The 57,671-nt window shown below is 32.2% G+C and carries 36 protein-coding genes and 1 riboswitch (1 of these 37 only partly in view); of the genes, 18 read left to right on the forward strand and 18 right to left on the reverse strand.

What is annotated here, in order from left to right; all coding sequences use genetic code 11:
• The first annotated feature begins 154 nt into the window (after window positions 1-154).
• The 12 genes from EV697_RS03865 to EV697_RS03920 all read left to right on the forward strand — a co-directional run bounded on the left by EV697_RS03865 (window position 155) and on the right by EV697_RS03920 (window position 23,310).
• Window positions 155-2,110 carry a site-specific DNA-methyltransferase gene (locus tag EV697_RS03865; protein WP_176672789.1) on the forward strand — a complete coding sequence of 652 codons (1,956 nt, stop codon included), beginning with the start codon at window positions 155-157 and terminating at the stop codon, window positions 2,108-2,110.
• 1 nt (window position 2,111) lies between these two features.
• Window positions 2,112-5,033 (forward strand): type III restriction-modification system endonuclease, encoded by a 2,922-nt coding sequence (locus tag EV697_RS03870; protein ID WP_132022840.1) that lies wholly within the window; start codon window positions 2,112-2,114, stop codon window positions 5,031-5,033.
• A gap of 323 nt (window positions 5,034-5,356) precedes the next feature.
• A complete protein-coding gene (locus EV697_RS03875; protein ID WP_132022842.1) occupies window positions 5,357-5,797 on the forward strand; it encodes a YcgN family cysteine cluster protein in 441 nt (146 codons plus the stop codon).
• Between the two features lie 132 nt (window positions 5,798-5,929).
• The gene (gene malQ / locus EV697_RS03880) at window positions 5,930-8,023 is read left to right on the forward strand and encodes a 4-alpha-glucanotransferase (RefSeq protein ID WP_132022844.1); all 2,094 of its coding nucleotides are present in this window, start codon (window positions 5,930-5,932) and stop codon (window positions 8,021-8,023) included.
• 12 nt (window positions 8,024-8,035) lie between these two features.
• Window positions 8,036-10,225 (forward strand): 1,4-alpha-glucan branching protein GlgB, encoded by a 2,190-nt coding sequence (gene glgB / locus EV697_RS03885; RefSeq protein ID WP_132022846.1) that lies wholly within the window; start codon window positions 8,036-8,038, stop codon window positions 10,223-10,225.
• A 29-nt stretch (window positions 10,226-10,254) separates the two neighbouring features.
• On the forward strand, window positions 10,255-12,243 hold the full coding sequence (gene glgX, locus EV697_RS03890) for a glycogen debranching protein GlgX (RefSeq protein ID WP_132022848.1): 1,989 nt from the start codon (window positions 10,255-10,257) through the stop codon (window positions 12,241-12,243).
• A gap of 57 nt (window positions 12,244-12,300) precedes the next feature.
• A complete protein-coding gene (gene glgC, locus EV697_RS03895) occupies window positions 12,301-13,608 on the forward strand; it encodes a glucose-1-phosphate adenylyltransferase (RefSeq protein ID WP_132022850.1) in 1,308 nt (435 codons plus the stop codon).
• 92 nt (window positions 13,609-13,700) lie between these two features.
• Window positions 13,701-15,143: a glycogen synthase GlgA gene (gene glgA / locus EV697_RS03900; RefSeq protein WP_132022852.1), complete on the forward strand. Its 1,443-nt coding sequence runs from the start codon at window positions 13,701-13,703 to the stop codon at window positions 15,141-15,143.
• Between the two features lie 93 nt (window positions 15,144-15,236).
• Window positions 15,237-17,696 carry a glycogen/starch/alpha-glucan phosphorylase gene (locus tag EV697_RS03905; RefSeq protein ID WP_132022854.1) on the forward strand — a complete coding sequence of 820 codons (2,460 nt, stop codon included), beginning with the start codon at window positions 15,237-15,239 and terminating at the stop codon, window positions 17,694-17,696.
• Between the two features lie 173 nt (window positions 17,697-17,869).
• Window positions 17,870-20,473 carry an aminopeptidase N gene (gene pepN, locus EV697_RS03910; RefSeq protein ID WP_132022856.1) on the forward strand — a complete coding sequence of 868 codons (2,604 nt, stop codon included), beginning with the start codon at window positions 17,870-17,872 and terminating at the stop codon, window positions 20,471-20,473.
• A gap of 85 nt (window positions 20,474-20,558) precedes the next feature.
• Window positions 20,559-21,581, forward strand: a complete 1,023-nt coding sequence (gene pyrD / locus EV697_RS03915) for a quinone-dependent dihydroorotate dehydrogenase (RefSeq protein WP_132022858.1) — start codon at window positions 20,559-20,561, stop codon at window positions 21,579-21,581.
• A gap of 73 nt (window positions 21,582-21,654) precedes the next feature.
• A complete protein-coding gene (locus EV697_RS03920) occupies window positions 21,655-23,310 on the forward strand; it encodes an AAA family ATPase (RefSeq protein WP_132022860.1) in 1,656 nt (551 codons plus the stop codon).
• A gap of 108 nt (window positions 23,311-23,418) precedes the next feature.
• Here the strand turns inward: EV697_RS03920 and torA are convergent, their stop codons facing one another.
• Window positions 23,419-25,905 (reverse strand): trimethylamine-N-oxide reductase TorA, encoded by a 2,487-nt coding sequence (gene torA, locus EV697_RS03925; protein WP_132022862.1) that lies wholly within the window; start codon window positions 25,903-25,905, stop codon window positions 23,419-23,421.
• Between the two features lie 18 nt (window positions 25,906-25,923).
• Window positions 25,924-26,060, reverse strand: a riboswitch (molybdenum cofactor riboswitch).
• Between the two features lies 1 nt (window position 26,061).
• A complete protein-coding gene (locus EV697_RS03930; RefSeq protein ID WP_132022864.1) occupies window positions 26,062-27,183 on the reverse strand; it encodes a NapC/NirT family cytochrome c in 1,122 nt (373 codons plus the stop codon).
• Between the two features lie 331 nt (window positions 27,184-27,514).
• Between EV697_RS03930 and EV697_RS10070 the strand changes: the two genes are divergently transcribed.
• Window positions 27,515-27,646, forward strand: a complete 132-nt coding sequence (locus tag EV697_RS10070) for an IS3 family transposase (RefSeq protein WP_132023183.1) — start codon at window positions 27,515-27,517, stop codon at window positions 27,644-27,646.
• Window positions 27,647-27,751: 105 nt separating this feature from the next.
• On the opposite strand, the gene putP is transcribed toward EV697_RS10070, so the two are convergent.
• From putP to mukF, 8 genes are all read right to left on the reverse strand, one after another.
• Window positions 27,752-29,251 carry a sodium/proline symporter PutP gene (gene putP / locus EV697_RS03940; RefSeq protein ID WP_132022866.1) on the reverse strand — a complete coding sequence of 500 codons (1,500 nt, stop codon included), beginning with the start codon at window positions 29,249-29,251 and terminating at the stop codon, window positions 27,752-27,754.
• A gap of 17 nt (window positions 29,252-29,268) precedes the next feature.
• Window positions 29,269-32,721, reverse strand: a complete 3,453-nt coding sequence (gene putA / locus EV697_RS03945; protein ID WP_132022868.1) for a bifunctional proline dehydrogenase/L-glutamate gamma-semialdehyde dehydrogenase PutA — start codon at window positions 32,719-32,721, stop codon at window positions 29,269-29,271.
• A gap of 273 nt (window positions 32,722-32,994) precedes the next feature.
• Window positions 32,995-33,441 carry a hypothetical protein gene (locus EV697_RS03950; RefSeq protein WP_132022870.1) on the reverse strand — a complete coding sequence of 149 codons (447 nt, stop codon included), beginning with the start codon at window positions 33,439-33,441 and terminating at the stop codon, window positions 32,995-32,997.
• Window positions 33,442-34,132: 691 nt separating this feature from the next.
• Entirely contained in the window at window positions 34,133-35,554 is a 1,422-nt protein-coding gene (gene sbcB, locus EV697_RS03955; RefSeq protein ID WP_132022872.1) for an exodeoxyribonuclease I, read from the reverse strand.
• 8 nt (window positions 35,555-35,562) lie between these two features.
• A complete protein-coding gene (locus tag EV697_RS03960) occupies window positions 35,563-36,438 on the reverse strand; it encodes an EamA/RhaT family transporter (RefSeq protein WP_132022874.1) in 876 nt (291 codons plus the stop codon).
• A gap of 61 nt (window positions 36,439-36,499) precedes the next feature.
• A complete protein-coding gene (mukB, locus tag EV697_RS03965) occupies window positions 36,500-40,963 on the reverse strand; it encodes a chromosome partition protein MukB (protein ID WP_418883957.1) in 4,464 nt (1,487 codons plus the stop codon).
• 62 nt (window positions 40,964-41,025) lie between these two features.
• The gene (gene mukE, locus EV697_RS03970) at window positions 41,026-41,745 is read right to left on the reverse strand and encodes a chromosome partition protein MukE (RefSeq protein ID WP_132022878.1); all 720 of its coding nucleotides are present in this window, start codon (window positions 41,743-41,745) and stop codon (window positions 41,026-41,028) included.
• A gap of 41 nt (window positions 41,746-41,786) precedes the next feature.
• Window positions 41,787-43,112 (reverse strand): chromosome partition protein MukF, encoded by a 1,326-nt coding sequence (gene mukF / locus EV697_RS03975; protein WP_132022880.1) that lies wholly within the window; start codon window positions 43,110-43,112, stop codon window positions 41,787-41,789.
• Between the two features lie 276 nt (window positions 43,113-43,388).
• Between mukF and EV697_RS03980 the strand changes: the two genes are divergently transcribed.
• Window positions 43,389-45,224, forward strand: a complete 1,836-nt coding sequence (locus EV697_RS03980) for an LTA synthase family protein (RefSeq protein WP_132022882.1) — start codon at window positions 43,389-43,391, stop codon at window positions 45,222-45,224.
• A 194-nt stretch (window positions 45,225-45,418) separates the two neighbouring features.
• Window positions 45,419-46,369, forward strand: coding sequence for a tRNA 2-thiocytidine(32) synthetase TtcA (gene ttcA, locus EV697_RS03985; RefSeq protein ID WP_132022884.1), 951 nt, complete (start codon window positions 45,419-45,421; stop codon window positions 46,367-46,369).
• A gap of 41 nt (window positions 46,370-46,410) precedes the next feature.
• Here ttcA and rnm read toward each other — a convergent pair whose 3' ends face one another.
• From rnm to rplY, 4 genes are all read right to left on the reverse strand, one after another.
• Complete coding sequence (rnm, locus tag EV697_RS03990) at window positions 46,411-47,244, reverse strand: RNase RNM (RefSeq protein WP_132022886.1); 834 nt, start codon at window positions 47,242-47,244, stop codon at window positions 46,411-46,413.
• Window positions 47,245-47,495: 251 nt separating this feature from the next.
• Complete coding sequence (locus EV697_RS03995) at window positions 47,496-50,039, reverse strand: TonB-dependent receptor domain-containing protein (protein WP_132022887.1); 2,544 nt, start codon at window positions 50,037-50,039, stop codon at window positions 47,496-47,498.
• A gap of 97 nt (window positions 50,040-50,136) precedes the next feature.
• Window positions 50,137-50,925, reverse strand: coding sequence for a tRNA pseudouridine(38-40) synthase TruA (truA, locus tag EV697_RS04000; protein ID WP_132022889.1), 789 nt, complete (start codon window positions 50,923-50,925; stop codon window positions 50,137-50,139).
• A gap of 145 nt (window positions 50,926-51,070) precedes the next feature.
• A complete protein-coding gene (gene rplY, locus EV697_RS04005) occupies window positions 51,071-51,358 on the reverse strand; it encodes a 50S ribosomal protein L25 (RefSeq protein ID WP_132022891.1) in 288 nt (95 codons plus the stop codon).
• Between the two features lie 299 nt (window positions 51,359-51,657).
• Between rplY and EV697_RS04010 the strand changes: the two genes are divergently transcribed.
• A complete protein-coding gene (locus tag EV697_RS04010; protein WP_132022893.1) occupies window positions 51,658-52,281 on the forward strand; it encodes a DedA family protein in 624 nt (207 codons plus the stop codon).
• Here the strand turns inward: EV697_RS04010 and EV697_RS04015 are convergent, their stop codons facing one another.
• The 4 genes from EV697_RS04015 to EV697_RS04030 all read right to left on the reverse strand — a co-directional run bounded on the left by EV697_RS04015 (window position 52,282) and on the right by EV697_RS04030 (window position 56,359).
• Window positions 52,282-52,947, reverse strand: coding sequence for a TIGR01621 family pseudouridine synthase (locus EV697_RS04015; protein WP_132022895.1), 666 nt, complete (start codon window positions 52,945-52,947; stop codon window positions 52,282-52,284). It abuts the gene before it with no gap.
• Window positions 52,948-53,069: 122 nt separating this feature from the next.
• Entirely contained in the window at window positions 53,070-54,422 is a 1,353-nt protein-coding gene (folC, locus tag EV697_RS04020) for a bifunctional tetrahydrofolate synthase/dihydrofolate synthase (protein ID WP_132022897.1), read from the reverse strand.
• Window positions 54,419-55,315 (reverse strand): acetyl-CoA carboxylase, carboxyltransferase subunit beta, encoded by an 897-nt coding sequence (accD, locus tag EV697_RS04025; RefSeq protein WP_132022899.1) that lies wholly within the window; start codon window positions 55,313-55,315, stop codon window positions 54,419-54,421. Before accD ends, folC begins: the two co-directional genes overlap by 4 nt.
• A gap of 96 nt (window positions 55,316-55,411) precedes the next feature.
• On the reverse strand, window positions 55,412-56,359 hold the full coding sequence (locus EV697_RS04030; protein WP_132022901.1) for an oxidoreductase: 948 nt from the start codon (window positions 56,357-56,359) through the stop codon (window positions 55,412-55,414).
• A 67-nt stretch (window positions 56,360-56,426) separates the two neighbouring features.
• Here EV697_RS04030 and ybaK point away from each other — a divergent pair, with 67 nt between their 5' ends.
• Entirely contained in the window at window positions 56,427-56,903 is a 477-nt protein-coding gene (ybaK, locus tag EV697_RS04035) for a Cys-tRNA(Pro) deacylase (RefSeq protein ID WP_132022903.1), read from the forward strand.
• Window positions 56,904-57,022: 119 nt separating this feature from the next.
• A protein-coding gene (locus tag EV697_RS04040; protein WP_132022905.1) for a phospholipase A crosses the window boundary here: on the forward strand, window positions 57,023-57,671 show its 5' portion. 215 nt of this gene lie beyond the right edge of the window; 649 of the gene's 864 nt are visible here — the first part of the coding sequence; the start codon lies at window positions 57,023-57,025; its stop codon lies beyond the right edge, outside the window.

The following is a 57,671-nucleotide window of genomic DNA, read 5'->3' on the forward strand; positions in this document are numbered from 1 at the left end:
ACAAGCCTACAAGCCTACAAGCCTACAAGCCTACAAGCCTACAAGCCTACAAGCCTACAAGCCTACAAGCCTACAAGCCTACAAGCCTACAAGCCTACAAGCCTAATTATACCATAAATTCTATCTTCCTCTCAAATGCTATGGGAGGTTTAAGATGATAGAAATACAACAAGAACAACTATTTGAAAACAATAAAAACACTGAAAATACTGATATAAGTATTATAAAAAAATATTTTCCTAATTGTTTTGATAAAAATGGAAATTTTTTATTGGAACAGTTTAATTCCATTCTTAAAAACTCAAATATTACGATTAATAAAGAATATTATTCTTTAAATTGGCTAGGCAAGTCATACGCAAAATTATTACGAGATTTACCACCTGAAACATTAATTGCTGAAGATAATGAACATAATAGTAAAGTTGAAAATCAAAATAGTGGAAACTTACTTATTCAAGGTGATAATTTAGAAGTATTAAAACACTTAAAGAATGCGTATCAAGAAAAAGTTAAAATGATCTATATTGATCCCCCTTATAACACGGGATCGGATGGCTTTGTATATCAAGATGACCGTAAATTTAGCAAAGAACAATTAAGTGAATTAGTAGGGATTGATCTTGATGAAGCTCAACGAATTTTAGATTTTACCGATAAAAAATCCAATTCTCACAGTGCGTGGCTAACGTTTATGTACCCACGTCTTTATATAGCAAGACAGTTATTAAAGGAAGATGGCGTTATTTTTATTTCCATTGATGATAATGAAGTAGCACAACTACGGTTGCTTTGTGATGAGATTTTTGGGGAAGGGAATTTTGTAGGAGAAATATCAAGAGGAACAGGAACAACAACAGGACAGGATGCTAATAAAATAGGTAGTTCTCTTGACTATGTTTTAATTTATTCTAAAACGGGAAATTTTTCTATTAGAGGTATTTCTTTAGAAGAGAAGGATATCAAACGTTTTAATAAAAAAGATAAAAAAGGATGTTATTCGTTATTACAACTAAGAAAAACAGGTAATGAAGATAGAAAAGAGGATAGGGAAAATATGTTTTATCCTGTTTCTTCTCCAGATGGATTAATGGTATATCCTTTTGGAAAAGATTATCTAAGTAGATGGAGATGTAGTAGAAATAGCTATAATGATTTGGTTAAAGAAAATATGATAGAGTGGATAGAGAAAGAAGAACCAAATTTTTCTATAGGAGAATATAAAAAATCAAAATGGGTTCCTTATGTCAAATTTTATTTAGAAGGAAGGACAAAACAAATATCTAATCTTTTAACGAATATAGATGGTAATAAGAAGGCTACTATTGAAATTAAAAGTTTATTTGGAGCAAAAAAAGAGATTTTTTTAAATCCTAAACCAGTACAATTATTAAATTATTTAATACAAATGTCTTGTGATAATAACGATCTCATCCTAGATTTCTTTGCTGGCTCTGGCACAACCGCAGATGCGGTAATGCAACTTAATTCTGAGGATGGTGGCAATCGTCAATTTATTTTAGTTCAATTACCTGAAAAGATTAATGGTGAGAAAAAGAAAAATAAAACTGCTTATGATTTTGTAAAAAATGAATTGGGTGTGGAAAATCCGACTATTTTTGAGATAACTAAAGAACGTATTATTCGCAGTAGTAAAAAAATTCTTGATGAAAATCCCGAGATAAAAGGGGATTTTGGTTTTAAAATTTATAAAACTTGTGAAAACTTTTGTTTAAAAGAAAACGAGTTATCATTAAATCAGGAAATGTTTCCAAAAATTCAATTTAATGATCAAGAATATCAAACATTACTTACATCGTGGCGATTATATGATGGTGAAAAACTCACAGAAAAAATTATAACAATAAAATTTGGTGATTATATCGCTTATTTATGTGGTAAAAATTTATACTTAATTTACCCTCATTTTGAAAGCGAACAAATTAAAATTCTCATAGAAATGTTGGATAAAAACGATGATTTTAGCCCGAATCGTATTATTTTTTATGGTGAGCATATTGAAAGTAGTAAACAAAAAGAATTACAGCAAGCTTTAGAAAGTTACACAAATAAAAAAAATTTAGCGATCAATTTATTAGTGAGATATTAATATGGCTAGCTTTAATTACGAAAAAAATCTACCGCATCAAGAACGGGCAATACAAGCAATTTTAAATGTATTTGAAAATGCAGATATTAAATTAAATGCGAGTAGTGAAAATCCCTCAATTATTATTAATGATGAGAGTTTTACGCAGAATTTAACACAAATTCAAAAAAGAAATCAGATTGATGTTTCTTTTGATAAATCAAATGTATTAGACATTATGATGGAAACAGGAACAGGGAAAACTTATACCTATACCAAAACAATGTTTGAATTACATAAACAGTTAGGTATATTTAAGTTTGTCATTGTTGTTCCAACGTTACCCATTAAAGCGGGAACACAAAATTTTTTGCAAAGCGAAGATCTAAAAAAACATTTTCAATTAGATTTTGCGGGTAATTATGATGATGCCGAAATTGAATTATATATTGTAGAAAGTCAAAAATCTAAAAGTAAAAAATATAGTATTTCAACAGATATTATTCGTTTTATTAGTGCGGAAAATTCAAAAAATATTCATATTTTATTGATTAATCAAGGAATGATTAATTCAGACACAATGGCGGGAACAGATAAGGGAAATGATGGTAGTTGTTTGATTAAGGATCAATTTCATAAACCAATAGAGGCTATTGCTAGTATTAAGCCTTTCATTATTCTTGATGAACCTCATAAATTTAAATCAGATAATAAAACTTGGCAAAATATTTTAAAATTCCGACCGCAGTTTATTCTTCGTTATGGTGCAACATTTCCAATATTAAAAAACAATACTGTCGATTATCGTAATTTACTTTATCGTTTAACTGCTATTGATGCTTTTAATCAGGATTTAGTTAAAGGTGTAAATGTATTTATGGAAGAGATACAAAGTGATGATGGTATCAGAATAAAACTTATGGATATTGTAAATAATCAAGCAGTTTTTGATGTAAAAAATAAAAAATATTATCTGGATAAAAAAGCAAGTTTAAGTGTATTACATCATCAAATTAGTGATTTATACATTGATACTATGAATAAAAGTACGGTTGTATTGAGTAATGGTATTGAGATGAAAAAAGGAGATTCTATTAATCCCTATTCTTATTCTTATTCTCAAACATTAAGCGACAAAATGATTCGTCTTGCTATTAAGGAACATTTTAAGCTAGAACGAGAATTATTTACTCGACCAAACGGTAGAATTAAACCGCTGACTTTATTTTTCATTGATGATATTCAAGGCTATCGTGATGGAAATATTTTAGCTGGAAGTTTAAAACAGAAGTTTGAACAATTCTTAAAATCAGAGATTGAACAATGTTTAATTCAAGAACAAGATAAAGAATATAAAAAATATTTACAAAAAACGCTTGAAGATTTATCGCTCACGCACGGAGGTTATTTTTCACAAGATAATAGCGATAAAGACGAAAAAATAGAACAAGAAGTTTTTGAAATATTGCACGATAAACAATCTTTATTGTCCTTTGATAACCCTAGACGTTTTATTTTTTCCAAATGGACACTTCGAGAAGGTTGGGATAATCCAAATGTTTTTGGTATTTGTAAATTACGTTCAAGTGGGAGTGAAACAAGTAAATTGCAAGAAGTAGGACGTGGACTTCGTTTACCTGTCAATGAATATGGAGGGCGAGTAAAAGATACCTTATTTAAGTTAAATTATTTTGTAGATAATACAGAACAAGATTTTGTAGAAAAACTAACTAATGAAATTAACAAAAATAAACCACAAGAAAAAATTTATCATAAATTATCTGATGAATTGATTGATAAAATTATTGATGCTTATCCTGATAAGAAAAAACTCAATATTATTTTAGATTGTAATAACCAAAAATTAATTGATGATGATTTAAAATTTATTCAATCCAATAGTTTTCAACAAATTCAGCAACTTTATCCTAACGCATTTGATTGCGTAGATGAATTAAGAGATGGCAAAATAGCTTTTGCTAATAAACAGAATCGCCATAAGGTCAGTATACGCACTGGAAAATATGATGAATTAAAAGCATTGTGGGAGAAAATCAACGAAAAAGTCATTCTACAATATGACATAAAAAATGAAGAACAATTTTTGGATTTATTTACTGAGTATTTGAAACAAAATACTTCAAAATTTATTCAAACAGGAATAAAAACAGTAAAAAAAGGGGTGAAGATTTATCATAACCAAGCTCAAATTGTTGGGAACGAAAATATCGCTGAATATCATTTTGAACCTATTATTGAAATGGGTTACGGTCAATTCTTGAGAAAATTATCGCAACTGATTTTTATAAAAATATCAACCTTACACAAGGCTTTCTATCAAGTAAAAGATGAAATTGAGATTAGTCAGTTTCTTAATATTCAAACCATAAATGGAATTAAATCTGGTTTTAATCGTTTTTTACTATTTCATTCTTTTACTGACTTCAATATTTCTTTTAATCGTATTGATAATAAAGTTCACCCCACAAAATTTACGGATAAGGAGGGCAAAGTGCTTAATGAAGTTAATAGTTCTGATTTAGGTATGCAAAATGAAGAAACTATTTCACCACTTGAAAGTTATCTTTTTGATAGTGTTTTTTATGATAGTGATATTGAAAAAGAAAATATTGTCAGTAATGAGATCAAACAGGTAACCGTATTCACGAAAATTCCTAAAAACTCAATTAAAATTCCTGTGGCTGGTGGTGGAACTTATTCCCCTGATTTCGCTTATATTATCAAAAAAGAGAGTGGGGATGTATTAAATTTAGTTGTTGAAAGTAAAGGTGTTGATGGTAACGATTCATTAAGGCAAGAAGAAAAATGTAAAATTAAACACGCAGAAAAATTATTTCGACAATTTGAACAGGGATTTAATATTCAGTTTGTAACACAATTCAATCAAGATAGAATTGTTGAGCTAATTAAGAATTTATTGTAATTATTAGAATATAGGCGACATTAAGTCGCCTTTTATTTAGGATTGCCTCTAAGTAAAAAAAAGATAAAAATTTTATAAAATTTAACCGCACTTTTTTATTAGTCTTATATATTATTTCTTAGTAAGATATTTATAAAAAATCCAAATTTATTCCCTTCAAAATATATAAAACATAAATAATTCTCTTATAAAATATCTTATTTATACTTAATCATTTAGGTATTAATTTTCAGTTATAATCTAAATTGAGTTATAAAAATTAAAACATTTCGATTATAATCGAAACCATTATATTCTATAAACAAAACGATAGACTATTTACAATGACATTAGAAAAAAATTTTTGGGAACATAAAACACTACTTGAAATGAATGAAGTGGAGTGGGAGGCTTTGTGTGATGGTTGTGGGAAATGTTGCTATCGAAAATTTATAGAAGGGAGAGGGAAAAGAGAACGTTTGTATTTTACTCGTATTGCTTGTAATTTATTAGATCTTGAAACAGGGAAGTGCGGTAATTATTTAAAGCGTTTTGAGATAGAAGATGATTGTACCAAACTAACCAAAAAGAATTTACCTGACTTTGCTTGGCTACCTAAAACTTGTGCTTATCGTTTGCTTTATGAAAATAAACCTTTATTTGATTGGCATCCTCTTATTTCTGGTAATTCTAAATCAGTGAAATTGGCTCATGTAATGATAGAAAATGGTATTCATGAGTGTGATGTGATTGACTGGTTTGACTTTGTCATCGAGGAAAATTAATTTTCAATACCAAAATATATCTATATTTTTTTGAGAGATAGATCACTAATTGGCATAAAACAAATTGCTTTCATCTTTGTTCTGTATAGAATGAATATAGTTCTCCAGTATTATTGTTGTTGGGAAAATTATATGAATGATATAGTGCAATTACGGAAAAATGCAGAAGAGGTTGGCATCGCAGTATCGCATTATGATATTGACGGAAACTTAATTTTTGCCTCTCCAGCCAGTCTTGAATACTTTACCAATTTATTACAATCAAAACCGCATTCTAATCAGTTAATTAATCGTTTTGATGACGTTCTTGTCGTTAAAGAAAATACTTCCTTTGAATATCCATTAAAAAATACATCTAATATTTCAGTTAGTTTTAAATTATATGATGAACATAATCATTGTTTATTTCAGGAGGAAAAAGCGATTTCAAATGGAAAAATCACTTTTTCTGGGCTTGGCTATGGTTATTACCATTTAGAACTGCAAGTAAATCAACAAATCTATAAAATAAAAATTATTGTTAGTCCTAAAACTGCATATCAGCCAAGTATTTTTTCTCATAAAAAAGCGTGGGGATTGAATATCCAACTATACAGCTTACGTTCAGAACGAAATTGGGGAATTGGTGATTTTGCTGATTTGGATTATTTGGTTCGTAAGTCTGCACCTTTTGGTATTGATTTTATTGGCATTAATCCATTGCATTTGCTTTATCCTGCCATTGCAGAATGGGCTAGTCCTTACAGTTCCTCTTCAAGACGTTGGTTAAATTACTTATATTTGGCGATTGATACATTACCAGAATTTAAACTCTGTAAATCTGTTCAAAATTGGTTTAATCAAGTACATATTCAAGAAAAACTCGCCGAGCTTCGTCAACAAGATACGGTAAATTATGAACAAGTTAACCGTTTAAAAGAACAGGTATTAAGGGAGCTATTTGCATTCTTTAATCGTAGTAAATCAGCAAAAATTAAAACAAGAAAAACTGCTTTTGAGAACTTTATTGCAGAACAAGGTATAGGATTAAAGTATCAAGCGTTATTTGATGTTTTAGATAAGCAAGAACATCAGCAACTACCAGAAGATGAAAATCAAATTGGTTGGTTAGGTTGGCAGAAAAAATTGCAAGAATTAACGACAAAACAACGTGATAATTTAATCAAGCAATATCAAGATGAAATATCATTTTATATGTGGTTGCAATGGTTGACTAGTGTTCAACTTGATGAAATACAAACACTTTGTCAAAACCTAGGTATGCAATTAGGCATTTATGGTGACTTAGCTGTTAGTAGTTCTCGTGGTAGTGCGGATGTTTGGTCTGATCCTGAGCTTTATTGCGTTAAAGCATCAGTAGGTGCACCACCTGATCCTTTAGGTCCTGTGGGACAAAACTGGAATATTCCACCTTATAATCCTGAAGTTTTAAAAGCACGAGGTTTTCAACCTTTCATTGATTTGTTGCGTGCGAATATGCAATATTTTGGGGTGCTGCGTATTGATCATATTATGGGATTATTCCGTTTATGGCTAATTCCTGAAGGTAAAGGTGCGGCTGATGGACTTTATGTACATTATCCTTTTGAGGCATTGATGGCAATTTTAGCCATTGAAAGTCAGCGTAATCATTGCTTAATTATAGGTGAAGATTTAGGGACTGTACCTGATGAAGTGCGGTCAAAATTAAGTGAATTGTCTATTTTCTCTTACTTTGTTTTATATTTTGAACAAGGTAATAACGAATATCCTAAAGTAGAACATTTTCCATTGAACGCTTTTGCTACGGTGGGAACGCATGATGTTCCATCATTGGCAAGTTTTTGGCATTGTCGAGATCTCGAGTTATTTGGTGGATTGAATATCTTACAAGGGGATATTTTAAAACAAAAATATGATCAACGTGTTATAGATAAACAAGCATTATTAAATACTTTACATCGAGATAATTATCTTCCAAATGATTATTGGGGAGATGCGTTAACGATGGCAATGCACGATAATTTAAATCAGGTTATTCATCAATATTTAGCAGAAAGCCAAACAAAATTAATTGGTGTTCAATTAGAAAATTTACTTGAACAAGAAGTAGTATTTAATTTACCTGGGACATCCACAGAGTATCCGAATTGGCGTAAAAAACTGTGTAGAACTTTAGAAGATGCACTAAATGATGAACACATTATTTCGTTCTTTAATAGAATTAATCAAGCAAGACAAAAATAGGCGGGAATTATTATGACTCAATTAGTATCACAAGCGGTAATTAATGCGTTTTTTAATGGAGTTCATTCCGATCCTTTTGCTGTATTGGGAATGCATGAAACAGACAATGGTATTGAAGTGCGTTGTTTATTACCAGATGCAACTCAAGTATTAGTAATTAATACAGATACAAATGAAACGGTATGTGAATTAGATATGATTGATGATCGGGGATTTTTTGCATCAATTATCCCTAATGAAAAGACATTTTTTAAATATCAATTAAAAGTAAGCTGGGGAAATGAACGGCAAATTATAGAAGATCCTTATCGCTTTCACCCAATGGTTTCTGAATTAGATAGTTGGTTATTGTCAGAAGGTTCTCACTATCGCCCTTATGAAATTTTAGGGGCTCATTTTATGGAATGTGATGGTGTGTCAGGGGTAAATTTCCGTTTGTGGGCACCAAATGCCAAAAGGGTATCAATAGTAGGAGATTTTAACTATTGGGACGGTCGTCGCAATCCAATGAGTCTTCATTTATCAACAGGTGTTTGGGAATTGTTTTTACCTAAAGTTTCACTAGGGCAATTATATAAATTTGAGCTTTTAGATTGTAATGGTCAATTAAGATTAAAAGCTGATCCTTATGCCTTTAGTTCTCAACTTCGTCCAGATACTGCTTCACAGGTAAGTGCATTACCTGAAATAGTAGAAATGACAGAAAAACGTAAAAAAGCCAATCAATTCGATCAACCAATTTCTATCTATGAAGTACATTTAGGATCATGGCGTCGTAACCTTGAAAATAATTATTGGCTTGATTATGACCAAATTGCTGATGAACTTATTCCTTATGTAAAAGAAATGGGATTTACCCATATTGAGTTTTTACCACTTTCTGAATTTCCATTTGATGGTTCTTGGGGTTACCAACCTATTGGGCTTTATTCACCAACGAGCCGTTTTGGTTCACCAGAAGCCTTTAAACGTTTAGTTGATAAAGCACATGCAGCAGGTATTAATGTTATTTTGGATTGGGTTCCAGGCCATTTTCCAAGTGATACTCATGGATTAGTAGCTTTTGATGGTACAGCACTTTATGAACATGCAGATCCAAAAGAAGGTTATCATCAAGATTGGAATACTTTAATTTATAATTATGGTCGTAATGAAGTCAGAAATTATCTTGCAAGTAATGCGTTATATTGGTTAGAACGTTTTGGATTAGATGGTATTCGAGTTGATGCGGTTGCTTCTATGATTTATCGAGATTACAGTCGAGCAGAAGGAGAGTGGATACCTAATCAATATGGTGGTAGAGAGAACTTAGAGGCTATTAAGTTTTTAAAACATACTAATTACGTTATCGGTAATGAAATCCCTGGTGTTGTATCAATCGCTGAGGAATCAACCTCTTTCCCAGCCGTTACGGCACCACCAGAAGATGGTGGGCTTGGCTTCCATTATAAATGGAATATGGGCTGGATGAATGATACCTTATCTTATATGCAAAAAGATCCTATTTATCGTCAATACCATCATGATCAAATGACCTTTGGTATGGTGTATCAATATACAGAGAACTTTGTTCTTCCTTTATCCCATGATGAGGTAGTTCATGGTAAATCTTCTCTACTAGGAAAAATGCCTGGTGATGCGTGGCAAAAATTTGCTAATTTAAGAGCTTATTATGGCTATATGTGGGGATATCCAGGTAAAAAATTACTCTTTATGGGAAATGAATTTGCACAAGGTCGAGAATGGAATTATGAAGAGAGTCTTGATTGGTTCTTATTAGATGAGGTAAATGGTGGCGGTTGGCATAAAGGTGTGCAAGATTTTGTTAAAGATTTAAACCGCACTTATCGTGAAAATAATGCACTATTTGAACTTGATACTAGTCCTGAAGGATTTGATTGGTTAGTAGTAGATGATTCTCAAAATTCTGTGTTTGCTTTTGAACGTCGTAGTCGTTCTGGAGAAAAAATTATTGTAATTAGTAATTTTACTCCAATACCACGTCATAATTATCGTATTGGTGTTAATGAAGCGGGTGAATATATTGAGATTTTAAATTCTGATTCAGAGTTTTATATGGGATCAAATGTTGGTAATTTGGGTGCAGTATGGACTGAAGAAATTGAATCACATAACAAAAAACACTCAATTAGCGTTTCCATACCACCATTGGCAACAATATATTTAAAATTAAATAAATAATAAGTCGTATTTTATAAAAGAAAGTAGTAATGATAGATACAATGATTGGAATGCCTTACCCTTTAGGTTGTACTCCTTCTGATAAAGAAGGGGTAAAGGGATTTAATTTTGCACTTTATTCGTCTTTAGCGGATTCTGTTGAACTCTGTGTTTTTAGTAAAAATCAACCTGAAAGACGTATTCCGATGCAGAGAACAGATAATATTTGGCATATTTTTGTTGTTAATGTTGATTATGGCGATCAATATGGATTTAGATTATTGAGTGACGATGATAATAGCTTAATTAATCCCAATAAATTAATGTTAGATCCTTATGCAAAAATGGTAATTGGCAAACCTGATTTATCTTCCGAAGATTCAAGAAAATGGTTTTTACAAGATGATCCCAGAGATAATGCAGAATTTGCACCAAAATCAGTGATCACTGAAACAGACTTTGACTGGGAAAAAACAACAAAGCCAAATATAAGTTGGGCAAAGACTGTTATTTATGAAGCTCATATTAAAGGATTTACTCAGTTACGAGATGACTTACCAGAATCAATTCGTGGTACTTACGCAGGATTATGCCATCCAAATGTTATTAATTATTTAAAAGAGCTAGGTATTACTTCAATTGAATTATTACCAATAAACTATCATTTGGATGAAGTTCACCTACAAGAAAAAGGGTTACATAATTATTGGGGATATAGTCCATTAGCTATGTTTGCGGTTGAATCAGAATACTGGTCAAAGCAAAAAGGGACAACCGCATTAACAGAATTTAAGACAATGGTAAAAACCTTACACCAAGCAGGTATTGAGGTTATTTTAGATGTCGTTTTTAACCATACAGTTGAATCTGAAAAAAATTATCCAACATTTTGTCAACGCGGAATAGATAATAAAACTTACTATTGGTATAACGAAAATGGCGATTATATTAATTGGACAGGTTGTGGCAATATGCTTAATCTTTCTACTCAAGTTGCTCGTAAATGGGTTATTGATTGTTTGAGATATTGGGCGGAAGAATGCCATGTTGATGGTTTTCGCTTTGATTTAGCATCTGTATTAGGCAGAGAAACGCCATACTTTAATCAGCAAGCTTTATTGTTTAAAGAAATCGAAGCTGTACCTAGTTTGAGAAATTGTAAATTTATTGCAGAACCTTGGGATATTGGTGAAGGTGGCTATCAGGTAGGTAATTTTCCAGAATATTTTTCTGAATGGAATGATCGTTTTAGAGATGATATTTGTAAATTCTGGTTATGGAAAAGCGGAGAATTAGGTGCTTTTGCTGAACGTTTTGCAGGTTCTAGTGATATTTATAAAAAAGGTGAGCGATCACCACATAATTCCGTTAACTTTATTACTGCACACGATGGTTTTACGTTAAGAGATTTAGTGAGTTATAACCAAAAACATAATTTTGATAATGTTGAAAATAATCAAGATGGGCGTAATGAAAATTACAGTTATAACCATGAATTTGAGGGAAGTATCGGTGCATCAGAATCTGTTGAAAAAAGACGATTTTTAACCTCTATAAGTGTCTTATCTAGTTTATTACTTGCAAATGGTACACCAATGTTATTGGCAGGCGATGAATTTGGAAATAGCCAATTTGGTAATAACAATGCTTATTGCCAAGATAATCAAATTGCTTGGTTAAAATGGCAAGATTTTAATGATGAATTATTTCAATTCACAAAATGTTTAATTGCCTTAAGAAAGAGAATTACACTTTTGAATGAAGATAGTTGGTGGAATGATGAAACGGTGAGTTGGTTTAATTCACAAGGGCAGTTGATGGAAATTCATGATTGGAATAATCGAAAAGACAAGGCATTTCAAATTTTATTAAATGAAGAATGGCTATTGTTAGTAAATGGAAAAGAAGAATCTCAAAATTTCTCATTACCTTTCCTTTCAAAGGAATGGGATATTTTATCTGGCAGTGCAGTCACCTCTTTACAAGATAATTTCGCTATTGTGGAAAATCTTGCACTATGTGTCTTGCATAAAAAATAAAATAATTCAATGAATTGTTTTAGTTTAACCTCTTAGTGACAAAGGAAAGGAGTAGATATGAATGGTATGACAAAATCACCGAATAAATATGAAGTAGTTAAAGATACCCTAGTATTAATTTTAGCTGGTGGACGTGGTTCAAGACTTCATGAATTAACCGATAAACGAGCTAAACCAGCTTTATATTTTGGGGGAAACCGCCGTATTATTGACTTTGCATTATCGAACTGTATTAACTCTGGGTTAAATAGAATTGGTGTGGTAACACAATATGCCGCACATTCATTATTACGTCACTTACAAAAGGGCTGGTCTTTTTTACCTCAAGAAAGAGGTGAATTTGTGGATATGTTGCCAGCACGTCAACAAATTGATAACTCAACGTGGTATCGTGGCACTGCAGATGCCGTTTATCAAAATATGGCGATAATTCGTAATCATTATTGTCCTAAATATGTGCTTATTCTTGCTGGTGATCATATTTATAAACAAGATTATAGCCAAATGTTATTAGATCATATTTCAAGTGGTGCAAAATGTACGGTCGGTTGTATTGAGGTTTCTCGTAAAGAAGCATCAGAATTTGGTGTAATGGCAGTGGATGAAAATTTAAAAGTAAAATCATTTATTGAAAAACCTAAGGATCCCCCAGCAATGATTGGAAAACCTGACACTTCACTTGCTTCAATGGGGATCTATGTATTTGATGCAGATTATTTATATGATGTTTTAGATAGAGAAGTCAATACACCTTATACCTCACATGACTTTGGTAAAGATATTTTACCTAAGTCATTAGAAGAAGGAGTACTATATGCGCATCCATTTAGCCGTTCTTGTATGGGTAGAAATACAGAAGGTGAAATTTATTGGCGTGATGTTGGAACTTTAGATAGTTTCTGGCAATCGAATATTGACTTAGTGTCTGAAAATCCTCAATTAGATATTTATGATAAGCGTTGGCCAATTCGTGGTAACCCAGTACAAACTTATCCATCTAAGTTTTTCTATAAAAATACTAATGTAAAACCAGTGGATAACTCATTAATTTCTGGTGGTTGTGTGATTACTGATGCATCTATTAGTAACTCTGTCTTATTTGATCATGTAAAAGTAAAAGAAGGCTCAAGTGTGGATTATAGTGTTATTTTGCCAGAGGTAACTATTGGTAAAAATTGTGTCCTAAAAAATTGTATTATAGATAGACATAGTGTCATACCTGACGGTACACACATAGGTGTAGATCCAGAAGAGGATCGTAAGCGTTTTCGTGTAAGTAGCACAGGAAAAGTTATTCTTGTAACAGAAGCAATGCTTAAAAAATTATCAGGTACTGAAGTAAGTTCAGAAAAACACTTAGATTAATTTTAGTCTTGAAAGTGCGGTAGAAAATTCAGATATTTTTTACCGCACTTTATCAATTAAAAAATGAATTTAAAAATAAAAGGATTATTAAAATGAAAGTATTACATGTCTGTTCAGAATTATATCCCTTACTTAAAACAGGTGGGTTAGCAGATGTAATGGGGGCGCTACCTTTTGCTCAAAAGGAAATAGGTATTGATGCAAGAGTACTTTTGCCTGCTTATCCTGCTATTGTTGCAGGAATACCAAACACAGTGGTGGTTTCGGAATTTGATAATTTTGCGGGGCATGTGATACTACGTTATGGAGAATATAATGGTTTAGGGATATATCTCATTGATGCACCACATTTATATGCAAGAGAGGGAAACCCTTATCATGATCAATGGTATAATGATTATGCGGATAATTATAAACGTTTTGCTTTATTAGGCTGGGTTGGTGCTGAATTGAGTACAGGACTAGATAGTTGGTGGCGAGCAGAATTAGTGCATTCTCATGATTGGCATGCTGGTTTGACGAGTGCTTATTTATTTAATAAAGGACGTCCTGCTAGATCCGTATTTACTATTCATAATTTAGCTTATCAAGGACAGTTTTCGCACCATCATTTATTTGAAATAGGTTTACCAGAAACCATGTTTCATATTGATGGCTTAGAGTTACATGGACAAATATCTTATTTGAAATCTGGACTTTATTATTCCGATGCAGTAACGGCAGTGAGTCCTACTTATTCAAGAGAAATTACTACGCCAGAGTTTGCTTACGGGCTACAAGGATTGTTAAACACGTTACAACATCAAGATAGGTTATATGGTATTTTAAATGGTGTTGATGATCAAATTTGGAGTCCAAATAATGATACCTATATTAAAGATCATTACAAATTAAAATCAATGACAGGTAAACGTAAAAATAAAAAAAAATTACAAGAATATTTCAATTTACCTAGAAAATCAGACGCACTTTTATTTGTAATGGTAACAAGATTGACAGAACAAAAAGGTGTGGATTTATTAATTGAGAGTGCTAAAGATATAGCACAGGAAGGTGGGCAATTAGTTATTCTCGGTTCAGGATCACCGCATTTAGAAAATGGAATAAGACATTTGGCAGAGACTTATCCTGAAAATATCGCAGTAAAAATTGGTTATGATGAAGCTTTATCACACTTAATTATAGCTGGTGGTGATGTTATTTTAGTACCAAGCCGTTTTGAACCTTGCGGATTAACACAATTATATGGATTAAAATATGGCACATTGCCTTTAGTACGTGCAACAGGTGGCTTAGCTGATACTGTTGTTGACAGTAATGAAGACAATGTGAAATCTCGATCAGCGACAGGATTTGTGTTTAATGATGCAACACCTAAGTCATTATCAGGAGCGATAAAAAATGCTTTCTTATTATGGGCAAAACAACGTACATGGTCTAGTGTAAGAAGCAATGCAATGCAACAAGATTTCAGTTGGTTAATCTCGGCAACTCATTATAATGCACTTTATCAAAAATTAAGTCGTGATCATTAATGCTAATTTTATAAGCGTAAAATGATTGTTTTTTTATTTTATTTATTACAGAATAAGCAGATTTTATTTTGAACAATTAGGAGCTAAATAGCAATGACAGTGGAACGTAGTAATTTTCCTTTCCCTTATAACGGACCTAAACCGAATACAGAATTTTTAAAAAGTGCAATTGTTTATAAATTGATATTTTCGATTGGGCGTTCGCCAGAAGAAGCAAGTCAACGAGACTGGCTTAATGCCACATTATATGCTGTTCGGGATCTTGTTACTGAAGGTTGGATAGCCAATGCAAAAGCGGCAAGGGATGAAAAAGCGCGTCGAGTATATTACCTTTCTATGGAATTTTTAATTGGTCGAACATTATCAAATGCACTTATTGCAGAGAATATTTATGATGTTGCAAAAAATGCCTTATCTGAGTTACAAGTTGATCTTGAAGAAATTTTAGAAAAAGAAGTTGACCCTGGTTTAGGTAACGGGGGATTAGGGCGATTAGCTGCTTGTTTTATGGATTCTATTGCCACATTAGGCATACAGGGTATGGGATATGGTATTCGTTATGAATATGGTATGTTTAGACAAAAAATTGAAGATGGTCATCAAGTAGAGAAACCTGATGCATGGCTTGAAAAAGGTGCACCATGGGAATTTATAAGACCATCTAAACGTTTTAATATTCGTTTTGGTGGACATATTTATTTCGAAGGGAAAAAATGTATTTGGAAAAATGGTGAAGAAATTACTGCACTTGCTTATGATCAAATGATCCCAGGATATAAAAATAATTCAGCGGCAACATTACGTCTATGGAGTGCTCATGCTGGAAATACATTTGATCTGAGTGATTTTAATAAAGGTGATTATTTTGGCGCTATTGAAGAGCGTTCAACTAACGAAAATGTTTCTCGTGTACTTTATCCTGATGATTCCACTTGGGCTGGAAAAGAATTACGACTACGTCAAGAATATTTCTTAGTATCTGCTTCTTTACAAGATATTATTAAACGTCATAAGCGTACTTATAATACTGTTGATAATTTAGCAGATAAAATTGCTATTCACTTAAATGATACACACCCAGCATTAGCTATACCTGAATTGATGTATATTCTTATTGATCAAGAAGGTTATAGTTGGGAAAAAGCATGGACGATGTGCTGTAGCATTTTCTCTTATACTTGTCATACTTTGATGTCAGAAGCGTTAGAAACTTGGCCAGTAGAAATGATGGCAAAAATATTACCACGCCATTTACAAATTATTTTTGAAATTAATGAATATTTCCTGGAATATGTAAAAGATAATGTTACTGATGATGTTGACTTCATCAGACGAGTTTCACTTATTGAAGAAGGCCATTTCCGTAAAGTAAGAATGGGGTGGTTATCCGTTGTTGGTTCGCATAAAGTTAATGGTGTGGCAGCAATTCATTCTGATTTAATGGTATCTTCCACATTTGCTGATTTTGCACGTATTTATCCTGAACGTTTTACCAATGTTACAAATGGTATTACACCACGTCGTTGGATTGCGGTAGCAAATCCTGATTTATCTGCTTTATTTGATCGATATATAGGAAAAGAATGGCGTCGTGATTTAAGCCAAATTGAAGCCTTTAAGGCACATATTCAAGATCCTGAGGTGAAAAAAGCAATTCCAGAAATTAAACGTAAAAATAAAATACGTTTAGCTAACTATGTGAAGAAAACCCTTAATATAGATCTCGATCCCAACGCTTTATTTGATGTACAGGTGAAACGTATTCATGAATATAAACGTCAGATTTTAAACGTATTACATATTGTAACTCGCTATAATGAGATGCTAAAAAATCCAGAGAAAGATTGGACTCCAAGAGTGTTTATCTTAGCAGGAAAAGCGGCTTCAGCTTATTATGCAGCAAAACAAACAATTAATTTAATTAATGATGTGGCAAATATTGTTAATAATGATGAACGTTTACAAGGTCGTTTAAAAGTAGTATTCATACCAAATTATAGTGTTAGCCTTGCTCAAATGATTATTCCAGCTGCAGATATTTCAGAACAAATTTCTCTTGCAGGAACAGAAGCATCAGGAACAAGTAATATGAAATTTGCATTGAATGGTGCATTAACTTTGGGAACATTAGATGGAGCCAATGTTGAAATACTTGAAAATGTCGGTAAAGACAATATCTTTATTTTTGGTAATACGGTTGAACAAGTAGAGCAGTTAAGAAAAGAAAATTATCGTCCATTTGATATTTATCAATCAGATGAACAATTACGTTTTGTGATTGACCAAATTTCATCTGGATATTTTTCACCGACGGATCCAAATCGCTATCGTGATTTACTTGATTCATTAAGATATCATGATTATTATCAATCTTTTGCAGATTATCGATCATATATTGAAGCACAATATATAGTTGATGAAAAATATAAAGATCAGGCTGCTTGGGTTGAAAGTGCATTACAAAATATCGTAAATATGAGTTTCTTCTCATCAGATCGTACGATTAAAGAATATGCTGAAAAAATTTGGAAAGTAGAACCATTAAAACATTAATCAGTTAAATTCAACCTATGTTGTTTAAAATTGAAGGTACAGTAAGCAATTATTGTACCTTTTTGTTTTTTTATCTATGAATAATCACTAAATCAATGTGTTAATTACTTGAAATATCCCTTAAAAAGTCATATTCTAACAACAATTTTTCGCATACATTCTTAGGTTTTTTTATGCAAGCTAAATATAGAAAAGACTACAAAGCACCTGATTTTACAGTAACAGATATTCATCTTGATTTTCAATTAGATCCACAAAAAACTGTTGTTACTGCAACAAGCCAATATCAACGACTTAATCCAGAAAGTACAAAATTACATTTAAATGGACACAGTTTCCAGTTTTCATCAATTAAATTAAATGGACAAGATTTTAATCATTATCAGCAGGATAAAGAAAGTTTAGTTTTAGATTTAAGTAGTGTTAACGCTGAAGAATTTTCACTTGAAATAGTGACTAATTTAAAACCGAGTGAAAATACCTCTTTACAAGGGCTTTATCAATCAGGCGATGGGCTTTGTACTCAATGTGAGGCTGAAGGATTTCGTCAAATTACTTATATGTTAGATAGACCTGATGTCCTTGCACGCTATACAACAAAAATTACGGCGGATAAATTAAAATACCCTTATTTATTATCAAATGGAAACCGTATTGCAAGTGGTGAGTTAGAAAATAATAAACATTGGGTTGAATGGAATGATCCTTTTCCAAAACCTAGTTATTTATTCGCATTAGTTGCTGGTGATTTTGATTTACTTTCTGACAAGTTCATAACTAAAAGTGGCAGAGAAGTTAATTTGGAGCTTTATGTTGATAAAGGTAATTTAGATCGTGCTGATTGGGCAATGCAAAGCCTTAAAACCTCAATGAAGTGGGACGAAGAACGATTTGGTTTAGAATATGATTTAGATATTTATATGATAGTTGCCGTTGATTTCTTTAACATGGGAGCAATGGAGAACAAAGGATTAAATATTTTTAATTCTAAATATGTTTTAGCCAATTCACAAACAGCCACAGATGATGATTATTTAGGTATTGAAAGTGTTATTGCTCACGAATATTTTCATAACTGGACGGGTAATCGAGTAACTTGTCGTGACTGGTTTCAGCTTAGTTTAAAAGAAGGTTTAACGGTATTTCGAGATCAAGAATTTTCCTCTGATGTTGGTTCGAGAGGTGTAAATAGAATTAACAATGTTAAATTTTTAAGAACCTCACAATTTGCGGAAGATGCAGGGCCAATGTCACATCCAATTCGCCCTGAAAAAGTGATTGAAATGAATAATTTCTATACGGTAACCGTATATGAAAAAGGTGCTGAAGTTATTCGTATGTTACATACTTTATTGGGAGAAGAAAAATTCCAAGCTGGTATGAAAGTTTATATTAATGAAAATGATGGAAAAGCGGCAACTTGTGATGATTTCGTTAATGCGATGGAAAAAGCTTCAGGAATTGATTTAACTCAATTTAGACGTTGGTATAGCCAATCTGGAACACCTAAATTAACTATTACCGATAAGTATGATGAGAAAAATCATATTTATAAATTGACTGTTTCACAAATGACACCTGTTACAGCAGATCAAATGGAAAAAGTCAATTTACATATTCCTTTGAAAATAGCGTTATATGATGATAAAGGCATTACACAAACATTATTACGTGATGGAGAGCAAATCAGTGATGTTCTACACATTACTCAAACAGAAGAAACCTTTGAATTTCATAATATCTACACTAAACCTATTCCAGCTTTACTCTGTGATTTCTCCGCACCAGTAAAGCTTGATTATGAATATTCTACATCACAACTGATTAAATTATTACAATTTGCAAAAAATGATTTTGTTCGTTGGGATGTTACTCAAATGTTGTTTACAGAAGAGTTACGCCGTAACTTAATTAACTATCAACAAAATGTAGTGCTTGATTTTTCACCAGAAATATTAAATGCACTTTCTAAAGTGTTGGAGAATTATCAACAAGATCCAGCATTAACGGCATTAATATTAATGTTACCTAAAGAAACAGAATTTGCCGAATCATTTAAAACGATAGATCCTGACGGTATCAGCTTTGTTCGTCATTTTATGGTGCAGACCATTGCTGATAATTTAAAATCTCTATTGTTACAGATTTATAATGGCATTAATCTTGATGAATATCGTGTTACTCAAGAAGATATCGCATTACGCTCATTACGTAATGTTTGCCTAAGTTATCTTGCTTATACTAATTTAGGTAATACTTTAGTTAATAAACATTATTCTTATTCAAATAATATGACGGATACGCTTGCAGCATTGAATTGTGCAACAAAAGCAATGTTACCTTGTCGAGATAGTTTATTAAAAGATTTTGAAGAAAAATGGCAACATGATGGTTTAGTAATGGATAAATGGTTTGCGATACAAGCAACTCGTCCAGATGAAGATGTACTTGTTCAAGTAAATCATTTAATGGATCATTCAAGTTTTAATTTTAATAATCCTAATCGAGTTCGTAGTTTAATTGGTAGTTTTGCAAGTCATAATTTGAAAGCATTTCATAATATTGATGGTTCGGGTTACCGTTTCTTAACCGATATTTTATTAAAATTGAACGAGAAAAACCCACAAGTAGCCTCTAGATTAATTGAGCCATTAATTCATTTTTCGCGTTTTAGTGCACAAAGACAAACCTTAATGAAAAGGGCATTAGAAAGAATAAGTGCGGTTGAAAATTTATCGAAAGATTTATTTGAGAAAATTGAAAAAGCATTACAATAATATTATCCTAAAAGTGCGGTAAAAAATACCGCACTTTTTTATCGTTAATCTTATCCAGAGAGATAAAACACAGAGAAATAACATTATGTATTCTTTATTACGAAAAGCAATTTTTACTCTTGAGCCTGAAAATGCTCATGATCTCACCATAAAAACCTTAAAATTGATGGGAAACTCCCCATTTAATCCAATCATTAAAAATTTACTTATCAACAGCCCTAAAGGGCATGAGAAAACGGTGATGGGGATTAAATTTAAAAATCCTATCGGTTTAGCAGCTGGTGCGGATAAAAATGCCGAAGCTATTGATGGTTTTGGTGCATTGGGTTTCGGCTTTATTGAAGTAGGAACAGTAACCCCTTTAGCTCAAGAAGGGAATCCTAAACCACGTCAATTTCGCTTACCCGAAGTAGAAGGCATTATAAACCGCAATGGTTTCAATAATAACGGCATTGATTATTTAATTGAAAACGTTAAAAAAGCCAAATACGATGGTGTAATAGGGATTAATATAGGTAAAAATAAAGTAACCCCTATAGAAAAAGGCAAGGACGATTATATTTATTGCTTGAATAAAGCTTATAATTATGCAGATTACATTACCGTTAATATTTCCTCTCCAAATACCCCTGACTTACGTCAATTACAATACGGCGATGCCTTAGAAGATTTATTAAAAAGCATCAAAGCACGTCAAAAAGTGTTAGCTGAACACTACAATAAATATGTGCCTATTGCTGTCAAAATTGCCCCAGATTTATCAGAAGCAGAAGTTATACAAATTGCTGACACGTTACAACGTAACAATATAGATGGGGTAATAGCGACTAATACCACTATTTCTAGAGAAACCGTGCAGGGTTTGAAAAATTCACAAGAAATCGGTGGCTTAAGCGGAAAACCATTACAGCAAAAAAGTACAGAAATTATCGCCAGATTACACCAAGAATTAAAAGGTAGAATTCCTATTATTGGTAGTGGTGGTATTGATGGAATAGAAAATGCCAAACAAAAAATTGATGCAGGAGCAGAATTATTACAAATCTATTCAGGCTTAATTTACCACGGACCAGCATTGGTGAAAGAGTTGCTTAAAAGTATTAGGTAATATTTGGAATATTATTTTTTAATTAAAGATAAAATAAAAATCTATTTAACAATCGGGAGGTCAAATACATAATATGAAGATTTCAAAAATTAGTATAAAAGATTTTAAAAGGTTCAAAGATTTAACGCTAGATTTAGGAAGTAATCCTGCAAAAATAGTAGCATTAGTTGGTACTAATGGATGCGGGAAAAGCAGTGTCTTAGATGCTTTTATTACATCTAGCTGGTCTCATGGCAGAAATATTGGTGAAGAAACCATCCCAGAAACATTTTATAGAACTGCTAATAAAAATGCTTATGAACTAATATCAATTGAATACTTAGATAATGAGGGAAATATTTTTGATAATAGTAATTTATATCATCATCATAGTTATTATAAAAATAACATAAAAACTATTTTTTCTTTTCGAAGCCCCTATCGGTATAACAATGACCTAAATATTAGGGAGATTAAAGCGATTACTCCTATTGAGAATAACTCAGATGGTGCAAGTTGTTCATTAGATTTAGATAACAAAGTAGAAAACAATTATAGAAGACTATTGGGGTTTTATATTAACTTAATACATGAAAAAGATATTAAGCCTTCTGAAGGTAGAACTGAAGTTATAAGCAAGCTAAATCAATCTATAAAAAACTGCTTAGATTTGGAAATTGTTGATTTAGGGAATGTAGAAAATAATAAGGGAACATTAACATTTATAAAATCAGATTCGGACACAACCTTTACATTTAACAATCTTTCCGCGGGAGAAAAAGAGGTTGTCGATATTCTGTTAGATTTATTTTTGAGGAAAGAAAAATACAAAGACTCTATATTTTTATTAGATGAACCTGAACTACATATAAACACTTCAGTTCAAAGAAAATTAATGATTGAAATAGAAAAACTAATAGATGATGATGGGCAAATTTGGATTGCTACACATAGCATTGGTTTTTTACGAGCACTCCAAGAAGAATTATTAGATAAGAGTCAAGTATTTCATTTTGAAGATGCAATGTTTGCATCAGAGGCAATAACATTGACTCCAATTCATAATAATAGACTAATATGGCAATCTCTTTTTAGAACAGCTTTGGATGATTTGACAGGGCTAATTGCTCCAAAAAGAATTATTTATTGCGAAGGTAGAGATGCTCCTAGAGCAGATGGTTTAGAGAGAGGACTTGATGCTCAAGTTTTAAATAATATTTTTAATGAGAAATATCCTGATACTATTTTTGTTTCTAGCGGAGGAAATACTGAGTTAGATCAAAGAAGTAGTATTGCCTTGGCAATATTGGGTAAGGTATTTCCCAATATAGAAATTTGGGTTTTTAAAGATAGAGATATGGCTTCAGGAAAACCAGTATCAGAAAAAGAAAGGCAGGAGTATTTAGATAATCAAGATAACAGATTTAGAGTAATGAAAAGATGGGAGATTGAAAACTATCTCTTTGATAAACAAGTATTAAAGAAGTATTGTGAAAATAATGGAAATGACTTTCAAGAAAGTACATATGAAGAGAATTTTACGGATATAGTAAATTCAAATGTTAAATCGAAATTTGAATTGATAAAACGTATTTGTTCAATTACAACATCTATTAGTGCTGAAAAATTTAAAATTAATCTATCACAATTCATTACTCCTGAAAAATTTAAAATTAATCTATCACAATTCATTACTCCTGATATGGCTATCTATCAAGAATTGGAATCTTGTATATTTTGTAGAAATTAATATGTTTTTTGATTAGTATATCCAGATTTACATAAGTGCGGTCAAATTTTCAATAGTTTTAAAAAACTAAAAGAAAAATGACCGCACTTTTTGTATTAAATAACTTTACTAAGCATTAGCTTGTTTTGGTTGTTTAAATACCGTTACTTCTGGGGTTTCACCGGTGAATTTTTCAACTTGTACAATACAAGTATTTGGTGAATTGCCTTGAGCAAGTTTGGAAGTACCAATATCCATTGTTAAAACATTAGGGCAACCATTTTTACATAATGGTTTTTCGCTTACGCCTAGATCTAATGGATCGTACCAAGCTCCCTCATGTAATCCTATGGTACCTTTGATAATATCATCAGTTACTACTGCACCAGCAAGTACTTGACCACGCTTATTAAAGATACGAATAATATCGCCATCTACAATGCCGTGAGCTTTAGCATCTTCTGGGTGAATAAGTGCAGGTTCACGGTCTTTTACTACATATTTTTGACGTAATGAGGTGTTGGCTAATTGACTATGCAAACGATAATAAGGGTGTGGTGTTACTAATGCAAGTGGGTATTCTTCGGTTACGTTACCAGCAAATTCTTCAGGTTCAAACCAAGAAGGGTAGCCACGACAATCATCGTAATTCATTTTTGCAATGGTATCAGAGTAAATCTCAATTTTTCCTGATGGCGTACCTAATGGATTGAGCAATGGATCTTCACGAAATTCACCATAACGAACCCATTTTTTCGCTTTTTCACTTGCAGTAAAAGTAATAGGTTTATTTTCTTCCCAGAATTTTTCAAATTTTGGCATCAATACACGATTTTTACGAGCTGCATCAAAAGCAGATTGATAGAATGATTTTAACCAGTCCATTTCTGTTTTACCATCAGTAAAGACATCTTCTACGCCTGCTCGTTTTGATAATTCTACAAAAACGTCATAATCATTGCGTGCTTCAAATTGTGGCTCAACAACTTGTTTCATTGGTACAATGTGCATCATTGAATAATCACCAGTCATGGTTAAATCATTACGTTCATAGCTAGTTGTAATTGGTAATACAATATCAGCCATACGTGCTGTTGGTGTCCAGTTAATTTCATTTACAATAATAGTTTCTGGTTTTTGCCATGCTTTGACTAATGTATTAGTATTTTGGTGATGTACAAATGGATTACCGCCAGCCCAATAAACAAGTTTAATATCAGGATAAGTAATTTCTGTTCCATTATATTGAATAGTTTTACCTGGATTAAGTAATACATCAGCGATACGAGCAAGTGGGAAGCTGAGTTTAGCGGCTTTTGATAACCAAGATTGTCCTGTATTACTTGTGTCATTATCTAAGGTTGCTGACATTGAGCCAATTACTCCACCTGTTGTAGTTGGTACGCCACCATTTGCATAATGGTAACTAAAACCAAATCCACCACCTGGTAAACCAATTTGTCCTAGCATTGAGGCTAGAGTTACTAACATCCAGTGAGTTTGTTCGCCATGTTGTTGACGTTGCATTCCCCAGCCAGCCATTAACATAGTGCGTTTTGAAGAAAAATCATTTGCAAGTTGTTTAATTACATCAGCAGGTACGCCACAAATTTTACTTGCCCATTCGGCATCTTTGATTTGACCATCAACTTTACCTAATAAGTAGTCTTCAAACTTAGCATATCCAGTTGTATATTTTTTTAAGAACGCCTTGTCATGTTTATTTTGAATAACCAATGTATGTGCCATACCGAGCATTAGAGGCACATCTGTGGCTGTATTTGTTGGAATCCATTCTGCATTAAGTGCTTTGCAAGTTTCACTTTTAATTGGGTCAATACAGATAATACGTTTACCAGTTGCTTGATATTTTTTAAAATATTCAATTCCTTTTTGATCGGTTGAAGTCCAAGCTATACGCATTGTGGTTAGTGGATTAGCTGACCAAAGCACAATAATATCAGTGCTTTCTAAAATCGTTTCCCAACTGGTTTGTTGTTCATAAACTTCGATTGTTCCTAATACGTGTGGCATAATAACTTGAGCTGCACCAGTAGAGTAGTCGCCTTTATGACCGACAAAACCACCTGTTGCATTCAAATAACGATGTAATAAGGTACGGCCTGAATGAAGCGAGCCAGCACTTTGCCACCCATAAGAACCACCAAAAATATTTTCAAAGCTACCTTCAGAGCGGACACGTTTAAATTCTTTTGCGATCAAATCTAATGCTTGATCCCAAGAAACACGTACCCATTCATCACGACCTCTCATCGTAGTATCACTTTTTCCAGGATTTTCTAAATATCCCTTACGAATCATAGGATATTTTATACGGGTTTCGCTATAAAGTTGATCTGCTACAACAGACTGTAATTCATTTTCAATAACAGGAGGGATAGCAGGACCTGATTTGACTACTTTACCATTTTCAACAACAACACCTAACGGTCCCCAGTGTGCGGCAGTAACTACCGTTTTCATTTCAGAAGCAAGGGTATTTTGTGATACAACTGAGCTTGCGATACCACCACTTAAAGATACACCAGCAATACCAAGAGAAGAATTTTTTAAAAACTCTCTTCGTTTTATATTTACCTTGTTCTCTTTTTTCATATAAAGCCTCTCTTTACAAATAGTTAAAGTTTGACACCTTTCTAAATATGAGTGGATAACCAATTTCTCGACTATCCATGGAATAAGCGAACTTATTGCTGGCTTGTTACCATATCTTTCGACTTAGGATCGCAAGCTCGGAGTCAAGGGTAAAATTTAGTGAGCAGAGCTAACAATATCTTTACTGTTACGTTGTAAATAAATTGTCAGTATTCTCACTTCCTCTGCAGTCAATGCAGTACGATCCTTCATCGAATTAACAACTCCAATCCATTGATTTGCAGTAAAATGATCAGCACTAATAACGGCGTGACAACTACTACAATGAGTTTGATTCAGTTGATTACCGACTTGATTAAGTGCGGTTAAATCTGTTGTTAGTTGCCCTTGAGGAATTTTCACAGTTAACAATACCTCTTTCCATTCTGAATCAGTTACTTCATCTTGTATTGTTTTAATTACTTTAACTTGTGATTTGGCCTCTTCCTCTAATAAAGCAACAATGATTCGTTTTCCTAATTCCATATAAATAATAGATTCAGCACCTGCTTGTTGCCAGCCATGTAATTCTGCCGTTATTTGCTGTCCATCATTATTCCAATCTGTTAAAGTTGCATAAGGCATTAAGCGAACTTCACTACCATTTTCTGTTTGTGCGGTAGAAATAGATTTGTTATATAATGGCTTACTATTATCTAGAATTTGTTTATCTTCCGTTTTTGGCGACTCAATATTATTTGTTGCGACATCATCAGGAATTTCTGGTGGGAAATGCACAATACCTTTATGACAATCAATACAAGTTTGTCCATCTTTCTTAGCTAATTCATGCATCGTTTGAGCTGATTTTGATTGGGAAGATATTTCCATTGCTTCAAGGCTATGACAGCTACGGCAAGTTTCTGAATTTGTTGCTTTCATATCATCCCAAACGCGTTTAGCCATTTCATATCGATGTTTTTCATAAGCTTCACGATCTGGAATTTTACCCATCATCTCATACCAAATATCTTTTACCGCCAATATTTTCGCTTTAAGATAATGAAGTCCACTAGGGGGAACATGACAATCTGCACAATTTGCACGAATGCCTTTGGGATTTGAAAAATGAACACTTGTTTCCCACTCTTCTTGAGGAAAACTCATAGAATGGCAACTTACGCAGAATTCTGTAGAGTTTGTTTTATGCATAATATACTGAACACTCAATAATATACCTGCACCGATAGCCATCAACATTATTGCAGTAAAAAAATAAACTTTTTTCATTTTAAACATAAGCCACTCCAAAATATTTTTAATAGAATATTAAAAATAAGAAATAATTATTAGTATTAAAGGATATGAGGCTTTATTATATACTAACTAACTAACTAACTAACTAACTAACTAACTAACTAACTAACTAACTAACTATTGATTAAAATCAAAAATAGTTTAGAAAAATTTTCAAGTATTTTATAAAATAATTTCAAAATGTATCAGGATAGTATGTAGACCAAGGTTGGTAATACTAAATGTAACGTTATCAATATCTATTGAAATCAAATAGTATTCAATAAAGTATGTTGAAAAAGGGGAATTGCTTAGATATTTCGAGTGACTAAAAATAGAATGTTTTTATAAACAGAAATTTGAAAAAACAGAACAAGTGGGAAAAGCCATCCACGATTATATGGACTACTACAATGAAATAATGGATACAATTAAAATGAAAGGGACTGAGTCCAATATAATATAGGATACAGTCCCTAAAATGACAGTCTAACTTTTGGAGTCAGATCAAATTATTAAAAATAATACCGCACTTTTTAAATTTATAACAAAGAAAATCAATGACTCCAATTTATGATCTATCATTAAACTCTGTTAATGCAACATCAAATTCTTCTGCAACAGTAGGGTGTACTCCATTGAAAATAGAAGAAGTTAAAGTAATAAAAGAGCAAATGAAGAAACCTGGAATAATTTCATAAAGTTTAGATAAATCCTCCCAACCTAAGTATTTCATTAAAGGACTCCAGATAATGACAGTTATTGCTCCTGATAACATTCCCCAAAGCGCAGCTTTAGAACTAATGTTACGATTAAATAAAGATAAGATAACAACAGGACCAAATGCAGCTCCAAAACCAGCCCAAGCGTAAGATACTAATCCCATTACTTTTGATGATGGATCTTGTGCAATAATGATAGCAACAACTGAAATAGCTAAAACCATTAAACGACCAATCCAAACAAGCTCTTTACTTGAGGCATTTTTACGGATAAACCCCTTATAAAAATCCTCTGTAATCGCTGCTGAACACATTAAAAGCTGTGCGGAAAGTGTACTCATTACCGCGGCTAAAATTGCTGAAAGAACAATACCAACAATCCAAGGATTAAACATTAATTTAGAGAGTTCAATAAAAACAGTTTCAGCACTATCTAATTCAATATTTTTGGCTGTAAAATAAGCCAGTCCAAAATAACCAACAGCAACCGCTCCACCAAGACATAAAATCATCCAAGTAATACCAATTTTTCTCGCTTTATCCAATGCTTGTACGGAATCAGCAGCCATAAATCTTGCTAAAATATGAGGCTGACCAAAATAACCTAAGCCCCAAGCTAAAGCAGATATTACCCCTATACCTGATACATTATGTAACCAATTTGTGTAAGGTATATTGGTTAATGTAGATTTCATTTCTAAAGCGATATTAATTTCAGTCCAGCTCAAATTAACAAGAACCATTATTGGTGCTAATAATAATGCAAAGAACATTAAGGTAGCTTGAATAGTATCACTCCAAGATACAGCTAAGTAGCCACCTATAAATGTATAAGCAATAGTGGATAATGCTCCTAGCCAAAGTGCAGTAGAGTAGTCTAAACCAAGTAATCCTTGAAATAATTTAGCACCAGCAACGACACCAGACGCACAATAGATGGTAAAGAAAAATAAAATAATTGAAGATGAAATTATTTTTAATGCTTTTTTCTGCAATGGAAAACGTTGAGCAAAAAATTCAGGAAGAGTTAAGGCATTTTTATAATTTTCGGTAAAAATTCTTAATCTACCTGCAACAATACGGTAATTAAGGTAAGCACCGATAGTTAAACCTATGGCAATCCAAGCTTCAGATAATCCAGCCAAAAAAATCGCTCCTGGTAATCCCATCAATAGCCAACCAGACATATCGGAAGCACCAGCAGACATAGCAGTAACAAAGCTGCCCATTTTTCGTCCGCCCAATATGTAATCATCAAAATTTTTGGTTGAGATGTAGGCATAAATACCTATTCCTAAGATAATAGCAAGGTATAGTCCAAAGGTGATATAGATTTGGTAATTTTGCATATGTTCTCCTTCTTATTTTATTGTTCTTGAGTTGCCATTAGTGAAGCATTTCCACCGGCAGCGGTTGTGTTTTCACTTCTTGAAAATTCATCATAAAGAGGAATAAGATCTTGGTTCTTAGTCCAATCATAACATTTAAAAATAGCTTCACTGTTTGTTGCAAGCCAATATTTTTGTTCTTTAGAAAGTGCGGTCAAAAAAATGGCTTTTTGACAATTTCCTAATTGAGTTGATACTCTTATATTTTTGAGATCCGATTTTGCTAATGGATGACTCGGTTCAACAAGAATTGAAAAACCTTGATCAATCAATTTATTTGCGGCTTGAGTTGCAATCTCTAAGCTACCGTCTAAAATAGCGACTTCACAAGGTAAATAAGCTAATGTGTTATCTTCGCCTGTGATACTTTCTAATAATGGTTTTGCTGATACAAGTGTTTCACCTGAACCAAACTCACTATAATATTCAACTGTTTTTGTTAAACGTTGTAGATAAAACTCACCACCTGCTTTAGGACCAGTACCAGATTGGCTATGCCCTCCAAAAGGTTGAACACCAACAACAGCACCAACAATATTTCTATTAATGTAGAAATTACCACAATTTAAATGCTTTTCAACAAAATCAATTTGCTTACGAATACGACTATGGCAACCACCTGTTAGTGCATAGCCTTTAGCATTGACTTCATTCAAAATTTCACCTAATTTTTCTTTTTTATAGGTTACTATATGCAAAATAGGGCCAAATACCTCACGTTCTAATTGCGATAAATTATCTAATACATAAATTGCTGGAGCAACAAAAGTTCCATTTATTGGCGTTTCAAGCTCAAGATATTTTTTAGCAATTTTACACATTTTCTCTTTATGTTTTTCAAGATTTTGCTTAGCTTCTGCATCAATGACGGGACCAATATCCGTAGCAAGTAGAGTAGGATTACCAACTTTTAACTCTTTTGTTGCTTCTGATAACATTGTATAGAGTTTGTCAGCAATCTCTTCTTGTACCAATAATATTCTCAGTGCCGAGCAGCGTTGACCTGCAGAATCAAACGCAGAGTTTAACACATCTGCGACAACTTGTTCAGCTAAAGCAGAGGAGTCAACCACTAAAACATTTTGCCCCCCTGTTTCCGCAATTAAAATAGGATCATTTTCAGCTAATGCTAATTGGTTATTTATTAATTTAGCAACTTCAGTTGACCCAGTAAAGACAACAGCATCAAATGGCTGTTTAACTAATTCAGCACCAACATTACCAGCACCTAATACAAGTTGCAATGCTGATTTAGGTAAGCCTGCTTGATAAAATAATTGTACTGCGGCATAAGCAATTAGAGAGGTTTGTTCTGCTGGTTTTGCAATTACATTATTACCCGCAGCTAAACTTGCTGCAATTTGCCCTGTAAAAATAGCAAGAGGGAAATTCCAAGGCGAAATACACAATACTTTTCCCCTTGGCTCCGCCAATTTACCTAGTTGATCAAGTTTACTTAATTGTTGAGCATAATAGCGGAGAAAATCAACCGCTTCTCTTAATTCAGCGATCGCATTAGGTAAAGTTTTACCCGCTTCTAAAATAGCTAATTTCATTAATATGGCAAAATTTTTCTCATATAAATCCGCCACTGTGTTTAAAATTGTTGCTTTTTCTTCTACTGAGAATTGTTTCCAGTCTTCCACATTTGCATTTTTAAAAATATTTTCTGCCGCACTTGTATTTAAAAAAGCAACCTTTCCAATCTCTTCTTCGGTATTAGCTGGGTTAAATATTGAATGTGGTTGTAAATGAATATCGCTATCTTCAATGCTCACTAGTGATTTTGCATTTTCTATTTGTGATTGATTAAATGCTGTTTCTAATTGTACTAAAGTAAACTCATTATTTAAGTTAAAGCCTATTGAATTTTTTCTATCGTTAAAAAGATCTTTTGCTAAGCGAATAGCTTTATTTGGATTACCTTGAGATTTTTCATACTGTTTCCAAGGGGGAGTAAGAAGTTGCTCAACAGGTATATTTTCATCAACAAGTTGATGAACAAAGGAAGAGTTAGCACCATTTTCTAATAAACGGCGTACAAGATAGGCGAGTAGGGTTTCGTGAGTTCCAACTGGGGCATAAATTCGTACTAAACGATCAAAGTTTTCTTTACCCACAACATTACTATAAAGGGCTTCGCCCATTCCGTGTAAACATTGAAATTCATATTTTTTATCTTTACCTAATTCATAAATAGTACATAAGGTTTGCACATTATGAGTGGCAAATTGAGGATAAACCACATCTTGTGCTGCCAATAGCTTTTGAGCACAAGCAATATAAGAAATGTCAGTATGATTTTTTCTAGTATAAACAGGGAAGCCATCTAACCCTTCAGTTTGAGCCCATTTTATTTCACTATCCCAATAAGCCCCTTTAACTAAACGAACCATTAATTGTCGTTGCGTTTGTCGAGCTAAAGCAACAACATAGTCAATGACTTTTGGACAACGTTTGGAGTAGGCTTGTATAACAAAACCGATACCATTATAGTCTTTTAAATCTTCATCCGTTAATAAGGCTTCAAGTAAATCTAACGATAATTCCAAACGACTTGCTTCTTCTGCATCGATATTAATACCGATATTATATTTGTGACCCAGTAACATTAATTCTTTTAATTTAGGATAAAGCTCATTCATTACACGGTCATATTGACTACGAAAATAACGTGGATGAATAGCTGAGAGTTTTACTGAAATACCATTAGAATGATAAAGATCTGTTTCTGAAGCTGATTGACCAACTGCATGAATTGCATTGACATAATCCTTAAAATAACGCTCCGCATCTTGTTGTGTCATAGCGGCTTCGCCTAACATATCAAAGGAATAAACAAATCCTTTTTCCATTGATTTTTTTACACGATTTAAAGCATCATTAATATCTGTTCCTGTAACAAACTGCGTCCCCAATATTTTCATTGCTTGAGTCATTGCTAATCGCATAGCAGGAGCTGATAAACGAGCAAAACTACGAGTCAGGGCATTTGATAAATCATTTTCATCAAAAGTGCGGCTTAATTTTTTACCAAATAATAATCCATAACTTGCGGCATTAATAAAAAAGGAAGAGCGATTAATGTGTTTTTCCCAGTTACCTTCTTTTAATTTATCGTGAATTAACTCATCTCTCGTTTTTACATCGGGTATTCTAAGTAAGGCCTCAGCTAAACACATTAAAGCGATGCCTTCATCATCACCTAAAGAAAATTCCTGCATTAAAGCATCAACACCATATTGAGATTTTTTTATTTGACGTACCTTATTAATTAACTCAATACCATTTTTCTTAATTCTTTCTTCTTGCTCAGGAGAGAATACTAATGTATCAAATAATTCATCAACAGCTGTTTTTTCATCAATGCTATAGTAAGAAGTGATATTACAACGTAATTCATCATATTTTTTAGATAATTTAAAAGTCATAGGTATTCCTTAAGGGATTTGTTAAGAATATGTTAAAAGTACCATAAATTTGCTATTAATAAATTATCAATTTCTAAATTTGTGAGACATATCACAAATAGATAATTGAATTTACGATACGAGTAATTATGAATAACGGACAGGGGGGGAATTTTATTTTACGTATTTACAAAAAAAGAGTTACAATGTCACAAATATTTAACTGTTACCTCTAGTTATTTTGCTTTTTATATTGTCTATAAGCTATTCGAATTTTTTTGCAAATAATTTATGTCACATTCTAAAAAAAAATGATGAAATAATAATGCAGTGTTTGTAATCCCAATTTAGCATAAAAAGAAGAAATTTTTTAATAAAAAACATATTCCGAGTTTCAAAAATTGGTTTTTTAAAAGTAATTCTTAAAGATTTTTTACTTATTTTCTTTATTTCAAGTATGTCATTCCAATCTATTTTACCTATTGCTTCATAGCGAGAATTGTCTATTAAATATGTATCATTAACAATTACTGCAACTTTTCTTAATAAAATTCTAATATAAGAAAATAACAGTATTACATAAAATGTACCAAACAAAATAATATGATTTCTTGATGCGTGAAAATGATCCATAAAAGCTTCTGGATAAATAACAAAAAGAACACAAGGTAATAAAAATATACAATTAATCAAAATAGCTAAAATAATTTTTCTCTTTTTAAACTTTATTTCACAATTCATTTTCAAGCCTATTATCTAATTGAGTGATGATTTTATCATATACTGCATAAATCTATAGTAGGAGAGTTTGTCATATTTGTACTCGGATTTCTCACATTGAAATTTATTTATATAAGGATAAGGTTGATATTTTAGTAATAAAAATTGAATTGTATCCATCTTAAATTTTCCTGTGTAATTTACTTAACTTTATTCCAGATTTTACGTAGCGTTGTTGCTACCAAGTATAAAAATTTATACATTTCTTAATCTCCATTAACTTTAAAATCTCTTTACAAATAATTTCAAAATTGTACAAACCTTTAAATTTATCCATTCAAAAACCTTTTAAAGCCAGAAAATATAATGTTTAAATAGTATTTTATACCTGTGCATAACTCTGTGATTTTATTAAACCGTAGTATTTGCTAACCTTATAACTAATTTCGCATAATGTATATTATGTTAAATAAAGAAATAATTAAAGTCACATTGCCACTGCTTCTTATTTTATAATATGTAATGAGTAGATAAGAACAATTTTATAGAATGATATTGGTGCAATTTTAAATGAATAAATAGATTTTCTTCTAGGTAACAACGCTACGTAAAATCTAAAAAATTAGTAAAGAATTACATTATAGAAATAAAAAAATAGCCGGTATTTATTCGGCTATTTTTCAAAGAAATATTAAAAAGTTACAATGTCACTTTAGCTTATCAATTTAACACCATATTCATAAACTTTTTGTAATAAATTAAGGTTATCAGGGTTATCTGAATTTAACTCAACAAGTCGCTGTAAATCTTCTTCAAATTTAACCGCACTTTTAGCCAGTTTATTTTGGCGATATTTTTGCCATTTAATTTGTTCAGCTCTTGATAAGGTTTTATAGAAATGCCTTGCCCGATAATGAAATAATAAATCAGGAATACGTTTATCTTGAAAAGATAGATTATGCTCTGCTAGTTTTTCAGGTGGTAAATCCCTTAAAATTGCCATATTATTTTTATCGTTATAATTAAAAAATCCACTATATAATTCAGTTTCTACGTTTTCACTAGGTTCAAATGAACGATCATCAGTAAAGATATTGAGTACTTTTTCCCTAATATCCATAGAGTTTTTTAATTTTTTCAGATTTTCTAAACAGTGATTTCTATCTATACCTAAACGATCTGCTGTTTCAGGTAATAAGGTCTTTGCTGGTGCAATAATTGGACACTTATTAATATGAACTAATTTTAAGGGAACAGCTAATTTTCCTTGTTCTTCTAGTTCAGTTTTTTTTGTGTATAAATTTTGTTGTAATTCGACCGCACTTTTTGTGAGTAAATCATCAATATTTCCAGCAAGATCACAAACAATTACCGCATTTTTATTTATTGGATGCCAGGCTAAAGGTACAATCCAAGTAGTGTTACCACGATAATTACCTAGCATTCCTGATACATGTACTAATGGTGTCATCGTTGCAGTATCAATCATTGCTTCAATTTCTTTTTTGCCACGATTTTCAAAGAAAAATTGAAAAAGCTTAGGTTGTTTTTCTTTTATTAATTTTGCCATTGCAATCGTAGCATAAACATCAGCCATTGCATCATGAGCATTGCTGTGCTCTATTCCATTGGCTTTTGTGAGTTTTTCTAGACGAAAAGATGGCATTCCATCTTCATCAAATGCCCAATTTATACCTTCAGGACGTAATGCGTAACAAGCACGAACAAGATCAAGTAAATCCCAACGTGAATTACCATTCTTCCAGCTATATTCATAGGGATCAATAAAGTTACGATAAAATGTATAGCGAGTCATTTCATCATCATAACGAATGTTATTAAATCCCATTACACAAGTGTTTGGTTGACTAAACTCATCAAGAATTTTTGCAGCAAATTCTGGCTCAGCAATCCCCTTTTCATTACATTCTTGTGGTGTAATTCCTGTAACCAAAACTGCTTCAGGTGAAGGTAAATAATCATTGGTTTGTTTACAATAAAACATTACTGGCTCACCAATAATATTAAAATCTTTATCAGTACGAATACCCGCAAACTGTGCGGGTCTATCTTCTGCTGGGTTTACCCCAAAACTTTCATAATCATAGATAAAAAAACTAAAATTATTATTCATAAGTTATCCTAAGCCATAAGCTTATCTAAATAAAATAGGCTAATAATTGATAAGATTCCTAATACTATCCCTACTCCATTGATTTTACTTAATTTTTCTTTAAATATTAATGCGCCAGTTATTGTACCAAAACAAATTACACCAATATTCATTCCTGCAAAAACAAGAGTTGGGTCACTACTAAAGCTTTGATGTGCTTTGATATAAAACAGAATATTCATAAAATTTAATGCACCTAACAATATTCCCCCTAGCACACTAGGTGTTGTCCACTGGGTGCGTTTAAGTAATAGATAAATAAACATAACACAAGCACTAATCGCAAAAGCAATAAATAATGTAGTTGGAAATGCACCGCCCATTTTTGCTACTTGTTTAAATAAAATATCAATAATACCGTAACCAAACCATACTAGAATTAAACCAATAATCGCTTTGAAAGAATTATCCTTCATCGCATCTGTTGGTTTTGCTAGCAAACATAATAATGCAAGAAATGCTAGAATAATCCCAATAGTTTTAGATTGTGTTATTTGTTCTCCAAAAATAACAAAAGCAGCAATAATGGGTAAGAATAAAGAAAGACGTTGTGCAGCATCTGAACGTACAATACCAGCATATTCAACCGCTTTTGACATAATGATAAAAACAGTAGGCAATAAAAATCCTAAAGCTAAAAATATAGGGGAATGTTCACTTTGAATAATATAATCGGTAAAAGCTAAGCCTTTAAAATCGGGCTTTAATAAAAAATAACTCAATGAAATAGCGATGATATAATTAAAAGCAATCGCTTGCTCAATAATAATATTTTTTTTATGGGCAATTTTGAGTAAAACTGAAACCGCCACACTACAAAAAATAGCAATAATAAGATTGTGCATTTTAACTTCCTATATTATTAAAAATTAGAGCATTAATTAATTTAATGCTCCGATAAATGAATTATTGAACGCCAAATCCCCGTAAACCAACTACATGAACGTGTTCTTGATTACCTGATATTTTACGTACTAATTTATAGGTTGTGCCTTTTTCTGGACTAATATTTTCAGGGGCGGCAATAATTAATTGCATATCTAAACGCTCACACAATTCAAATAATGTTGAGATTGATTTTCCGTCTAGACGAGCAGCTTCATCAAGGAATAATAAACGGCAAGGAATAATATCTTTACCACGAATACGGCGACTTTCTTCTTCCCAACTTTGCACCACCATAAGTAAAATAGACATACCTGTACCGATGGCTTCTCCCGTAGATAATGCGCCACTTTCAGCACGTAGCCACCCTTCAGCTCCACGATAAACTTCCACTTCAAGAGATAAGTAATTACGGTAGTCTAATAGTTCTTCACCAATAGTCTGTGCGTTACGTTGTCCCATATCAATATGAGGATTTAAACGTTGATAAAGCTTCGCAATAGCCTCAGAGAAAGTCATTCTATTATCTGTAAATAAATCTTGATATTCCTCTTGATTACCTGATAAGGCATCTAATAACATAGCATGCGTATCACGAATATCGACAACCAGACGTACTGATTTTACTTGACCGAAGGAAATATTTTGTAATCCTTGATTTAACATACGAATACGATTTTGCTCTCGTTGAATGGTCTTACGCATTATGTTTGCTACACTTACCGAACTAATGGCTAATTTTTTCTCACGACCAGTTAATTCATCTGTTAAACGAGAAAGCTCGATTTCCATTTGTTCAATCGCATCAATAGGATCATCGGTTTTAATAATATCTTGGCGAATGCGTTCACGAAGGTGTTTATACACATCAATAAAGAACCGCACTTTATTTTCAGGTTTACGATTATCTTCAGAGGCACGTAAACTATCTCTTAAATATTCATTATCAGCCACCGCAGTACGTAATGCCCCTAAAGCTTTATCTGACATAGAACGTAATTCATCGGCAGATAAATAGGCAAACTCACGGCGATTTAAGCGTTTTTCCATTTCTTCATTACGAGATAAACGTAATACCACACACCAGCTAACTTTGGCTGCCACAACTAGCTCACGTTGTGTTTTATAATCACGCTCTGCTTTACGAATACGTTTTATTAAATTCTCGGCTTCACTTTCGATTAATGTTAATTGTTTTTCAATATTAGTACGACGTTGGCGACTAACAGAAAGTTGTTGATACAGTTCATCTTTACGATTTTTAGCTCGCTCTTCTGCCCCCTCATCTACTCGCACGCCTAACTGATTAATTTCACTGATTAGTTCGTTAAGCATTTTTGTTTTTTCGTCATAAGCACTGCGTAATCCAATATAGACTTGATTATATTGTGCAAAGCGAGCTTGTTGTTGACGGAGTAATTCACGTTGTTGTTCACGTTGTTGCTGTAATTGCTCTAAACGTTGACGAAGTTTCTCATTGAGTTCTGAAGTTTCTGCTTTTACACTATCTTCATAAGTAAAATGGGATTTTCTTTGTACCACATCAGCTAAAGCAAATACACGTTGTTGAACTTGTTTTTGTAGATTGATTGTCGCATCGTAATCATTTTTTAAATGTTGATAATTTTCAGGATCACTTTGTAAGGTATTCGCAATAGGTTCTAATTGAGATAATGCTGTGCCATATTGACGAATAAAGCTCTCATCTTCTTCTGCAAAATCAAGTTGTTCACGACATTCTTCTAAACGATCAATTAAATCTTCGTCAGCCAATAAATTAAGCTGTGGCATTAATTTATTTAGCTGTTGAATTTTTTCTTTTGCTGAATCTAGCTGAATACGAATTTGTTGCTCTGTTGTTGTAAATTTTGTTAATTCACGTTCAATATCATTACGTTGACGACTGATTTCTGCTAATACATCTTCTGGATTAGGTTGGAAAGCAAGTGCTAAATGTAAACCAACAAATTGGCTAAAATGTTCATATAAACGCTGACATTTTTGCACATCAAAAGCAACACTTGCATATTCTTCGGCAACTTCATCTCTCTGAGCACGTAATTCGTCTAAATATTTTTCTCTTGCTGCACGACCAAATAATGGTATCTCGGGAAATTTAGAATAACGTAATTCACGATCTGATACTTGAACAACTACCCCAGCTGTGAGTTCTTGTGCAGAAAGTACACTATCATCAAAAGCAGTTGGATCTCCTTCAATCAAATATAAATCATCAGGGCAATCCTCTAAATCAGCAAGTTGTTCTTTGACAGCATTTAAATCTCGAACCACAATAGCGTGGCGGGCAGGACCATAAAGCGCAGAGAAATAAGGTGCATCTTCAATAGCAACATCATCATAAAGCTCTGATAACAATACACCACCAAAACGTTCGGCTAATATATTCAAACGTGGATCTTCCGAGCCATCTGGTTGATTTAATTTTGAAATATGCTCATCTAACTGATCACGTTTCAGTTCAAGTTGATCACGTTTTATTGTCAACTCTCGTTCTTTTGTTAATTGAGATTGCATAAAGTTCATTACATCTTGGCTATCATCAAAATGTTGATCACTTTGATCTTGTAAGCGTTCAAGTGCTGATTGTGCATTCAACCAAGCAGGCGCTAAGCCTGTTTTCTCATTATAAGTAGCGTTGAGTTGAGCGAGTTTTTGGCGTAATGTAGAACGTTCTTCTACTTGCTCTGATAAACTCACCGATAAATCTTCTACTAGTGCTTCTTGTTCCACATAATAATCATCTAACTCATCAGCATCAGCTAAATTTAAATTAGCTCGTTGATTAAAATCTTTTAAAAATCTAACCGCACTTTGTTGTTGTTGATAACGTTGTTCAAGCTCTTGCAATTTAGAACGTAACTGTGGTGCTTGTTGTGCTTGAACTTTTTTAGTTGGATATTCACGCAATAATTCCTTTGCACATTCCCAAGCCGTTGAGCGAGAAACTTCACCAGAAATTTTACACACTAATTGGTAGGCTTTATCAAATTGTGATTTTGCTACTTCTGAAATGGAAAGTTTTTGTTCTAATTCTAAAGCTTTTTCTGTCACATCTTGTGCTTGTGCGACAAATTCATCGTGATAATCATCAATATTTTTTACAGAAAGATCTGCTAAACCACATAATTTTTGTGCTTTTTCTAATGCTTGGATAGCTTGTTGATATTGTAATGCTCGAGTTTGTTGGGCATCTAAAGCTTGTTGGTAATCAGCGAGTTGATTACGAACTTCATCAACTTCTTGTTCAATTTTTTCAAAGTGAATTTGGGTTTCTTCACTTTGCTCATTAGCTTCTTCAACCACCATTTTTTGTTCTTCAAGTTTCTCATTTAAACTCTCAACATCTTCTTGATAACGAGAAATTTTTTCTTGATGACGTAAGGCATTCATCACTAAATTTAAATGATCTAAAGCACTTTGGTGATCGACTTCTAAAGTTTGTTCATTTTCTGTTAATTCAGCGACTTCTTTGCTTAAATCAATTAAGCGTTGTTGAGAGGTAATTTGCTCGGATTTTGCTTGATACCATTCTTGACGAGAAGCTAATGCCGTTTCGATATTGCCACGACGTTCATTAGCATTACGCATATAATCTGAAGCTACATAATTGGTGGTTTCAGTAATTAAATGTTTAAATAAATCTCTATCTGCTTGAGTGACTTTAATCGCTTCAAGGGTCATTCTATTTTCTCGTAAAGCACTTTCCATATCTTGAAATGCTTTACGAACCCCTAAATTTTCAGGTAATAGGTAATCTCTTAGTGAACGTGTAATGGCACTAGAAATCCCCCCATAAAGTGAGGCTTCAATGAGTTTATAGAATTTACTGCGATCCGATGATGAACGTAAACGTTTAGGAATAACGCCTAAATCAAACATCATTGCGTGATAATCAGTAATAGAATTATATTGTTTAAATTGTGCTTCTAATTGCTCGACTTTATCTTTTAATTCATTTAAGTTTAACACTCTTGCTTGACGTTGATCGATAATATCAGTAAAAATCCCTGTTGGATTCGCAGATAAAGGTAAACCTTGAATAGAAAAAGTTTTTAAATCCACTTTTTTATCTCGCCCTGCAATTTGTTGCAATCTCACACCAACTAATACACGCTGTTTGCGAGAATTGATCACATCTAAAGCAGCATAACACACACCAGGACGTAATTTACCGTGCAATCCTTTATCACGAGAACCGCTAGTAGCTCCCGCTTCCGTCGTGTTTCTAAAATGTAATAAAGTTAAATCTGGAATAAGGGCAGCAACAAATCCAGCCATAGTTGTTGATTTACCCGCACCATTACCACCAGAAAGTGTGGTAACTAATTCATCAAGATCAAAAGTTCTTGCAAAGAAACCATTCCAGTTTATTAAGGTTAATGAGCGGAATTTACCACGCTCTACCCCATTATTTTGTGACAATGTCACGTTATTAGTTAATATATTATCTTGGGAGGAGGATATTTCGGCAATGTCTTCTTCTAAATGAAAAACTTCATCTTTATTTATTGTTATTTCTTCAGACATTATTCTTCTCCTTCATCAAAATCTTGATCATCAAATTCTTCATTATTTTCTACCGCACTTTTCTCAAGGGCTAAAGATTCTGGTGTTGCGGCTTCCCCATCTCGAATTAAACGCATTTGCGCTTCCAATGGATCATCACCACTACGTACTTCTGCACCAAAACGGAAAACAGATTCTGAAATCGTAAATTTACCACTATATTGATCCCCTACTTGAGAAATCATACCAAGACGACGTAAACGATTTAAAGCCGCTCGCATTTTTTCAGCTAATTTTTGTTTATCAAGATCAGAACCAGAGGAACGTTGATTAACTGCTTTTAATAGTTTTTCAGTATCGGCAAGATTGAGTAATTCATCATAAACTTCTTCTGTGGTAAAAATACCTTGCTGTGCTAATCGTTCTGGGCTGAGATATAAATAACATAATACTTTTCCCACTAACATTTCTAATTCACTTAATACTGAACGAGCAATTAAAGTCGTCGCTTTTGGACGTAAGTAGAAAAATCCCTCAGGGGCACGAATTAACTCCACGTTATAACGGCGATAAAAAGTATCTAATTCATACTGAAAATCCATTAAAAAAGCGTGATTATCAATATGTTCAATACTGATATGTTTTCCTGCTCGTAATTGACTATCAACAACAGGAAAAAGTGGATTAGCTATTGCAGTAGCGAGTTTAGTTGAAATTACATCTTGAAGATTATCTGTCATTATTCTATCTCTATGCTATATGTAACTGGTTAAGTTAAAATTTAATATTCATTAATTGTATTAGCTTGTACTTCCGCACCATAATCATTGATTTCTTGCCATTTAGGATAGACACCTGCCAAATCATTACTTGCCATACCTAAACGTACCGCTTGATCAACAATAATTCTTGCCACATCAAAATGACGGGAATGCGGATAGTTATCAAGCTGTTCTTTTAAAACAAGACTTAAATCTATTGGCTTATTTTCTACTCTATATTGAACTAGCAATTCTTGCATTTTCTCAACTATTTGATCGTGCAAATCAGAAAGGCTTTCGTATTCTAATTCTTCAGGCAATTCACCAAGTGCATCTTCTTCTCGTAACGCTAGTTCTTCATCTCGTAAATCAATTAAGCGTTCTGCTTGAGCTGTCCATAAATACCAAGGGTGATCAAAATAATGGTGAATTGATGTACGTAAACGACGAGAAAATACACGGTTTTTATCCATATCAATGGCAGTACGGATAAACTTATGTACGTGGCGATCATAACCAATCCATAAGTCAATGGCTTGTTGTCCCCAACTAATAATACGATCTAGTTTTGCTTGCAAGTCCACAATAAGTTGATCGATAAAATACAATTCATCACGTCCAATAACACAATCTTGAATACGCAACAATTGTGCTTGTAATTTATCTCCAGCCGCATTTAGCGTATCTTGCAATTCTCTTAAATTACCCGATGTTTCATCTAATAATTTTTCGCAACTTGCAATAGCAGCTTGCCAATCCTTCGTTAATAAGGCTGCAATATCTTCTTTAATAGTTTGTTGGTTTTCATCCATAATACGTTGTGAATAATCAATACTATCAAAGATTTCCGCTACAGAATATTTTAATGGCGCAAACACATTACGACGCCAATGTTGCTCATCACCATTTTCTTCCGCCGCTTCAGAAGCTCGTTGAATTTCATCAGCTACGATAGAAAGCTGAACGGATAAACGCAATGCAGAAAATTCTCGTTGACGAATATAGTAATCAGAAACACCTACACCCAATGGCGTTAGGCGATAAATAGATAGTCCTTCGGTAAATTCACTGGTAAAACGGTTTAAAAAACGCTGTTTTACTAGCTCATTAATGGCATTATTAGCACGATTAACAATACTTGATTCTTGTGAAGGGGTAAATTCATTAGAAATATAACGAAAAATATCAACAAGATCGGCTTCTAACATCTCGCCATCAAGCCTTTCATTATTATAAATAGAAATAGCAAGTAGGAATGAAAGACGATCCGTTGGCAAATTCAAAGAAAATTCCCTTTCTTTTGTCCAAGAAACTAATTCAGGGATTGTTTGTGAAGTTTCAAGCATTTAGTTTTCTCATAATGGTATTTTTACGATAAAATTATGCCTGATTATACAGGAATTTTACTCAATCTAATAGATCGAATTTATTATCAATAACGTTATTAAAATATAACCGCACTTTGTTATAAGATATGGTTACAAGATATGCTATTTCATTCTTAATATCTAATTGATTAATAGTTCGCCATAATAAAAATCTCGGTAATATTTTGTAGTATTTATTACCTTTTATTGTAGAATACGCTCCCAAAAGAGATTTTTGGAAGGAGTATAAAGCTAATGAAAGCAATTAAGAACTATTTCATCATATTTGTTTTTTCCTTTAGTTTATCTATTTTAGCAAAATATATTTTTGCTTTTTATTCTTTTAATGATATTAGTTTTTATGATAAAAGTTATGCTATCTTTGCAGGATACAAGTTTGATTTTGCTATGAGTGCTATTATTGCTTTATTAGCCACATTGTTTGATTTTAATAAAAAAGCCCTTCATTTCGTATCACTTGTTCTTTTATTATTTTTATTTAGCTTTTTAATTGGCGATATCATGTATTTTGCTGATTCATCTCGCCATATTAGTTATGAAATAAAAGATTTATTTAAAGAGTTTAATGGATTAATAAAAACTGCATTTCAAACTTATTGGTCATTGCTTTTATTTAGTTGTCTTGCTTTGTTAATATTAGGTACTGCTCTTTATAAAATTCTTTCGTTAACGCTTTCAAAGATTACAGTTAATTGGCGTTATATACCTATTAAATTATTTTTAATTTCTCTTAGTGTTTTTTTTATACGAGGAGAATTTCAACATATCCCATTAAATCCAGGTCATGCATATAAAATTGGTGATTCAAGACTTGCTATGCTAAGTTTAAATGGTGGTTATAATGCCATTTTCCAACTCATTAAAAATAAAGATGGAATTAAAATATCACCAATGTATCCAACTGAGAATGAATCTCAAGTTCTCGCGCAACTTTATTCTAAAAATAATGAAAAAGTTGAGTTGCCTATTTTAGACAAACCAAATATTGTTTTATTTTTTCTTGAAAGTTGGAGTGCGAGCTATTTTAAAGATTATGGTGGCACTTATGATATAGCACCGAATTTACATCATATTTTAACAAAATCTATTCGTCCAAAAGCAATGTTAGCTGGTGGGCATCGTACTGTTGAAGGTGTTTTTACTACATTAAGTTCTTTTCAAAATCCCCTTGGTAAAAGTATTATTCATACCACATTACAGGATTTTCAGTATGATAGTTTAATTGATTTATTAAAAGAAAAAGGATATTACAGTGCTTTTTTTCAAGGCTCAAATTCTGGTACTGCAGCGGGTAGCCTAGCGCAAAAATTAGGATTTACTGATTCCTATGGACGTCATGATATTAGTGAGCGTATTTATGAAGAAAATAACTGGGGTGTTCATGATCCTGATTTATATAATTTTATAATTAAAAAATTAGGTGATTCAAAAAAACCTTTTATTATCGGTGTAAATGGTACTACAACACATGATGATGTTTTACCAAAAGACTATAAAATGGTGCATTTTACAGATGACGATGAAGAAAATCGTATATTAAATACTTATCATTTTTCCGATCAGGCTACTTATGATTTTATTCAAAAGATGTTAGAGGTTTATCCGAATACCGTGTTTGTTATTATGGCTGACCATGTTGCAAGGTTAAAAGATCCAAGCAATTTTTCACAATACCTTATACCTTTTGCAATTTATTCGCCTAAATTAAAAGCACGATATATTGATCAATTTATCTCTCAACGTGATGTTGCGCCAACCTTAACTGATTTAATTATTGGAGATTATCATCAATATGCTCCTAGTTTTACAGGTAAATCATTATTTCAAGATAATGAGTATATTGCGGATTATTATAGTAACGGTATATTGGGCGTTGTTAAAGGAAATCTTGCTGTAGAAATTGTTAATGATAAACTGGTTTGCTATGATGTTTCTGATTATCATCCCAAAGATACTGTTTGCCCAAGCGAAGCTAAAGACTACGCAAATCAAGTAAAAGTATTAACTAACTTACAGCAATCATTATTATTTAGTGGAAAAACAAAAGATTTTAAAAAATATCGTCAATAAACAATAAATTTAAGAAATTACTTTTTATTTCTAATATTAAAATTCGTATTATAAAGGTTATTAAGATTTTTCTTTTTTGAATTGACTATTATTTGTTGTATTTCATAAAACGATAGATTTTTGTTGGAAAAACCTTGATAACCCTTTACTATACGCAGGTTTTTAATTTTTGATATTTATCTAACTAACTTTATATGACAAATAATACCTTAAATCAAACTGAACAAACCAAAAAACAAACTTATAATTTCAATAAATTGCAAAAAAGGTTACGCCGTAACGTTGGTAATGCGATTGCTGATTTTGATATGATCGAAGATGGCGATAAAGTGATGGTGTGCCTATCTGGCGGAAAGGATAGCTATACTTTATTGGATATTCTATTAAATTTACGCATTAATGCCCCTGTTCATTTTGATATTGTCGCCGTCAATTTAGATCAAAAACAACCGGGATTTCCTGAACATATTTTGCCTGAATACTTAGAAAGTATTGGCGTTGATTATAAAATTGTCGAAGAAAATACTTACGGAATTGTAAAAGAAAAAATTCCTGAAGGGAAAACTACTTGCTCTCTTTGTTCACGTTTACGACGTGGTATTTTATACCGCACAGCAACAGAACTTGGTGCAACAAAAATTGCTTTAGGTCATCATCGTGATGATATGCTAGAAACACTATTCTTAAATATGTTTTACGGTGGTAAAATGAAGTCTATGCCACCTAAATTAATGAGTGATGATGGGAAACAAATTGTAATTCGTCCTCTTGCTTATTGTAAAGAGAAAGATATTGAGAAATATTCAATAGCGAAACAGTTTCCAATCATTCCTTGTAATCTTTGTGGCTCTCAACCAAATTTACAACGTCAAGTAGTGAAAGAAATGCTACAAAAATGGGATAGACAATATCCGGGACGCATTGAAACAATGTTTAGTGCGATTCAAAATATCGTACCATCACACTTATGTGATACTACTCTATTTGATTTTAAAGGTATTCAACATGGTAAAGTGATCGAGGGGATTGAAGGCGATATTGCTTTTGATAAGCCTGATTTGCCAATTATACCTGTTATATCTAGTGATGATGTCGAAATAGAATTTGTTAAGGAAAACAGTATTCCTTTTAAAGAGATTAAATAATTTACATAAAAATAAACCTACTTTTTACAGTAGGTTTATTTTCAAATAATCATCAATTTTTCCCAAATTGGCTGACAATTTTCGGGTAATTCAAGAGATTTACCAAGTTCAATCCAAGCACAAGGAAAATGAAAATCAGATCCAACGGAGGCGAGTAACTGATATTCATTTGCCCAGCGAGCGATAAGTTGACGCTGATCTTTAGTTTGCCCACAACCCGATACTTCAATGCCATCCCCTCCCCAATTTTTAAAATCAGTGATGAGTTTTTTAAGCCATTTTGTTGTCATATTATAACGTAATGGATGAGCAATAATGGCCAATCCCCCTGCTTGATGAATAACATTAATTGCCATAGGAATATCGACCCAATCTGCTTTTACAAAAGCAGACTTCCCTTGCATCAAATATTTCTTAAAGGCTTGTTGAACATTAGCAACCTTTCCAATACTTACTAAATATCTAGCATAATGCGCTCTAGTGACTTCTCCATCAGCAAGTTTTTGAGTTTCTTCAAAAGCATTTTGTACTCCTATCTTTTCCAATTTAGCACCAATGTCTTTAGCCCGTTGAAAACGAACTTGAGCTTGTTTTTCTAAAAGTGCGGTCATTTTTGGGTGAGTTTTATCAAATCCTAATCCAACAATGTGAATGCCTTTATTTTCCCAATTAGTTGAAATTTCCACCCCATTAATAAGTTGAATACCTAGTTGTTCTGCTTGCTTTCTTGCTTCATCTATTCCTTGTACTGTATCATGATCCGTCAACGCCATTACATTTACATTCTTTTCTTTCGCTCTTAATACTAGTTCTGTTGGTGTCAACATTCCATCTGAAGCATTACTATGGCAATGTAGATCATAAATTGGAGTCATTTATTTTCCTTTGTTATTAATGAAAGCAATAACTTTTTTGTTATTTAATTATGTGAAATATAAAATGATATTGATTAAATAACATAAATCATTACAACTAATGGATTTATTATAAACAAAAGATAATCTATGACAATTTTAAATTTAATCTTCTATAATTATTTAATATAAGATTGACAATTTTATAAAAAAATCAGCCCATAATAAACCAATATAGGCTTTATGAGCTGATAATCTTAGGGGGTAAACAATTAAAAACGATAATCAATTCCAAAATGTAATGTTCTTCCTGGAGCAGTATTTAATCCCATATTATTAGTATCTAAATAATAACGATTAAATACATTATCCATTGTCATATTTATTTTGAAATTTTTAGTTACATCATAACTTGCATATAAATCCAATAATGAATATGAATTCCATTCTATACTTGCTGTATTTACAAAACGATCTGCAGATAATACAGGAACAAAACGTTTACTATAATAACTATAACGAGCACCAATATCTAATTTTTGATCTAACCAACGAGATCCTAATGTTAAATGTAAATTCAATCTAGGTGGAACAGCATTATTTAAATTACTACGAAACACAAAACCTGAATTACATTGTGCTTTATTTCCAGCTTGTTCTTGAGTTAGGCAAAATTCTGTATTTGTATAATAAGTACCTGATAATTTTGTATAGAATTTTTTCATATCATAATAGGCCGAAAGTTCAAATCCTTTAAACTTAGCACTCTGGATATTAACTGTTTGAGCAAAGCTCCCTTTTTGGGTGCGTGTTAAGTAATCTTTAATTCGATTATTAAAATAGGCTAATTTAAAACCAAATAAATCATCTGATGCAAAAATATTTTCATAAAATAAGTTCATACCTATTTCAAAATTTTTAGCATGTTCTGGCTTTAACTGTTCTAAATTATTCTCAGTATTTTGCATACTCCATCCTTTAGTTCCTTGGAATAAGCTTGGAGAACGTAATGCTTGAGCATATTTTGTATAAATTTGTATGCCTGATTTAGGTTCAAATGTTAACATTACAATAGGTGAAGTTCCTTTATTTTCAATAGGTTTTTGCTTATGAATTATTTCCTTAGTAATATCAACAAACTTAGTTACACCATTTTCAATCACTTTTTTAGATTCTGTTACGACTTCTTTTCTAATAACATAATCATTGATAGTTGATTTAAAATAACGCAATCCTACCTCTGCTTTTAACCAAGACGTAAATGGATAATTGGCTGAAATAAAACCACTAATTTCCTTACGCTTACCATCTCTAACCCATAATGGTGCAATTGCATCTTCAGGATATCCTTTAGCTAACACTCTTTGTTGAGCATCTCTAGGCTGATAAATACGCTCATAGCTATGAGCAATACCATATTTTAGTGTTAAAGGATTTTTATTTATTTGAAAAATACTGGTATTATCAATCGACAATCCTTTTTGTTTCGATATTAAAAAACGTGCGTGACGGCTAGATAATGAATAACCATATTCTTCTATAAATGGAGTAAAATTAGATGAATCGCTATCAGTAAAATAGGCATTTAGATTTAGATTGATATAAGGAGTTACAGGTTTATATTGATAGCTTAAATTATAGCTATTTACTTTAACTTCACTTCCTTCACCTTGTAGAGCACCATAAGCTCTAAAATTTAAGATAGAAGGCATTATTTCACCAAATTTACTATGATAATAACGGTATGCTAATCCTAATCGATGATAATCATTATAAAAATTAGCTTTTATTAAATAAGATGAATTATCTTGAGAAGTATTTAATGCCTCCTCTCCTGCACGGTATAAAGTACTGTGATTTTCTTTAAATTTAAGTACGCCGATCTGAATTTCCTCATCATCTTGATTCTCGTCAACTTCTACATAATCATCTTCAAAATTAATTTTATCAATAATAGGCGTTTGTCCATGGCGTCCTACAAAATAATTACCTTGTTTACGTTTTGCGTAAGCTAGCACGAAATCAGCATTTTCTAATTTATTAGCAAATGCAATACTGTAATTATAAGAATTAAGATCAAATGATGATGAAGAATAACGAGCATCAGGTGCGTAATTTTGGGTTTTGCATAAGCCGCTCTCATTTGTTATACACTTACTGATATAACGAGTTTGATATCCTCCTTTTGTATAATATGCTGGGGGTGTTACTGTATTCGTCATAGAACCTAATTTTAGGCGAACACCCCATGTTTTCCCTTCAGGAATAATATCTTTCCAACTGATGGTCTTCATTCGAACTATCCCGCCCGTAGCGCCAGATCCATCAACACTTAATGATGGACCTTTTTCAATTTCAACCTCTCCTAATAAATCAGGATCTAAATAACTACGGGTTGATGAGCCGGCGTAACCTTGATAAGATGGTATTGATTGTAGTCCATCATCAATAAAAACTGGTACTCTATTTTCATTTGCGATACCTCTAATATTAATAGATACAGCGCCACTATTACGTTTATTACCAACGATAACACCAGGTACACCACTCAAAAAATCACCAACAGAGCTTCCTCTAAAATTTGTGATATCAGTATCATCTAAGTAAGAAAATGAGCCAGAAGAAACATAGGTTTTTAAAGATGGTTTTTCTTTATTAAGATCATTTTTAACGACAATTTCATCTAAAATTTGAGAGGATAATGCTTGACTAGTTAAATGTTTATAATTTAATTCTTGTTGAGCTGTTACTTGGCTATAATTAGATAATAATAAACTACCAAATAAAAAGTATTTACATTTAGTTCTGATTTTCATAATAATCTCCCAAAATAATAATGAGAACTATTATAATTTGCGTTATCAAGATGAGCAAATACATTTTAAATTACAATTAATTTTTAATACTATTTTTTTAATTATCCTCTAAGAAAATAGGACCTATAGTATGCTTAGGTAAAGCAAATCTTTCAGGATAAATCACATCAACCAAATATAACCCTTCTGCTTTTGCGGTAGGGGCCGCTAGTTCTCGATTTTTTTGTTGTAATAGCCAATCAATCCACTCAACAGGTTGATTCCCTACTCCAACCTCAATAAGACTTCCCACAATATTTCTTACCATATGATGTAAAAACGCATTGGCTTGAATATCAATAATCACATAATATCCTTTTCTAATCACATTAAGATGATGAATATTTCGCCAAGGGGTATTGGATTGACATTGTGCTGCTCTAAAAGAAGAAAAATCATTTTCACCTAATAAAAATTGCCCTGCTTTATGCATTAACTGGTGATCAAGAGGAAAATGATAATGGGTAATACCTTCACTTAAAATAGCTGGGCGTAGTTTATAGTTATAAATAATATAACGGTAACGTCTTGCCGTAGCGCTAAATCTAGCATGAAATTCATCATCAACTATTTTTGACCAAGTTACCGCAATATCATCAGGCAAATTAGCATTAACACCAAAACTCCATGCTTTTTCTGGTCTATTAGCAGTTGTCTCAAAGTGAATAACTTGACCTGTTCCATGTACACCTGAATCTGTACGTCCAGCACAATACACTTGAATTGGTTCATTTGCCACAAAAGAAATTGCTTTTTCTAAGGTGCCTTGCACACTTGCTACTTTCTCTTGTTTTTGCCAACCAAAATAATTTTTACCATTATACTCAATGCCCAATGCAATTTTCACACTGCTTATCCCATATTTTTATTTACAAATGATGAAATCATACTATTCTGATTAAGAATACTCAAAAATTAGATTAATTAAATTTATTTAGATAAAAAAATGCCAATACTATGAGAGTATTGGCATTTAATATTAAACAACTTAATTAAACACGTTTAAAGTCGATATGAGCTAGTTTTAATTTAAATAAGTGACGTTGCATAGCTTGAACTTTAACTGCTACTTCTTTACCCTCAATAACAAGAGTAATAACATCAGTATAGAAGTTATCTTTTTGTTGAGCGTTGTTTAATTCATCATGATTTAAAATGATTGAAACTGGTGCTTCATTACCACCATAAACGATAGCAGGAATTTGACCATTATGACGCAGGCGGCGGCTCGCACCCTTACCTTGCGACGTACGAACTTCAGCGTTAAATTTAAATGCCATTTTATGTTCTCTTTTGTTAAGTAAAATTAATAATAAAAACCGCAGGCGACCCAACGATTTCTCAGAATATAGCTTCGAATAAAATTCGAAGTTGGGATTATAATGAATTTATATTTCTAAATCAAATAGAATTACATTTAAATCAATTAAATGATATCAAACTAGTTATATTAAAAGGATAGAATACTCAATAATATGATAATTAAAGATTATTTTTAATAGCTATTTATTTTTAAAACAAGCTATAATAGCTGCATTATATTTTCTATCCATTTGTTCGGATTATAGGTTATTAATAAATGGAATTACTAATTAATTTTTTTACTAATTACGGTTATTTTGCTGTTTTTTTCGTGCTAATTATTTGTGGGTTTGGTGTGCCAATTCCTGAAGATATTACCCTTGTTTCTGGAGGCGTAATATCTGGATTATACCCAGAGAGTGTCAATTTATACATTATGTTAATTGTTAGCTTTGCTGGTGTTTTAATTGGTGATAGCACAATGTATTGGCTTGGTCGTATATATGGCGTTAAAATTCTTCGTTTCAAACCATTAAAAAGGATTATTACCTTTAAGCGATTGAAACTTGTAAAAGAAAAATTTGCAAAATATGGCAATTGGGTTTTATTTTTTGCTCGTTTTTTACCTGGTTTAAGAGCCCCTATTTATCTTATATCAGGTATTACAAGACGAGTTAGTTTTCTCCGTTTTATACTGTTAGATTTTTTTGCTGCCGCGATATCAATACCAATTTGGGTTTATTTGGGATATTTTGGTGCATCAAATTTAGATTGGTTACATCAACAAATTCAAAAAGGGCAAGCCATTGTTTATGTTATTGTTGCGGTGATCATTTTGGTCGTATTGTGGAAATGGCAACGTAGCAAAAAACGTAAAAAATTGAAGAAAATTAAAAAGTAATTAAGTAAAAGCCAATTCATTAATTTTATTTAAAACAATATCTTTTTTAAATAGGCTACCTGTATTTGGTAAACATTTAATACTAATCTCTTGATTATCATAAATAAATTGTAATTGGTAAGCGTGTAAATAAGTGCGGTCGGATTTTTCTACTTTTCCACCATATAATTCATCACCAATGATAGGGCTACCTAAACTTTTCATAACTACTCTTAACTGGTGAGTTTTTCCTGTTCGTGGTTTTAATATAAATAAACGTAAATTTGCTTCACAGCTCATAGAATAAAACTGTGTAATGGTTGGATTCTCTTTAGTTTTACAAAGCTTCCAGGCTCCTCTTCTCGATTTTTTCATATCCCCAATAACCAATCCCTGCTTTTTCTTTGGTTTGTATACAGATAGCGCAAGATAAGTCTTATTAATTAAATGTTGTGAAAAAAGTTGGGAAAGTTTACTAGCAGCTTGAGCATTAAGAGCGAGAATTAATAGTCCTGATGTCGTTTTATCTAGCCTATGGACAAGCCAAACTTGTGCTAAGCCAAGTTGATTTGCAACGACTGTGGTTAATCCAATAGCTTGCTCATCTCGATGAACACTTAACCCATAGGGCTTATCAATAACAATAAAATCTTGATGATGATATAGGATACTAATAGATTGGTTCATATTAACAAGTGCGGTATAAAATAAATAGATTTTTGTATTATTTTCATCATAATATATTCTTTTATTACTAGTAAAAATGAATGTATTTCTTGTTTATATTATTCAAGATACATCATTATTTATTAGTAAGATAATGTTTCCAATAACGGACCTACTGTATGAAATGAGCCAAATACTACAATAACATCATCTTTTGTTGCTGTTGCTAAAGCATTCTTAATTGTATCAACGATTAAATGACCACTTTCACCTTGTATTATTAGCTGTTGAGCTTTGGCTATTTGTTGTAGAGTTGTCAATAACTCATCTCCACTCTGCCCTCTAATTCCCTCTAATGTTACGCAATACCAATAATCAATTACGGGGAGCAACGGTTCGAAAACACCTTGTGAATCCTTATCTTTTAAAATTCCGCATACGGCAATAATTTTTCCCTTTAGTTTATTCGCTTTCAGTGCGGTCAATTTTTCTGATAAATAACGAGCAGCATGAGGATTATGTCCTACATCCACAATCACTTGAGCAAGTTGTTCAACGGGTTTTGAGACTATTTCTGCTAGCTTTACTCGTTTTTCTTGTTTTAAATATTGAAAACGTCCAAGTAATTCTACTTCTTGTAAGGATTGTTGAATTACATTTTCTGAAATAGTAAAAGGTAAATAATCAAGTGTTGCTAATACCGTTGCGGCATTTGCCAAAGGAATTTGTGGAATAGGTAAGTCTGTTAATAATTTATTTGCATTTTTCCATGACCAACTATTTTCTTGACGCTGAAAAGACCAATCTTTATCTCGACAAGCAAGTTTAGAATGTAGTTTATTCGCTTGTTCTAGCATTGTTTTAGGAATATTAGGTTCACCAATTATTGCAGGATTATTTCTTCTAAAAATCCCCGCTTTTTCGAAAGCAATCGCTTCTCTAGTCGATCCAAGAAAATCCGTATGATCGATATCTATGCTTGTAATAATAGCAATATTGTTATCAATGATATTTGTCGCATCTAAACGTCCACCCAGACCTACCTCTAAAATGACGACATCTAATTGTGCTTGCTTAAATAGATATAAAGCCGATAACGTGCTAAATTCAAAATAAGTCAGTGATTCTTTCTTATTTTTTTGAATAAATGCAAAAGACTCAGTATGCATAGCATCAGCAAGCTCTTTATTTTGAATACGAACTCGCTCATTATAACGGATTAAATGTGGAGATGAATAAACACCAACTTTTAAACCAATGTTCAATAAAATAGTTTCTAATAACCGACAAGTTGTCCCTTTACCATTAGTTCCTGCCACAGTAATGACAAAAGGTGCTGGATTTAATAAATCTAAATCTTTTGCTACTCGGTGGATACGATCTAACCCTAAATCAATAGATTTAAAATGACTATTTTCTAAATAAGAAAGCCAAGTATTTAACGGTGTATTTGCTTGTAATAGAGATATATCTTGTAGATTATTTATTTCACTCATTTTATTTCTTCATCAACAATTAATTCTGGCTTCGTAAAAGGAGAAGGTTTATTAGAAAGTTTACTTAATAAGTTAGCTAGGGTTTCTCGCATTTCAGAACGTTTGACAATCATATCGATCGCACCTTTTTCTAATAAAAACTCACTGCGTTGAAATCCTTCAGGTAAAGTTTCTCGAACGGTTTGTTCAATTACTCGAGGTCCAGCAAAACCAATTAATGCTTTAGGTTCAGCAATATTAATATCACCTAACATAGCAAAACTAGCAGAAACGCCCCCCAATGTAGGATCTGTTAATACAGAGATAAAGGGAACACCTTTTTCTTTCATTTTTGCTAATACCGCACTTGTTTTTGCCATTTGCATTAATGAAATTAAAGCTTCTTGCATTCTTGCCCCACCACTTGCAGAAAAACAAACAAAAGGGCAATTTAATTCTATTGCCTTTTCTGCTGCTTGAACAAACTTTGCTCCTACGACCGCCCCCATAGAACCGCCCATAAAACTAAAATTTGAGGCGGCGGCTACAATAGGCATACCATAAAGTTCACCATAAAAAGCGACTAATGCATCGTTTTCCCCAGTTTCTTTTTGAGCCGATGAAAGTCGATCTTTATATTTCTTTAAATCTTTAAATTTTAGTACATCTTTAGGCTCTAAATCTTTCGCTATTTCTTGTAAACTATCTTTATCTAACAACGCTGTAATACGAGCTCTTGCATCAATACGCATATGATGGTCACATCGTGGGCAAACTTCTAAATTTCTCGTCAATTCATCACGATATAAAACTTGTTCGCAAGATGAACATTTTGTCCAAATTCCCTCTGGAACATTTGACTTACGAGAACTACTGGTTGTTGTTTTACTAAAAATTTTATCAATCCAACTCATTTTAAACCTTTTTTATTTATAAAATAAATTATTCTCATTAAATCATAAATTATGTCAGGATACCACAAATAAAGGTCTGACAAGATATGATTCTAATTAAATTAATTCGGCTAATTTTACAGCCATAAATGCTAAATTAAATCGTTGCTCATCTGCTACTGTCCAAAATTGAATACCATTTTCTATTGAATTAATATTACTAATATGCAATTTAGGGATAGCCTCCGAGTTTTCAACTTCACTATTAGTAACTGGTGTTATTACTTTTTCATCATGATAGCTGATATATTCATTATCTTTCCAATCAGCAATAACGATGTCTGGATCGATTAAATAATCTGATTTTAATGTTATTAATTGCCCTATCCCATAAAAAACGGGTACTTGAATTTGATGAAAGACAATATTATCTAGTTCTGAAAAGATTTTCTTTAATTGCATATTTAAATTTATAGATTGTTTAGGAAAAACATCAAATGCCAAGCGTTGTTCATTATCATCTAAAGTAATCCCATTTAATAATCGGGCTGTTTGTCCTGCTAATTTTGTTACCGACTCCTCATTCTCATAAGATGCCGGTAATAATGATGTGATTGTTAATTGATGGATTGATAAATTCTTAATTATATTAGCAATAGATAATGCACATTGCGTAACTTGTGGATTTGGTAAAGCAACAATATTTCGTTGACGTAATTCAATTAATTGATTGTTGTTCATATTCGGAATAATCACAGGAACATCAGCAATATCAGCACAAAGCCCAAGAATATCAATGACAATACACCCAGACTCAGCGGCTTTAGCTAAATAAGTTGCTTTTGAAATATCGCCAGCAAAGAAAACGTAGGTGAATGCAGACCAATCTACTTTTTCAACCTCGATTTGTGTAACTGATTTATTCTTAAAACGCAATCCTTGTTCTTCACTAAATGGATAAATTTCAACTGCTGTAATTTTCTCGATCTCTAGTGAACTTAATTCTAAATTTTCTATTAATTTTTCAGCTAAAGAAAACTCCGCACTAATTGCAATATTTAACATTTTTCTCTCTTTATAATATTCTGTAAAATAACTGAACTATTTTACAGAATAATAGAGAGAAAAGAAAATGACACCAGCTATTGATTTATTAAAAAAGCAGAAAATTGAGTTTATTTTACATCATTATGAGCATGATCCAGAAAATCTCCATTTTGGCAATGAGGCTGCTGAAAAATTAGGAATATCACCTTTTGTTTCATTTAAGACATTACTTGTTGCTGAAAATGGTGATCATAAGAAATTATCCTGTTTTGTTTTACCTACTGCAAATATGTTGAATCTAAAAAAAGCAGCAAAAGCAATTGGAGTTAAAAAAGTAGATATGGTAGAAAAAGATATTGCTCAAAAAAGTACAGGTTATCTAGTCGGTGGAATTAGTCCTTTAGGACAAAAAAAGCGAGTAAAAACAATTATTGATAAATCAGCATTAAACTTTGAAAAGATTTATATTTCTGGTGGGAAAAGAGGATTAAGTGTGGAATTAAAGCCACAAGATCTTGCAAAATTACTTAATGCGACTTTTATTGATATTATTGATGTATAATATCTAAAGTTTTTTACCGCACTTTTATTGCGATATAATATATATTCACCGTTACATTTATCTAAAAATAAGTAGAATAGTAACATTATCTTAAATCATCTTGATTACTAGGACTCTAAATGAAAAAATTTATTATTTTTTCTTTAATAACAATATCATCATTAACAGTATTTGCCGAAAATGATCCATTAGATATATCAAGGGTTTTTCCTTACAAAAGCAAAACTGAAGCACTTTTGATTAATCGTAATGATAGTTTTATTGGTATAATGGCATACGATCAAAACTATTTAATGGAAACTTTTTCAAATAAAAATTTTGCTTATGATAGAAGTAAAATGAATCACGATGAGCTAAAATTTCAAATTAGCTTAGCTTTACCTATTTGGAAAAATATATTTGGTAAAAATTCTGTCTTAGCGGGTACTTATACTCAACGTTCTTGGTTTCAATTAACTAATAAAATGCAATCCTCTCCTTTTCGAGAAAGTAATTATGAGCCACAGATTTTCTTAGCTTGGGTGACAAAACATCAATTACCTTTCGGTTGGACAATGAATGATTTTGAAACTGGATTTAATCATGAATCTAATGGACGAGGAATTGATGAGTTAAAATCTCGTAGTTGGAATCGTTTATATGTAAGAGCTTCAGCAAGTAAAGGGAATTGGATTCTTGAGTTAAAACCTTGGTGGCGTATTCCAGAAAAATCAAAAGACGATGATAATCCTGATATAACAAAATATAAAGGTTATTTTGATTTAACTA

The organism is Bisgaardia hudsonensis (assembly GCF_004345785.1).
Lineage (GTDB): Bacteria > Pseudomonadota > Gammaproteobacteria > Enterobacterales > Pasteurellaceae > Bisgaardia > Bisgaardia hudsonensis.

Coding starts and splice junctions, on each gene's coding strand:
- EV697_RS03865 (WP_176672789.1), top strand. CDS start 155: ATGATAGAAATACAACAAGAACAACTATTTGAAAACAATAAAAACACT.
- EV697_RS03870 (WP_132022840.1), top strand. CDS start 2,112: ATGGCTAGCTTTAATTACGAAAAAAATCTACCGCATCAAGAACGGGCA.
- EV697_RS03875 (WP_132022842.1), top strand. CDS start 5,357: ATGACATTAGAAAAAAATTTTTGGGAACATAAAACACTACTTGAAATG.
- malQ (WP_132022844.1), top strand. CDS start 5,930: ATGAATGATATAGTGCAATTACGGAAAAATGCAGAAGAGGTTGGCATC.
- glgB (WP_132022846.1), top strand. CDS start 8,036: ATGACTCAATTAGTATCACAAGCGGTAATTAATGCGTTTTTTAATGGA.
- glgX (WP_132022848.1), top strand. CDS start 10,255: ATGATAGATACAATGATTGGAATGCCTTACCCTTTAGGTTGTACTCCT.
- glgC (WP_132022850.1), top strand. CDS start 12,301: ATGAATGGTATGACAAAATCACCGAATAAATATGAAGTAGTTAAAGAT.
- glgA (WP_132022852.1), top strand. CDS start 13,701: ATGAAAGTATTACATGTCTGTTCAGAATTATATCCCTTACTTAAAACA.
- EV697_RS03905 (WP_132022854.1), top strand. CDS start 15,237: ATGACAGTGGAACGTAGTAATTTTCCTTTCCCTTATAACGGACCTAAA.
- pepN (WP_132022856.1), top strand. CDS start 17,870: ATGCAAGCTAAATATAGAAAAGACTACAAAGCACCTGATTTTACAGTA.
- pyrD (WP_132022858.1), top strand. CDS start 20,559: ATGTATTCTTTATTACGAAAAGCAATTTTTACTCTTGAGCCTGAAAAT.
- EV697_RS03920 (WP_132022860.1), top strand. CDS start 21,655: ATGAAGATTTCAAAAATTAGTATAAAAGATTTTAAAAGGTTCAAAGAT.
- torA (WP_132022862.1), bottom strand. CDS start 25,905: ATGAAAAAAGAGAACAAGGTAAATATAAAACGAAGAGAGTTTTTAAAA.
- EV697_RS03930 (WP_132022864.1), bottom strand. CDS start 27,183: ATGTTTAAAATGAAAAAAGTTTATTTTTTTACTGCAATAATGTTGATG.
- putP (WP_132022866.1), bottom strand. CDS start 29,251: ATGCAAAATTACCAAATCTATATCACCTTTGGACTATACCTTGCTATT.
- putA (WP_132022868.1), bottom strand. CDS start 32,721: ATGACTTTTAAATTATCTAAAAAATATGATGAATTACGTTGTAATATC.
- EV697_RS03950 (WP_132022870.1), bottom strand. CDS start 33,441: ATGAATTGTGAAATAAAGTTTAAAAAGAGAAAAATTATTTTAGCTATT.
- sbcB (WP_132022872.1), bottom strand. CDS start 35,554: ATGAATAATAATTTTAGTTTTTTTATCTATGATTATGAAAGTTTTGGG.
- EV697_RS03960 (WP_132022874.1), bottom strand. CDS start 36,438: ATGCACAATCTTATTATTGCTATTTTTTGTAGTGTGGCGGTTTCAGTT.
- mukE (WP_132022878.1), bottom strand. CDS start 41,745: ATGACAGATAATCTTCAAGATGTAATTTCAACTAAACTCGCTACTGCA.
- mukF (WP_132022880.1), bottom strand. CDS start 43,112: ATGCTTGAAACTTCACAAACAATCCCTGAATTAGTTTCTTGGACAAAA.
- EV697_RS03980 (WP_132022882.1), top strand. CDS start 43,389: ATGAAAGCAATTAAGAACTATTTCATCATATTTGTTTTTTCCTTTAGT.
- ttcA (WP_132022884.1), top strand. CDS start 45,419: ATGACAAATAATACCTTAAATCAAACTGAACAAACCAAAAAACAAACT.
- rnm (WP_132022886.1), bottom strand. CDS start 47,244: ATGACTCCAATTTATGATCTACATTGCCATAGTAATGCTTCAGATGGA.
- EV697_RS03995 (WP_132022887.1), bottom strand. CDS start 50,039: ATGAAAATCAGAACTAAATGTAAATACTTTTTATTTGGTAGTTTATTA.
- rplY (WP_132022891.1), bottom strand. CDS start 51,358: ATGGCATTTAAATTTAACGCTGAAGTTCGTACGTCGCAAGGTAAGGGT.
- EV697_RS04010 (WP_132022893.1), top strand. CDS start 51,658: ATGGAATTACTAATTAATTTTTTTACTAATTACGGTTATTTTGCTGTT.
- EV697_RS04015 (WP_132022895.1), bottom strand. CDS start 52,947: ATGAACCAATCTATTAGTATCCTATATCATCATCAAGATTTTATTGTT.
- folC (WP_132022897.1), bottom strand. CDS start 54,422: ATGAGTGAAATAAATAATCTACAAGATATATCTCTATTACAAGCAAAT.
- accD (WP_132022899.1), bottom strand. CDS start 55,315: ATGAGTTGGATTGATAAAATTTTTAGTAAAACAACAACCAGTAGTTCT.
- EV697_RS04030 (WP_132022901.1), bottom strand. CDS start 56,359: ATGTTAAATATTGCAATTAGTGCGGAGTTTTCTTTAGCTGAAAAATTA.
- ybaK (WP_132022903.1), top strand. CDS start 56,427: ATGACACCAGCTATTGATTTATTAAAAAAGCAGAAAATTGAGTTTATT.